This is a genomic window from Steroidobacter flavus, assembly GCF_042651805.1.
Taxonomy (GTDB): Bacteria; Pseudomonadota; Gammaproteobacteria; order Steroidobacterales; family Steroidobacteraceae; genus Steroidobacter; species Steroidobacter flavus.
On the sequence record NZ_JBHSDU010000003.1, the window covers coordinates 1,324,924 to 1,382,594 of the forward strand.

Consider the following 57,671-nt stretch of genomic DNA (forward strand, 5'->3'; position numbering starts at 1 on the left):
AACGACAGACCCGCGATCACAAGTAACAACGCGCGCGGACTGACGCTCGCACGACGCGTGATGCCGTAACGACGACCGCTCAACGCCCAGCGCAGCAACTTATCGTAGACCCGGTGCGCGTAATCGATGACCGACTCGACGCGCTCCATCACCTTGCCCAGCCAGGGCACGCGACGGAACCGTCCTTCGCTCGGATCGGGCCACACTGAGGACAGCATCGGGTCGAGCGTGAAGCTCACGAACAACGACACCATCACCGCGACGGCCACCGTGATGCCGAACGGCAGGAAGAACTTGCCGATGATGCCGCTCATGAACGCGACCGGGATGAACACGGCGAGGATCGCGAACGTCGTCGCCATCACCGCCAGGCCGATTTCGCTGGTGCCTTCGAGCGCAGCCTGGCGATGGCTCTTACCCATGTCGGCATGGCGCACGATGTTCTCGCGCACAACGATGGCATCGTCGATCAGCAGACCGATACACAGCGACAGCGCCATCAAGGTCATGAAGTTGAGCGTGAAGCCGAACGCATGCAGCGCCGTGAAGCTCGCGACCACGGAAATCGGCAGCGTCAGGCCCGTAATGACAGTCGAGCGCCAGGAGTGCAGAAACAGGAACACGATCAGAATCGTCAGCAGCGCGCCTTCGATGATTGTTTCCTTCACCCGGTCCAGCGAGCCTTCGATGAACTTGGCGTCGGACCACAGCGTGCGGATGACGATGTCCGGCGGCAGACGCGACGTAAGGTCGGCGACCGCTTCGTCGACGCCTTTGCCCACCTCGACCATGTTGGCCGCCTGGACCTTATAGACGTCCAGCGACACCGACCGCAGGCCGTTCATGCGCGAGATCGATTGCTCTTCGGCTTCGCCGTCGACGATGTCGGCGACTTGATGCAGATACACCGGCGCGCCGCCCTGATTCGCGACGATGATGCGTTCGAAGTCGCGCGGGTTCTTCATCTTGCCTTCGACGCGAACCAGCTGTTCCGTCGGACCCCGCGAGATCATGCCGGCGGGCAAGTCCTGATTCGCGGCGCGCACCGCTGCGACCACCTGATCGACGCCGACGCGGAAACTCTGCAACTGCTCCGGCCGCAGGAAGATCTGCACTTGCCGCTCGACCGCACCGCCCGTCGAAACGTTGCCGACGCCGTAGGAATTCTGCAGTCGCTTGACGATCTGTTGGTCGACGAGGGTGGAAACTTCGCGCAGGCTGCGGGTCGTCGAGTACACAACCAGGCTGACGACAGGCTCGGTCGAGCTGTCGTTGGTGGCGCGAGAAATCGTCGGCTCGCGAACTTCACGAGGCAGCGACGAACGGATCTGCGCCACTTTGTCGCGCACTTCCTGAGTGGCCGCGACGCTGTCGACTTCCATGCGGAAGTCGATCATCAAGAACGCGTTACCTTCGCGCGCCGTGCCGTAGATGTTCTTGACGCCCTCGACGCTGTTGATGACGTTTTCGAGCGGCTTGATGACGTCGTTCTCGATAGCCTCGGGCGACGCGCCGGGATACGAGACCGAGACGAAGGCTTGCGGCACATTGATCTCGGGCATCTGCTCGACCGGCAGCAACCGGTACGAATAGAAGCCGAGCACGACCAGGGCCAGCATGACCATGGTCGCGAATACCGGCTGATTGATGCTGGTTTTAGTAATCCACATGGGCGCGGACCCGCCGCTTAGTTAGCGGCGATTTCAGTCTTGGCGGTCGTTTCGATCTTGCGCACGCGAGCCACGGCACCGGCCTTGTCATCGCCGATGTCAGCGACGATGACCTGATCGCCGGCTTTCAGACCTTCGTGGACTTCGACGAAAGCCTCGCCCTCACTACGCGGGCCGACCTTCACCGGCGTGCGGACGATCTTCTGGTCGCGCAGAACGTAGACATAGGAAACACCCGCGTCGTCACGCACCGCGCGCTGGGATACCGCGAGCACCGGCTGCACCGAGCTCAGCATCAACTGGCCTTGCGCGAACATGCCACCCTTGAGCGCGCTGTCCGGATTGGGCACGGCGATATAAATAGTGATGGAGCGCGAATTGTCGGCGGTCACCGGATTGATCCGCTGCACTTCGCCTTCGAACTTACGATCGCCGAAGCCACCCACCTTGAAGCTCACCTTCTGCCCCACGCGCACCGACGGAATCTCCGCCGAAGGCACGGCCGCTTCCAGCACCATCTGCTTCAGATCGACCAGCGTCACGATGGCCGAGTCAGGCGACACTTTCTCGCCCGGTTGCACCAGTCGCTTCGCGATCGTGCCGGAGAACGGCGCGCGAATGACGGCGTCGTCCAGATTGATCTTCGCCACGCGGGCCTGCGCTTCGGCGAGCTTGAAGCTCGCGACGCTGCCGTTGAACGCGCTCTCGGTCTGCTCGAACGTGTTTTGCGAAATGAACTTCTGGTCCAGCAGCTGACGATTCTTATCGCGATTCAGGCGAGCGAGATCGAGATCGGCACGCGCCTTCTCCACCGCTGCCTCTTCACGATCGTATTGAGCTTGCAGATTACGAGTGTCGACGCGGGCGATCACATCGCCTTCACGCACGTCCTGACCTTCGCGCAGCTTCAATTGCTCGACTTCGCCGCCAACTTTGGATTTCAGCGTGGCTTGGACGAACGGCGCGATGCTTCCAGACAACGGCAATGCGCGAGAAATGACACGCGATTCGACCGGCGCAACGTCGACCGCCGCGAGTTCGACCGGCGCCGCATTGGGCGCGGGCGCCGCCATCGCCGGCGTGGACGGATTGCGTGTAGCAACCCATGCACCAACGCCGAGGACCGCGATCACTGCCGCCGCGATCAGCGCTTTCATTGGATCGATCCGGGTAAAGCCGCCGCCCTGATGATGTTCATCAGCCGTTCCCTCATTTACCGCGGGCGCGACTTCATGAACCGGAGCCGGCTGCCGGGATTCAACGGGACGCGTTGGAAACGGCGTAACAGCCGCGCCGGTTTCGTAACGCATGGATGACTGATTTGCACTGCTTTTCATTGCTGGTTCCACGACCGGAGTCCTTCAGTCGAGCGAGGTCAGGGTTAGAACACCGATCTCGACGTTCAGTTGCACCCCTAAGCCCTCATGGCCTTGGAGCGCGGTTCCTGGTTGGACGGGGCGAAATCCCAAAAGGTTACAGGGCAGGCAAAATTCTTTCTGCGAACGCGGTCCGAAGTCACACCTGCTGCTGTTTCCACCGCCCGCGCCTGAACAGCGCCAGGCTCCAGAGCGCCAGCACCGAAAAGCCGATAGGGACCGCAATGAATACACCCAACGGTCCCAGCTCGAAAAAATCCGCCAGCAGCCATGCCAGTGGAATCTGTCCAAGCCAGAAACAGAAGAAATTCAGGCGGGTCGGCGTCCAGGTGTCGCCGGCCCCGTTGAATGCGGCTTCCAGACACATGCCGGCTGCATACAACGGGAACGCCAGACTCACGATCCACAAGGCGCGGATGCCGTGCTTGAGGACCGGTGGATCGTCGGTAAATAACCGAACCAGTGGCCCCGATCCCAGCACGAACGCCAGCCCGACGACGCCAAGAAAGATCACATTGAAACGAGTTGCGAGCCAGATGGCCTGCTCGGCGCGCTCCGGTTTTCCGGCACCGAGGTTCTGACCCACCAAAGTCGCGCCCGCATTCGCCAGGCCCCATGCGGGCATCAAAGCGAACATCACGATTCGCATGGCGATGGTGTAGCCGGCCAGCGCCGCGCTACCGAATGCCGCGAGGATCTTGAACAGACCGATCCAGCTCGTGGTACCGATCATGAGTTGCGCGATGCCCGTGCTCGCCGTGCTCATGATGGCCTGCAAATCCCCCCAGACCGGCCGCAAGTGGCGCAACCGAACCTGGACGCGGCTGTGAAATCCCGCCAGATGCCACAACTGATAGAGCACGCCGACGCCGCGACCTATGTTGGTCGCCACCGCTGCGCCGGTCACGCCCATTTCCGGAAACGGTCCCCAACCGAAAATGAAGAATGGACCGAGCACGATGTTCAAGGCATTCGCCAGCCACAGCGTGCGCATGGCCAGCACCGCGTCGCCGGCGCCGCGAAAAATGGCGTTGATCAGGAAGATCATGAACACCGTCACGTTGCAGCCAAGCATCAGGCGCGCGAAGTCGGTGCCCATGGTCACGACGTTGTCGCTGGCACCCATCAGTCGAAGAATGTCCGGCGCGAAGTAACTCAGGATCAGGCCGATCACTGCTGAAAGCGTGGCTCCCAGCAGCAGAATCTGCCCCGCGGCTTGTGAAGCCCGTGCCGCATCCTGCTCACCGATGCGTCTCGCGACGATGGCCGTGGCCGCAAAGGAAATTCCGATCGCGACCGCATAGATGAGGGTCATCACCGACTCGGTAAGACCGACGACCGCAATCGCATCGGAGCCGAGTCGCGACACCCAGAAAACGTCGACGACGGCAAACAGCGACTCCATGATCATTTCCAGCACCATGGGCACGGCCAGCAGCAGCACGGCACGATTCAACGGCACGGCCGTGTAATCGAGGTGCTGACCTCGCAACGACAGACGCACAACCTGCCAGAACGAAAGATCGGGTTGCGCGGCGGAAACTTCGGCGGAGCTGGACATGGGGGGCGCGATTGTACCGATCGCGAAGCTTTTTGCCGCGCGCGTCCACCGACGCAACCAGGGAAAAACTCACATTCGCAAACGCTGCAAATGAGTTACCTTTGCGCCTATCGAATCAACATGAACTAAAGGCACGATCTCTAGCGATGCGAACCACTTTCCGCTTCCGCTCCTGGCTGTTCGCCGCTTCCACCCTCCTCCTCGCTCCGCTCTCCTGGTCCCAGCCCGTGCCCTCCGGCAAGCTGCAGACCAAATCCGCGTCCGTGCTGGTCATGGACGAGGGCGATGCGACCGTGCTGTATTCGAAGCAGCCCCAGAAGGTGATGCCGATTGCGTCCATCACCAAGCTGATGACCGCGCTGGTGGTGCTCGAGGACAAGCAGCCGCTGGATGAGACGGTGACCATCCTGCAGGTCGACCGTGACAAGACCAAAGCTTCCGCCTCTCGCTTGAAGGTCGGCACCAAGCTCACCCGTGGCGAACTGCTCCACCTGGCGCTGATGTCGTCGGAGAATCGCGCCGCTCAGGCAGTCTGTCGTGCCCACACCGGCGGCCTGCCGGCCTGCCTCAAGGCGATGAATGCCAAGGCGCGTGAGTTGGGCATGAAGAACTCGCGCTTCGTCGACCCCACCGGTCTGTCGGCCGACAACGTCGCCACCGCCTCGGACCTGGTCAAGCTCGTCATGGCAGCGTCACATGAGCGGTTGATCGAGCAGTACTCGACCAGCGAGCACCTGACCGTGCCGGTGGGTCGTCAATTGCTCGAATTCCGCAACACCAATTCGCTGACCTCCAAGGACGACTGGGAGATTTCGGTCCAGAAGACCGGCTTCACCCAGGACGCCGGCCAGTGCCTGGTCATGCGGGCGACCATTCAGGAACGCCCCACCGTGATCGTGCTGCTCAACTCGTACGGCAAGCTGACCCGCGTCGCCGATGCCCGCCGCGTGCGTAAATGGATCGAAGGCGGCGTCGGCACACGGATGGCCCGCACCGGCAAGTAAGCCGGGTGTGAACTGCATCACAATGCTTAAGGCCTTTACTGATTCTCCGGTGTAAGGCCTCGATCCGATCTCAACTGTACTGGTGCCCGACCCCGCCGCGTCCGAATAAGGGCGCGAGGCGCATCGCTTCTCCCCTGCTTATCCGCATTCACCGGTAACCAGCTGTGGTTGACCGGCAGCCCGCATTTTTTGCGGCTGCCGTTGCAACCCTATGAGAAGCGCTCGCGTCAGAAGCTACGAACACCGCAATAACGCGGGTTAGTAACAAACCAACCAGGAGAAATGTCATGTACGCCGTCTCTAAAGCCAGCCAGACCACTCAGCGCGCCGTTTGCATGTTGCTGTCGGTCGCCATCGTCACTGTGTCGCTCGCGTTCGGTGCCTTTGGTGTCAATTCGATGGAACACGTTGGTTACAGCGTGACTGTGACTCAGCTGCAGTAACAGGAGCGCTAAGTCATGCGCTCTAAAGGTCAGACTCCGCGGCACGTCCGCACCGGCGGCGGCCGCGGAGCTCACCGGACCCAAGTTTGTTTGATTCGTTTGCCTCTCGCCTGATCCCCGCCCCTTGCAGGATCGGGCCAGGCTGCCCGGATCTTGCCACCTCGAAGTTATAAATCGACGAATACGGTGAAACCGCCGTACGTCATGCGCTTCATGTCGAAGGGCATCTCGCCGGTCATGTCCGGCTGCAGGCGAGGGTCCTTCATGACTTTGGCGTTGACCTTGTCGCGATGCGCGCGGGACTTGTAGAGGATCCAGGAAAAGATCACCACTTCGCCGGGCTGGGGCTTGCAGAGCTTCGGGAACGGCGTGCCGAATTTGGTTTTCAGATCGTCGCCGACACACTCGCAGTACTCGAGCGCACCATATTCCTTCCAGATCTTGCCGGCCTTCCTGGACATGGCCTCGTAGGCTTTGAGCTTCTTCTTCGGAACGACGATGACAAATCCGTCGGCGTAGCGGGGCATCTCCATTCTCCTTGCTGCGTTGGATGAGTCGTGTATCGACCACGGCCGCGCCACTGTCAACAGACGGCGCTAAACTGCGCGTCCAAAGCAACGAAGGGGGGTTCAAGCCATGGCCGACATCACTTTCTTTCACAATCCCCAGAGCCGCGGCCGCATCGCGCACTGGATGCTCGAAGAAGTGGGCGTTCCTTACAAAACGCAATTACTCAGATTCGATCGGGGCGAGCACAAAACGGCGGAATATCTCGCCGTCAATCCGATGGGCAAAGTCCCCGCCATCAAACATGGCGACCTCGTGATCACTGAAGCCGCCGCGATCTGCGCCTATCTGGCCGACGCCTTCCCCTCCGCCAACCTTGCCCCACCCACAAGCTCACCCGAGCGTGGCACTTATTATCGGTGGATGTTCTTCGGCGCCGGCTGCGTCGAGCCGGCGATCGTGGATCACATGTTCAAGCGACCTCAAGTCGATCGCCCCGGCGCCCTGGGTTACGGCAGCTACGCAGACACACTCAACGCCCTGGAGAAAGCAGTCTCTTCGGGAACATACATCCTCGGCGACCGCTTCAGCGCCGCCGACGTCTATGTCGGCTCACAGATCGGCTGGGGCTTGATGACAAAGGCGCTCGAGCCGCGCAAGGCTTTCACAGACTATGTGAGCCGCTGCGCCGCGCGACCGGCGTTCAAACGCGCGGCTGCCCAGGATGAGAAATATATTAAGGAGTGGCAGTCGTAACGAGCCGTCACACTCTCAGGAACACCGCATAGGCGACGGAACCGAGCAGCACCCACTTGATCACATAGTAGGCAGTTCGGTTCCACGCCTTGACGCGCTTGCCCAGCAATCGAAACTGGTAGGCATAGCCGAACAGTTTGTTGAGCACGCCCACCTTCTCGCCTTCGACATTCTGCGTCGCCGCCGCCCGCACCATGCCGTGACCGATGGTTCGATTGATCCATCCCATCACACGATTCGACAGCGGCCGTTCGACATCGCAAAACAAGATGAGCCGCTGTTGATTGGTCTGGTTCTCGGCACGATGAATATAAGTTTCATCGAAAACCACCGGCTCGCCGTCCTTCCAGTAGTACAGCTGACCGTCGACGACGATGCGGCACGCTTCCGAGTTCGGCGTCGACAGGCCGAGGTGATAGCGCAACGAGCCCGCGAACGGATCGCGATGCGCGACCAGCCGCGCCCCCGGCGGCAGTAGCGCAAACATCGCCGCGTTCACCGATGGAATGCTGGCCAGCAACTTCGCCGTCTTGGGGCACAGCGTTTCGGCGGACGGCAGAAAATCGCCGTACCACTTGAGATAAAAACGCTTCCAGCCCGTGCGGAAAAATGAATTGAAGCCGAGGTCGTTGTACTTCTCGGCCGCGCGGATGTAGCCCTCGTCGAACAGCAGCATCGCTTCGTCGCGAATCATTTCCCAGTTGTCGCGCAGCGGCTCGAGCGCCGGGAAGTGCTTCATCTCGACGAACGGTTTGTTCGGCACTGCGGAGAACAAGTACATGAGCGCGTTGTACGGCGCCATGATGGTCGAGTGATCGAGCAACTGCCGCGACAGTTTATGCCGCACGCGCCCGCGGAAATGAATGAACACGCCGCTGGCAACGAAGGCGAGTAGGACTAGAAATCTTGGCCAGTGATAGAGGTAGGACATGCATCCTCCTATTTCAAATGGCCGGCAGCGCACGCTGGCTAAGGCGCGCTCCGGCGGGAGCGCAACCTTAATTCACACACGCTAAAACTTTTTACAATTGTGGCTTCAGACAGTTTTTCCTTGCAGTCATGAATTACAGCGCGTTAATCCAAGATTAGCGCGTTGCCACAACCGGCAAATCGATCTGACTCGACTTGCCCGGTGCGCGCCAGAGGCGCTGCGTCGCTTTCACGTAGCTCTTCGGCTCGGCGAACATGATGTTCGGCACGAAGGTCTGTGGATTGCGGTCGTACAGCGGGAACCAGCTCGACTGGATCTGCACCATGATGCGATGACCCGGTTGGAACGTGTGGTTCACCTGCGGCAGCGGAATCTCATAGTGCAGCGCTTCGTTCGCCGCGAGCGGCTGCGGATCGGCAGCATTCGCGCGATAGCGGCCTCGGAAAATGTCGGCCGACAACATCTGTTGATAGCCGCCCATGCTCGGCTTCGACGGCACTTCATCCGGCCACACGTCGATGATCTTCACCACCCAATCCGAATCCGTGCCGCTGGTGGAAGCAAACAAACGCGCGATCGGCTGACCGGCAACACGCATCGGCGCGGTCAACGGATCGGTTTCATACACCAGCACATCGGTGCGCGAGGCCGCGTGACGCTGGTCATCGACCAACCATTCACCCCAACCAGAGTCAGCGTTCCCCGACGGCAGATTCGGACGCGGTCGATACGGCACGGGCTTCGCCGGATCGGAAACATACTCGTCGTAGGTGCCGGTGCTCGGCGCGTCGAAACCGAGACGACCGCCCGACAACAGATACATCGAGCGCGACTTCTCCACGCAAGCAACGGCACACGAGCGCGGCCAATGATCGTACTGACGCCACTCGTCCGCTCCGGTTTCATACACCAGCACACGCGGGGTCTTCGGCTTCGGCGCGTCTTTCAAATAATGATCGAGGAACGGCTGCATCACCCGGCTACGAAACCAGCCGGCGGTGTCGCCGCTGAACTCGAGCGCGCCCAACGCGCGACCTTCGCGACGTCCCTGGCCGTGATTCCACGGCCCCATCACGAGGTGGATGAGCTGCCCCGTCGGATCTTTCGGCGCGAGCGCCTTGTAGAGGGCCGGGCTGCCGTAAATATCTTCCTGATCGAACAGGCCGCCGACGATCATCATCGGCACTTTGATCACCGGCTGCTGAGCCAGCAGCTTGTCGACCGCCTGCTCCTGCCACCACCGGTCGTAACTCGGATGCTCGGAGATCGCACGCCAGAAGCCGAGCTGATCCAGACCGCGCGACTTCGCCATCGCGCCCGCCGAACCGGCGCGCAGGAAGGCGTCGTAGAGATCGTATTCGCCGAACCACCACTTGTACGCGCCACTGCGCGTGGACTGCTGGTTATAGATGAATTCGAGTGCGGCACCCTGACGGAACGCACCGTTATGGAACCAGTCGTCGCCCATCCAGCCGTCGATCATCGGCGCGAACGGCACGGCGACCTTCAACGCCGGATGCGGATTCACCGTCGACATCACGGTGGTGTAGCCCTCGTACGAGCCGCCGATGGTGCCGACACGGCCGTTACTTTCCGGGACGTTCTTCACCAGCCAGTCGATAGTGTCGTACGCGTCGGTCGCGTGATCGACCTTGGTGGGATTCACCGGGCCCGACAGCGGACGCGTCATCACGTAATCGCCGTCGGAGCCGAATTTCCCGCGCACGTCCTGATAGACGACGATGTAGCCCGCTTCGACCGTCGTGTCATTCATCTGCGGCACGGCCGCCAGCAGTCGCGGACTGTTGAAGCGCATGATTCGTCCGCCCGCGTTATAGGGCGTGCGAGTCATGATGATGGGCGCCTTGGCGTCCTTGGTGGCGCTCCGGGGAATCAGGATGAAGGTCTTGAGCTTCACGCCGTCGCGCATCGGGATCATGACCTCGCGCTTGGTGTAGTCGAAGCTGTCGACGTTCGGCGTGAACTTCTCCGGCGTCTCGCTCGGCAGTGTCTTGACCAGTTGCGACGCGCCGGCTTGCACGCCGAGGCTCAAAGCGAGCACGCACGCGAGCCCACGGATGATTCGTTGGGACACCTTTCTCTCCCTATGCACGGAAACGATGCAGCGTGCGAGCTTAGTGGTTCGTGTCATACACGGGCAACGCGTGTGCTCATTGCGGTAAACCGTGGATCTAAATAGCGACACTCGCTATGATCGGAAACGTCTCCCCCGTACGCCTAGCCCGGATGCCGCAACTCGAACTACCGCGCGCTCTCGAGGATTACTTTGCGTTCGCTGAAACCGAGCCGACTCGCAACGGCCGTCGGTTCTCGATCACGTTGCCGTATCTGGATGGCGATCGCATGGACCGGCTGCAATGGTGGTATCACGTGTCGCCGGCGCAGGAGCAAATGTACGAAGGCACGGGCCTGGTGTTCTATCGCAACCTCGCGATCGAGCGCTTCTGCCGGCACATCGAGCGCTGGCTGGAGATCACCGCTCAGCGCTTTCATGGCGACGAGCCCATCCCGCGGCTCGGCTTGCGACGAGAAGAGATCAAACAAGCGCCGCCGATAGAGCTCGAGCCCGTCGATAAAGTCGCGAACGGCTGAGCGCCGCGTCGATACAGGGAATCCCCGAACGGCGCTCGCTCAGGCCGAGTACACCTTCAAGAACGCCTGCCGGAAGCGCTGCATGTCGGCGTCATTGCCGATGGTCACGCGAAGCATGGTGGAGAGCGGCGGGAACGGACGACCGACTGCCACACCCTCCCGATACATCGCGCTGCTGAACCCTCGCACCTCGCGCTTCACGTCGATCATCAGAAAGTTGGCCTGCGAGGGGATGTAACGCACTTTGTTCTGATCCAGCCACTGGCACAGCTCGCCGCGAATCCGTGCATTGTTTTTGCGGCGCTCGGGGATCAGCGTGGCTTTTTCCTGCAAGGCCGCCATCGCGGCCCGCACGCCCAGGTAGGGAATGACGTTGTCCATGAAGGGATTCATGGCCGAGATCAGATCCGGACGTGCACAGCCGAAGCCGGCGCGTACGCCCGCCATGCCGTAGATCTTCGAGAAGGTGCGGGAGACGATCACGCTCTTGTCGTCGCGCACGTATTTAATCGCGCTCTCGACCTTGGCCGGATCGGCGAATTCCAGATAGGCCTCGTCGACAAACAACACGGTGTCCGGCGGCAAGTTGGCCACCAGCCAGCGCACGTCCTCCACCGGCGTGATCGAGCCGGTGGGATTGTTCGGGTTGCACAGATAGATCAAGCCGCCGCCCGCCTTCTTCGCCTCCTCCACCAACTGCTTCACTGGATAGGACCACTGCGGCGTCAAAGGAATCTCGACCACGGCTTTGCCCATCGCGCGAGCCAGTTGCACGATGATGTCGTAGGTGGGCAAGGCGGTGATCATGGGCTTGGTGTCGGTGGCGAATGCGCAGATCGCCGAAGCAATCACCTCGCTCGATCCCACACCGAACAGCACCTGCTGCGGCGAGATCTGTTCGCTCGCCGCGATGGCCTGCGACAGCGCGCCGAACTCGTCGAAGTGATATCGCCAGGTGTGAGGTGCGTTCTGCACCATGGCATCGATTGCCGCGCGCGGTGGACCGGCGGAGTTCTCGTTAGCGTCCAGCCAGACCCGGGAGGATGGCTTGGCTGCGCCATCGGCAGCCTCGGCGGTCGCAGCGAGCAGCGTCTCGCCGAAATAAACACCAGCGGCCCCCGCCACGCCCAACTGCCGCATGAAGGAACGACGACTCAGCATGGTCCAGCTCCCCGATGACTGCCCCAGCGGCCGACTATGAAACCGGCAACGCGGGCCCGCAATGGGTTGAACGACGCGGCGAAGCTCAGTCGCCGGCCACCAGCCCCGTATCGATGGCCCGCCGCTCGTCCTCGAATTTCGCCATCGCGGTCAGCATCGGCCGAAAGCCGAGCTTGCGATAGAACCCTTCCTTGCCCGGGTTGGCGTACAGAATGATTTTGCGATGACCGGCCGACAGCTCGGTCAGCTTCGCGACCAGCGCCTTGCCCAGACCGCGCCCCTGATGCTCCGGGTGCACGACGATGTCACAGAGATAGGAACAGTCGCGGCCGTCGGCCAGCGCACGGCCGGCGCCGATCAGCTTGCCGTCCTCGAGCACGAAACATTTGATGCGGCTGTTGCCGAACACCAGTCGCAGATGGTCGGCGCTCTTGTCGCCCAATGGCGCGATCCGGTACAGGATCGACAGCTCCTGCCAGTCGATCGTGTCCTGCTCGAACAGCCATTGTTCGCTCATGAGCGGTTACCGATAGGAGCGATCCCGCCGCTTCAGCTCGACCTTGGGACCGAAGTGATACACCACGCTGAAGTTGATGGTGCCGATCTCCTGGTCGCGATCGATCACCGAGTATCCCAGCGCGACGCCGAGCGAGTTGCCCATGAACTCGGGCTGATGCTCGATCTCGATGCCGTACGTGTCCTGGTCGTACAGATCGCCGCCGGACAGCGTGACCTTCAGGTTGTCGAGCGGGTACCAGCTGGCGTTGAAAATATCCGACTCCAGCTTCTCGCCGTCTTCCGGCTCGGTGGAGGTATGCACGGCGCCGAGCGTGAAGTTCCACAGATACGCTTCGGCGGCGACGCGGTAGTAATCGATGCCCATGCTGTCGTCGCCGGTGGAAACGAACACCGACTCGTCGCCGCAATCGGAACTCACACTGCCCTTGCCGTACGACGCCGAGATCCGGCCCAGCGTCGGCTTGCGCGCAAACACGCTCACCGCCGCGTCGCTGTTATTGAACCGGCAGGTCTGACGCGAGGAATTCTCAGACGCCACGTCGAACAACACGTCGCTGGTACGCGCCGTGGTTCGCGAGTAATTGCCCTGCACGGACGCGCCAAACAGATCGCCGATAGGCAGCGTCGCAATGCCGTTGACGCCGAACGTGCCGTTCGACGTACTGTCTTTCGTGTCGCTATCGCTCGCGACCAGGCCGAGCGACCAATTGGTTGTCTGCACTGCGCGCTGCGCGGGTTCCGCCGCCGTCGCGACGTTAGTGATCAACTGCAGAGCGGCCAGCAGTGAAGCACCGAGACAAAGCTTTTGTGAGTTCATGGTTGTGCTCACTGGGCCGGCGTGGGCTGCACGACGATGCGCAGGCTGCCACCGATGAACAAAGTGCCGCCATCGGGCGTGATGATCATTTGCAACCCCGTGCCCGGATCGGCCGCGAGCGGCGTGACCGCCCCCAGCGCGGTGTACGCGGCTTCGTCGCGATCGACGCTGATGTCATAAACGAGAATGCCGCCGGCAGCGGAATCGTAGGCATAAGCGCGATTGCCATCAGATCTCAGCACGACCGCGGTCGTGGTGTCCGGCAGGGTGCCCAGCAACGAGAAATTGCCGTCATAAACTTTGGTGCCGTTCAGCACCACCCGATTGAAGGAACGACCCACCGCCGGTGCAACGGTGTTTTGACGCAGCGTCGGCGTGCCGGTGGACGAAAAGGCATGGCTCGACGACGAGTACACATAGGAGGCCACATCGCTGGTGAGCGTGGGGTCACCCTGCACGACAACGGCACCCACACCGTTGCCGGCCATCACGGGCGTGGCGTTGTTCAGCGAGGTGCCGTTCAACAACACGGTGCCCGCGGCCGGATCGTAGAGATAGCCCTGCGTCGAGCCGCTGGTGGTGAGGCTCGTGGTGATCAGCGCTTGATTGTCGTAACCCACCACGATGTTTTTCAGCGCCGAGTTGGTGACCAGCGACGGCGCATCGAGGCCCGTGCCCAATGCGAGCGTCACCGGATCCATCGGCACCACCGAGGTGGGGTTGATAGCTAACAACCGCGTGCCATCGGCCGTCAACGCAGCATCGACAAATCCGTGAGCCGATTCGGTCGGCGCACCCCAGGCTCCGTTCGCATATTGATAACGATTGATCAGATTGACCGGCGCAGTATCGGTCACCGACAGCAAGGCCTGTCTCTCGGCGTCATAAACCAGCCGGCGCACAGCGGTGGTCGATGCCGGATGATCGAGCGTCGTGGCCGCGAACGCGACCGGATCGACCACTCGCAACGCGACGTTCGAAGGCACCTCGCCGGTATGGTTGGTCGCATCGAGATGCACGGTGTAGGTGCCGGCGGCCAACGCTGGATACGTGGCGCTCAACTCGGTGCCGGCGGTGTTGATGGTGACCGACGTGGCCGCCGTGTCGCCGAATCTCACGGTCGGGCTGCTGAACGCCTGGAAACCCAGGCCGCGAATGATGACCGTGTCGCTCACGCCCGAGGGAGTCACGTAGGGTGTGACACTCTGAATGACCGGCGAGACCTGATAATTGACCAGCAGTGTGGCCGAGCTGCCAGCCGCCATCCGGCTGCAGGTCGTATCGGCGCAGGTGTAACCGGTGACCGCCACCGCCCCTTGGAACACGCCGGGGCCGATGGCCGCGGGCGATGCGGGGACCACAGTGATCGTGGCGCTCCGACCGCTTTGAACCGAGCTGGTGGCAGCGATCGCGTCACCGCTATGGACCACCGCCAGCTGCACGACGTCCTTGCCGAAAGTCGCCGTAAAGGTCTGCGAGGCCGGCACTGCGGCGCTCGGGCCGGTGGCGCTGAAAGCAATCGCATTGGTGGAGATTTGGACCGGGGCGGAATCGTCGCCGCCACCGCCGCCGCCGCAACCGGCCAGCAATCCGAACAATAAAAACCCTGCTACGCGGCGGGCACCGGGTAGATAGTGCACTTTGTCTCCCAAAAACAGGCGCATCGCGCGTCCCAAGGAACGCGCGATGCTACCCGATCAAGCTGAATACGGGATGTATGTGCCGCTAGTGTCTCACAAGCCCCGATCCTTGGTCTCCTTAAGAAACAGCGTGCCGATAATGGCCGTCATGACCGCCACCACGATGGGGTACCACAGGCCGTTATAGATGTTGCCGGTGGCCGCCACGATGGCGAACGAGGTGACCGGCAGGAAGCCGCCGAACCAGCCGTTGCCGATGTGATAAGGCAGCGACATGGAGGTGTAACGGATGCGGGTCGGGAACAGCTCCACCAGCCACGCCGCGATCGGCCCGTAGACCATGGTCACCAGGATGACCAGGTACGTGCACAGCGCGATCACCATCGGGTAATTCACTTCAGCCATGTTGGCCTTGGCCGGGTAGCCCGCCTTGCTCAGCGCGCCCTTCAGCTGCGCGGTGAAACTGTCGTTGGCCGTCTTGAATTCAGGCTTCCCGAGCGTGTTGCCCGGGAACGAGTCGAGCATGACGGCGCCGTCGCCTGTGCCGATGCGCACGCGGGCCACCGATCCGGCCGGGGCCGCTTCATTTGTATAGGGCACGCCGGTCTTCGCGAGCACCGATTTCGCCACGTCGCACGACTGCGTGAACGCCTTCTTGCCGACCGGATCGAACTGGAACGAGCAATCCGCGGGATCGGCGATCACCGTCACCGGCGCGCTCTCGACCGCACGCTCCAGCGCCGGATTGGCGAAATGCGTGAGGCCTTTGAACACGGGGAAATAAGTCAGGGCGGCGAGGATGCAGCCCGCCATGACGATGCTCTTGCGACCGATGCGGTCCGACAGCCCGCCGAAGATCACGAAGAACGGCGTGCCGATCAACAAGGCGGCGGCGATGATCAGATTCGCGGCCTTGGCATCGACCTGCAGGATCTTCTCCAGGAAGAACAGCGCATAGAACTGACCGCCGTACCACACGACCGCTTGACCGGCGGTCGCGCCGAACAACGCCAGCAGCACGATTTTCAGATTGGTCCAGTTGCCGAACGCTTCGGTGAGCGGCGCGGTCGACAGCTTGCCTTCGTTCTTGATCTCGAGGAACGCCGGCGACTCCTGCAATTGCAGACGGATGTACACCGAGATGCCGAGCAGCACGATCGAGATCAGGAACGGAATGCGCCAGCCCCACACCTCGAACTGATCGCCGAGCGAGACCCGACAGATCAGAATCACCAGCAGCGAAAGAAACAAACCCATGGTCGCGGTGGTTTGAATCCAGCTCGTGTACAAGCCGCGCTTGCCATCGGGCGCATGCTCGGCGACATACGTGGCCGCACCGCCGTACTCACCGCCGAGCGCGAGGCCTTGTAACAATCGCAACAGGATCAGAATGACAGGGGCCGCGACGCCGATGGCCGCGTAACTCGGCAACATGCCGACGATGGCGGTCGACGCGCCCATGATCACGATAGTGATCAGGAAGGTGTGCTTGCGACCGATCAGATCGCCGAGCCGGCCGAACACCAGCGCGCCGAACGGTCGCACGAAGAAGCCCGCCGCGAACGCCAGCAGCGCGAAAATGAAACCGGTGGTCTCATTCACGCCGGAGAAGAACTGTTTGGAAATGATGGCCGACAACGAGCCATATAAATAGAAGTCGTACCATTCGAACACGGTGCCGAGCGAGGACGCGAAGATCACGCGCCGGTGCGATTTGTCGATGCCGCCAGCGGCGGGCTGCGACAGCGTCTGTGGTGTGGTAGCCATGTTGATCCCCTCTCGAACCCCTCTCGACCCTTAGAATGAATATTTCGCGACCGCTTGCACACGCCGCATCGAACCGCTCGCGCCGCTCTCGATCTCTCGCTCGGCCCCGCGCAGCTCGACCCCGAGATCGAGCTTGGCCAGCGGCGAATAAAATGTATTGAAGGCCCACGACCAGCTCGACCGGTTGGCACTGCCCCCGGTCAAGCGCACATCATTGTCGTAATCCGAAGCCGACAACATCAAGGTGCTGCGCACCCGGTCATTCCACACATGCCGCCAGGCAGCGAACGCGGCCCAGCCAGAAATCGTTTCCAACTCGCCATTGGCAGTCAGGACCGCGTCGTTCGCGAAGTTGACCCCGACATAACGCCCGAGCCCGTCGCCGCCGGTGATCGCAAAGCGCAGATCGTCCTTGCCGAAATTGATCTTGCCCGCCAGCGACAAGGCCGCGCCCTGCGTCGAGTCGTTCACCGCGGCGACACCGGTCGTTTCATATTTCAACTGACGTACCAGCCCCGCCGCGCGCAAAAAACCACGGCTGCCGAGCTTCCAAGTGTAGGCCGCCGTGAAATCGGGAATATTGTTGTCATCCGAAGCGATGCGCGTGCCGCCGCCGAACGGAGTAATGGTCGTCTCGGGATTTTCTGCTGAGAACGACCAGTTGCCGAGCGTGTATCGAACCATCGGCTCGCGCACGAACACCGTGCCATCGGTGGGGCCGATGAAGTCCGCGGTCTCCGGCAGCGTGGTCGCGTCCATGAAATTGGTCCACGTCTGACCGACCAGCCACCGGCCATATTGAATGTATGCGTGCCGGACCTGCACGCCGTACGTGTTGGTGGCCCGCTCGTCGCCGAGCGATGAACCGTACAAATCCACTTCCAGCCGCGTCGACAACAGCTGACCGCCAGCCACATCCGTGTCGGTGCCGAAGATGAAACGCGACTGTTTGATATGCGAGTCGAGGTCCACGCCTTCACTCGCGCCGCCGACAGGAATGGTCGACGGCAGATAGAAATCGCGACCGATGCTGCCATCGGCGATCTCGCCATCCTCATAGTCGGACCACATGCCGTCGAGCTTGATGAAGCCGCTATAAAAGAAGCGTGTGCCCGGCGACGCGTTTGGAGCGATGGGCTTGGTCTGAATACTGGGTGCATCGGCGGGAGACGTGGCTTTCGCGACGGCGCTGGCCGGCGCGGGTGTCCCCGACATCTTTTGAGTCAGCTCGCGCAGTTGTCGCTCCAGTTCTTCGACTCGCGCTTCCAACTTGCGCTGCTGATCGTCGGGCGCGGTATCCGCGGCCCATGCTGTCAGCGGCCCGCCCGCCATGCCGGTAGCGGCCATGGCCGACACGATCAGAACCTTCCGTAGCTCGATCATTGTCCATCCCCCGATGACAAGTCGGCGCGAGCATGCGCGCACGGCTTGCGGACCGGCCATTCATCTTTGGTCGAAGCCGGCGGCGACGCTATTCGACGAAAGTCGAATAGTGAGTGAGCGCGGCTTGGCGGAGGCTTGACGCCGTCGGGTTTCATCAGTCTTGCGCAATGGAGTTGCCGCAAGTGACACAAGCATGGAGTATTGCGCGCTCAATGAAGCGCGCCGTTCTGATTGCCGACGACCATCCCCTGTTTCGTGACGCCTTGAAGCTCGCGGTGGCGCAGGCCGTTCCCGGCGCTCAGATCGTCGAGGCCGACACCGTGCACACGCTGTTCGCGGCGCTCGATGCCCATCCGGATCCCGAGCTGTTGCTGCTGGACCTGAACATGCCGGGTGCGCAAGGCTTCAATGCGCTGGTGCAGGCCCGAGCGAATTTTCCTACGGTGCCCATCGTGGTGATTTCGGCACGCGAGGACCGACGCATCATGCAGCGGGCCCTGGGCCATGGCGCTGCCGCGTTCGTGCCCAAGTCCGCTTCCATCGATATCATCGTCACCGCATTACGCACCGTGCTCGGCGGCGACACGTGGTTGCCCGCGTCAGCGACGACGGGCGGCGATCCAACGCCGCTGGATCAGCAAGAGATCGACGCGACGGCGCGGCTCGCCACGCTCACGCCCCAACAGTTTCGGGTGCTGTCGATGCTGTCGTCAGGTCTGTTGAACAAGCAGATCGCGGCGGAACTGGACGTGTCCGAAGCGACCGTGAAGGCGCACGTGAGCGCGGTGATGCAAAAGCTCGGCGTCAGCAATCGGACGCAAGCCGTGCTGCTGGCACAGCGACTCTCGCTGGATCAGCCGTAAGCGCGACGATCAGCGCCCGCAAAGCCGCGGGCCGCAGCGGCTTCCGCAAAACCTGGAATCCCAGCGCACTCGCGCGCTGAGCCAGAGCAGCCGTGCCGTCGGCAGTGACCAGCGCGCCCGTGCGCATTCGCACCGCTTCTCTCGGGACCAGCTCATCCAATACGTCCAGACCCATCGGCTCGCCGCCCAGGTGATAGTCGGCGAGCACCAGATCCATCGGCTGAGTCTTCAAGATCTCACGCGCCTGCTCGGCCGTGGCCACGCAGATCACCTCGATGCCCCAACGCGTCAGCAACTCGCGCATGGCATCGAGAATGTTTGGATCGTCCTCGACACACAAAACACGCAACCCTCGCAATCCTGCAACGCTCGGGATAGGCGCAGACGTCGTCACCGGCTCGCGAGTGATGCCTTTGCCACGCGCCACGCGCACACTGAACGCACTGCCTTTGCCGGGAATCGAGCGCAAGATGAGCTGGGTTTGCAGAATGTGAGCAATGCGATCGCAGATCGACAAGCCCAACCCCAGACCGCGCTCTCCCCAGGGCGAGTGCTGATCGAGCCGCCGGAACTCTTCGAAGATCACGCTCTGGCTTTCGGCCGCGATGCCCGGGCCCGTGTCGATGACTTGAAACTCGACTTGATCGTCCGCGCGGCGCCGGACGCCAACGACCACTCCCCCGCTGCGCGTGTAACGCAAAGCATTGCTGATCAAGTTTTGTAACACTCGACGTAGCATCCGCTGGTCGGTGTACACCTGCACGCGGGTCGCATGCACTCGCAACTCGAGATTGCGCTGCGCAGCCACCGGTGCGAATTGTTCCTTCAGGGAATCCAGCAACGTGCCGGCGGAGAAATCGCACGGCTCCGGCTGAATCGCGCCCGAATCCAACCTGGAAATATCGAGCAAGCCGTCCAGCAACTCTTCGGCCGCGTGCAACGAGTTTTCCACTCGATCCGCCAACTGCTCGACCTGCGGATGCGCCAACTGATTGGCTTGACCGCGCAGTGCCGCGTTGAACAGGCGCGCGGCATTCAAGGGTTGTAACAAGTCATGACTGGCCGCCGCCAGGAACCGCGTCTTGCCGAGATTGGCCTTCTCCGCCACGGCCGTCGCTTCGGCCAGCTGCTGAGTTCGCTCGACCACGCGTTGTTCCAATGTTTCGTTGATCTCGCGCAGCTCGTCCTCGACATGCTTATAAGTCGTCACGTCATTGAAGGTGCTGACGTAACCACCATCAGGCAGCGGTTGTCCGCGCACTTCGATCACGCGACCATCGCCGCGCCGTCGTTCGGAAAGATGTGGGGAGCCCGCGCGCATGTGAGCCAGGCGCTTCTCGACATGTGTCTCTGCATCGCCCGGCCCGTACCAACCGCGCGCGGCGTTGTATCTCATCAAGTCGGCAATCGGCCGACCGGCGCGCATCAGCTCCGGCGGATAGTCGAGCAGTTCGACGTAGCGACGATTCCAAGCCACCAGGCGCATCTCCGCATCGACGACGCTGATTCCCTGCGGCATGTTCTCCATCATCGCTTCGAGCATTTCGCGGTTGAAGCGCAGCTTCTGCGACGCCTCGTCGAACAGCGTGACGACTTCGCTGAATTGCAGGCCGGCGCCCCGTAGCGTGCTGGTCAACACCATGCGCGCCGATGCCGCACCGAGCGCGCCCGCGAGCTCGCGTTCCAGGCCTTGTAACAATCCAACGTCGGCACGCTGGGTCGGCGAGTAGTCGCGCTCGTGCTCTTGTTTGTATCGCTCGAACCAGGAGCGGGCCGCGCCCGGCCCGAGCAGGCGCTCGGCGAGCATTTGCAGATCGGCAATCGTCGCCGAGCCCGGCAACAATTTCGCTCTACGTGCATCGGCGCCCGCGATGCGCGGCGCAAGCTGCAATCGCTCGCCGATGGCAGGCGGTGAATACAACGACATGCCCACCAGCGTCGCGATGTTCACGAGCAACGACCAGAACACCCCGTGAGTGAGCGCATCCGGTCCGGCGAATCCCAATAATGAGTGGGGCGCGAGCACGCCGATCCCGAACGGACCTGCCGTGATCCATGACGGCATGACGCCATCGGCACTCGCAAACGTCGGCAACAACAGCGTGTAGATCCAAATCAGAAACCCACCGCACAGCCCGGCCAGCACGCCGACTCGACTCGCGCCCGACCAATACACCGCACTGACCACAGCGGGAGCGAACTGCGCGACCGCCGCGAATGCGAGCAGGCCGATGGACGCCAGGCTCGAACCGTTCGGCACCGCTCGAAAGAATCCGAACGCGACCAGCAGGATGGCTAGAATGGCCGCGCGTCGAATCCAGAGAATGCCGCCCGCCGCCAGACTCCGACCGCCGAGCTCCGGCGGTCGCCAGCGCCATATCACCGGCAGCACCAGATCGTTACTGACCATGGTGGCCAGCGCGACGGTCGCGACGATGACCATGCCGGTCGCGGCCGAGAAACCACCCAGATACGCGAGCAATGCCAGCCAATCGTGCCCGGCACTGAGCGGCAGCCACAACACGAACGAATCCGGCGCGACTGAGCCGCCGGCGGCAATCGCTGCCGCGGCGATGGGCACGACCACCAGACTGATCAGCGCCAGATACATCGAGAACCACCAGCGTGCATGCCGAACGTCCTCGACATCGGCGCACTCCACCACGCCGATCTGAAACTGCCGGGGCAAACAGAAGATCGCGGTCAGCGACAACAGCGTCTGCGTGACGAATGAAATGGGATGACCCACCGCCGACGGCATCTGTCGCGCGGTTTCGAGCAACGGCCCGATGCCGTCGAGCTGAGTGAGGGCGAACACCGCCACACACAGTAAGGCCACGATCTTCACCAAAGACTCCGCGGCCACTGCCAGCACCATGCCCGGATGATGCTCGGTCGCATCGACCTGACGTGCGCCGAACAGACTCGAGAACAACGCCAGCATCAACGCAATCAGCAACGCGCTATCCCGATACCAGGCCACGCTCTGCGCCGGCGCGCCCGCCGACAGCACCTCGATGCTCATCGAGATCGCTTTCAACTGCAGGGCGATGTAGGGAATGGCGGCGGTCAATGCGATCAGAGTGACCGCGACCGCGATTTGTGGAGAACGGCCGAAACGGGCGGCGAGCAGATCGGAAATGGAGGTGGCGTTCTGCTGCTTGGCCATGCGCACCAGCCGCTCGAAGAACGGCAGCAGGAACAGGAACAACAGCAACGGCCCGATATAGATAGGCAAGTAGCCGAGGCCGTCGCGCACGGCGCTGCCGACAGCGCCATAGAATGTCCAGCTCGAGCAGTACACCGCCAGCGCCAGGCTGTAGATCAGCGGCCGCAGCCGGGCATGTTCGGGATAGAAACGACGGCGGTCGCCCCACCATGCAATGAAGAACAGGCCACAAACGTAGGCCAGCGAAGCGACCAGGAGCCCCCATCCCGAGATCATGGCCGCATAATACGCAAGTGATCACCTATAACGTATTCCTGGATCGCGCCCGCCTGCCGGCCGCCGCCGACTGGGCACGTTTGATTCGCGAAGCCGGCTTCGATGTGGAGCTGAACCCCGACTTCGAAACGGCCGCGCACAGCGGTTATCTGCCCTGCCCCGACGACCGGACCGGCTTCGAGTACTACCTGGAGTCGTTCAGCGAGCCGAGCTTCGAGATCGGCGATGTCGGCGCCAAGGCCATCGGCCCACGCAACACGGTCGCCAGTCTGCGCTTCAGCGGTCGCTCATCGGACCGTGACGCCGCGAGCGCGGCCGCCGCCACCCTGACCGCCATGACCGACGGTGTGTTGTTCGATACCGAGCCGGGACATTTCATCGCCGCCGACGCGGCGCTGGCCTGGGCGCGCAATGAGCGTTATCAGCCCATCGCGACCTATCGCCGCCGCGCGCTGCGCCGGAAAGCGCGTTTGACGCCGCCGATCATTCTGCGGCTGTTGATCATTCTGTTCCTGGTGTTCGCGATCTACTGGCTCAGGAAGTAGCGGCTCGCTGAACCGGCGGCTCCTGCGCGGGCTCAGCGCGATCGTGGAACGCCACGACACAATTGCGCCCCTCCTGCTTGGCTCGATAGAGCGCCGAGTCGGCCGCCTCGAAAAACTTCTCGGCGCTCTCGAAATCGCCGCGTGACAGGCACGCGTAACCGACGCTGATGGTGATCGCCAGATCGCCGTTCAATGTTTCTTCCACGGTCCGACGCAACCGTTCGCTCATCACCGAGGCCGTGCTGCAATCGATGCCGGGAAGAATCACCGTGAACTCTTCACCGCCGTAACGACAAGCCACGAAGGGCTTGCGACCGAACTTACGCAACGCATTCGCGACCGCTTTGATGGCCTGGTCGCCGCGGGCATGACCGTGACGATCGTTGTAGCCTTTGAAGTGATCGATATCGAGCACCAGCAACGACAGCGGCTTCTGCTCCTCGCGCGCCATCGCGAATTCCTGCGGCAGCTTGTCGTCGAACAGGCGGCGGTTGCCGAGCAGCGTGAGCGGATCGGTCCGGCTCTGGTGCTGCAGCTCGTTCATGCGCGTGCTCAAGGTCATAGACAGCAGAATCATTTCCAGCAGCGAGCCGATCTGCCAGCCGTTCTGAGTGAAGAACGTGTGCGGCAACACGCCGAAGGTCTTCAACAGGAAGATCACCGAGCCGCACAGGAACGAGCTCCACGCAATCACGTAGAAGCGCGCTGGCCGCGAGCCCAGCAGCATCGCCGCCGTGCCCATCACCAACATGAAGATCACACCGATCAGCACCAGCCCCGCGACCGGCGCGATGATGGTCGAATAAGGCACGAACGGCGCGGCTATCAACAACGCAGCCGCGACTGCCTGCAACCCACGCGCCGCCAGATCCAGACGCGGGGTCACTTCCTTGGCCCGCAGAATCATCCGCGAAAACTGCAAGCCCGCGAACAACGCAATGTTGATGAATGCGACCAGGCTCGTGTTGCCCCAACGCGGGCTCTCCGGCCACAGGTACTGATACGCGAGCCCGTTGTGAATGAGCATGTACAAGCCGAACGTGCCCACGTAGGCGAAGTAGGCCAGAAAGGCCCGGTCGCGCACGGCGATGAACACCAGGCTGCTCCACACCAGCAGCATGATCACGCAACCATAGTAGATGCCGTAAGCCAGCTGCTCGCGACTCACCGACTCCAGCAGCTCGGGCGAACTGAACAACGACAGGCTGATGTCGATCGGCCCCTGCGACTGATAGCGCAGGTACACCACGCGCTCGCCCTGCGACGGCACATGGATCGGAAACACGAAGTCGCGATGGGCGATGTCGCGGGCGGCGAACGGCCGGCGGTCGCCGGTCTTGTGGCTGCGCCATTGCTCAGGTCCCACTTGCTCGTAGACGTCGAGATAGTCGATCAGAGGGTAAGTCTGTCGAAGGAAGATCTCGCGCTCGCGCGGGCCCGTGTTACGGAATGTGACGCGTGCCCACCAGACGGAGCTGGTAAAACCGACATTGGCGGCCTTCAAACTGCCCGGGGCAAAGCTGGAGCGGCTCACCTCGTCGAGGGACAGTTTGCCCTGCGGGTCTTCGAGCAGGTCGACGTGACGACTGAATTCCTCGAGGTAGATGCGTTCGGCCGCGGGCAGCTCGAACACGGTCGAGCCGGAGCCGGTCTCGGCGGCATGCACGCTTACGCCCAGCAGTAGCGCCATCAACAGGCGCCCGGCGAAAACGGCAATACGAAGCGGCGACATCGGCACTATCTCCTCCCTATCCGGTGTGCCCCGACAAACCGGCGCGAAGTATGCGACACCGCGATCAAAGCCGCGACCTCGTCAGTCATGAAATATTGGAATTGTGATGTCGTCTGCGGGCGTGGTGCGGCCCTGTCGGTAAGTTCCGCGCGGGCTGATGTGAAACGAATTCAAAAACACAACAGGGAGTGAGCGATGCGGCGGCTGATTCGATGGGTGCTCGCGCTGATACTGATCGGCGGCGTGGCGGCGGTGGGCGGATTCCTTTGGTTCGTGCTGTGGCCGGTCCACACCATCCCCGCGCTCGAGCCGGTCGACGAATACGTGTGGCTCGATCAGCACTGGGGCGAGGGCCAGAACACCGAGCAGCGCCAGACCTACTACTACACGGCTCAGGGCACTTCGATGCCGCAGGGCGCCTCCACCGGGGCGATGCGTTACGACTGGTTCGTGCATTTGGAGCTGCCGTTCTCGAGCGAGCGCTTCGCGAACCCCGATCACATGCGCAAATACCGGTTCCTGGTCGACCCGACGCCGAGCGCGGCCAATCCCGACCAGTTGCCCATCGGTTTCACCAAGCACTTCGATCCGTCGATTGGCGAGTACGTGCTCGACGTGACTTGCGCCGCCTGTCACACCGGCGAGATCCACTTCACCAAGGACAAGCGCACCATCGCGATGCGCATCGACGGCGGTCAGGCCATGCATGCCTTCACCGATATGTCCCGCGGCAGCTTCGCGCCCGTGCTGCTGGCTTCGCTGGTCGATACCGTTGTGAAGCCGTGGAAGTTCGATCGTTTCGCGCAGCGGGTGCTCGGCCCCGGTTATCCCAAGGCCAAACCGGAATTGAAGTCGGCGCTGTGGGATACGATCAAGGCCATGCTCGGCAGCGGTCAGAACAACCCGCTGCGTAAGTTGTATCCCGTCCATGAGGGGTTCGGTCGCACCGATGCGCTGGGCCGGATCGGCAACACCGCTTTCGGCGATCATCTGGCGCCCGGCAACTATCAGGTCGGCGATGCGCCGGTCAGCTATCCCTATCTGTGGAACATCTGGAAGTTCGACTGGGTGCAATACAACGGCTCGGTCGCTCAACCGCTGGCGAGAAACATTGGCGAAGCCCTGGGCGTCGGCGCCATTGCGCCGCTGCGAAGTGCGATGAATGAGCCGCTGCCGGCCGATCATCGATTCCGTAGCAGTGTCGATATCGCCGGCCTGCAACGTATCGAACACACTCTGCAACAGCTCGCGCCGCCGACCTGGCCGGAGCACATCCTTGGCGCCATCGACACCGCCAAGGCCGAGCAAGGCTCCAAGCTGTTCGAACAATACTGCCGCGGCTGCCATGGCCCGCACGTGTCCGATGCCGCTCGTCAGCAGGCGAGCGCGCCGCTCAAGCCGTTCCCCGAAGTGGAATGGCGCATCGAGGTGGTGCCACTGGAGCACATCGGCACCGATCCGAACGCGGCCAAGGGCTTCATGGAGCGTCGTTACAATCTCTCGACGACCGGTCTGACGAACGCTCAGCTCGCCGACGCGCTGCGACCTCTGTTGACTCGTTCGCTGGCGCGCGATGCTCGATTCCGCCTACGCGAAGTCGTTCGCTTGCGCGGCGAGCAACAATTGCCGTTGGGCGATCTGCCTGCATTGCTCGATGCCTATCCCGATCCCGACGCGAATCCCACGCCGAGCCTGCCGCAGGAAAGCTTCGAGGCGATCGACGCGGCGTTGGAAACATTGCTGTCGCCGATGCCGGTGGTGTCGACCGCTCAACCGGACGACGGCCTCGACTGCGGTCTCGACTGCCACACGCTCAACTTGCTTTGGGACGTGCGCAACGGCTCGGGCAATATCGAGCAGACGGTCGCGGGACTGGATGTGAGTAAGCTGAGCGAAGGGTTGGCTTTGAATCTGGTCGGTATTCTGATCAAGAACCGCTTCTACGCGGACTACGGCATCGACTACGCGACTCAGCAATGTTTGGAAGGCTTCGGCGCGCTGGATCTACCGCAACAGATCTCCGGTTACAAGCCGCGACCGCTGCAGGGCGTGTGGGCAACTCCGCCGTTCCTGCATAACGGGTCGGTGCCGACGCTGTATCAAATGCTGGTGCCGCCTGCCAAGCGCGATACTAAATTTTTCGTCGGCCGCCGCGACTTCGATCCAGTGCACGTTGGTTACATGACCGAGCCGGATGCGGAAGGCGACGATGACGGGTTCTGGCTAGATACGAGCATTCCCGGCAACCGAAACATCGGTCACGCCTTCGCCGCCGATGCCGCGACGTGGAGCAAACATTTGCAGGACCCGAAGGCGAACCCACTACCTAGCGGCGTCATCGGCCCCGAGTTCACGGATGAGCAACGGTTTGCGCTGGTCGAATACTTGAAAGTTCATCGCGACTCTCCGACACCGGAAGGCTTCAAACCGCCGCAATGTCAGTTGTTTGGAAGATCGCTTTAAGAGACGTCGCGAAACGGCAGCGGCCCGCGCGCAGCGCGGCCGCTAGCTGTCGCTGCGGCGGACGCGCGTCAATGGGAGCGTCTCTTCCGAGTTTCGAGCGACAGCAAGAAACGCCCAGCGCTCGTAGAGCGCGCTAGCTTGCGAACGAAGTTCGCTCGGCTACGCTCCGCTCAAACGTATCGGCGGCGTCGGGAGGGTCTATCTCCTCCTGGCGGCCTCGAAAAAGAGGACCTTTTCGGGGCAGTGCGCCCAGGGGCTCGGCGGTGCCTTTCAGCGAAGCACGGCTTCGCTCCGCCGAGCGGGTGTACATGGATGTACACCCCGGGCTTGCGCGGAGCAGGGACTGCGCAGCGCAATGGGACCCAACGAGCCGCGCGATAGCGCGGCAAGGGGGGCACGGTGCCGGGAGGAGATAGACCCGCACGACGACGCTGACCACCGACGCCTCCGGCAGCAACGTCTCAATCAAGCGCCCAGGCGGCGCAGACCACCAAGGCCTCTTACTTCTTCTCCGCCCTCTTCGCCAACGTCACAAACAACGCGTCAAACGGCTCCTTGAACTTCTTCACCCCCTCGCGCTCGAGCTGATCAGCCACCGCCTTCAGCTCGATCCCCAGGTTACGAAGGATCTGCACCGTCTCCTTCGCTTCGGCCAAATCATCCTCGATGCGAACAGCCGCATCACCATGATCGCGGAACGCATCGACAGTTGCGGGTGGCAAAGTATTCACCGTGTTCGGAGCGATCAGCGCCTCCACATACATCGTGTCCTTATAGGCAGGATCCTTGCTGGACGTGGACGCCCACAACAACCGCTGCGGCTTCGCGCCTTTCTCCGCCAGTGCACGCCAACGATCGCTGTTAGACCACTGCTTGTAGTACTGATAAGCCAACCGAGCGCTGGCGATGGCAGCCCGGCCGCGACGGGCCTTGGCTTCATAAGTGGTCATCGTATCGAGCTTGGCATCGATAAGTGTATCGATGCGACTCAGGAAGAAGCTCGCCACGGACGCGATCTTGTCGATGGGCTTGCCCGCCTTCACGCGCTGCTCGAGCCCGGTCAGGTACGCATCGACCACCGCTCGATAGCGATCCACGCTGAACAACAGCGTGACATTGATATTCACCCCGGCCGCAATCAGTTCAGTGATCGCCGGCAAACCAGCCTCAGTGCCGGGCACCTTGATCATGGCATTCGGCCGGTTGAACGCCTTCCACAGCCGCAGCCCTTCCTCGATGGTGCCTTTGGTGTCATCCGCCAGGTGCGGAGAGACCTCGAGGCTGACGAATCCATCGGCGCCGCCCGTCGAATCGTACGTCTGACGGAACAGATCGGCCGCGGCCTGCACGTCCTCGAGCGCAAGGGTCTCGTAGATATCGTTGATGCTCTTACCAGCGCGGGCGAGGCTGGCGATGGCCTCGTTGTATTCGGCGCCCTCGCTGATGGCTTTCGCAAAAATTGCGGGATTCGAAGTCACGCCGCCGAGCGCATCGTCGGCGATCAGTCGGGCCAGGTGCCCGTCCTTCAGCCAGCTGCGTCGGATGTCATCGAGCCACAGGCTCTGGCCCAACTGGTGGACCTGGCGTAACCGGTTCTGCGTTTGATCGTTCATCTCGACACTCCGAGTTCGACTCTGCAATGCACCAGCCGCAATTGTATAGGACCGCCGTGCCATTACCGCTGTAGCGGCAATACTGCAATTCCCCACAATGGCTTGTTCTCCAGGTTTCGGTGAGTATCCTCCGCCCAACACCGCATACTTCCAGCTAGCGCAAGCGCAATGTTCCACACGCTCCTGTCACCCCGGCTGCTGATCCTGGTGACATTTCTGGCATCGGTCACCTTCGTCCAGTTCCGTGGCCGCGTCCGCCACAAGCTCTCCCGGCTGGTCGCGGACCACGCCAATCTGCTCGCGCCGTACAACTCACTGATGTATCTGTTCTCGGCGGTCAAAGCCAAGCCCTATGCGGACGTTCGCGACTTTCCCGAACTCAAACAGGTCACCGAGCAGTGGCAGATGATCCGCGAAGAGGCACTGAAGCTGTTCGACGAGGGACACATCCGTGCCGCCTCGGGTTACAACGACATCGGCTTCAACACGTTCTTCAAGCGCGGCTGGAAGCGCTTTTACCTGAAGTGGTACGGCGACTTCCTGCCGTCGGCCTCGGCGCTGTGTCCGAAGACGGCCGAGCTGCTGGGGAAAATTCCTTCCATCAACGCGGCAATGTTTACACTTCTGCCGCCCGGCTCGCGGCTCGGCGCTCATCGCGATCCGTTCGCCGGCTCGTTGCGTTATCACCTCGGCCTGGTCACGCCGAACTCGCCCGACTGCTACATCATCGTCGATGGCGAGAAGTATTACTGGAAGGACGGCGAAGCGGTGATGTTCGACGAGACCTACATCCATCAGGCCGAGAACCGCACCGACGTCACCCGCGTGATTCTTTTCTGCGACATCGAGCGACCGATGTCTAACCCCGTGTTGCGATGGATTAATCGCGTCATCGGTCACGGCATGATTCGCGCGGCGGCAACACAGAACGTGCCGGGCGAGCACGTCGGCGTCCTGAATCATATATTTGCTTACGTGTATCAGATTCGCGCGCTCGGCATTCGTATCAAGGAATGGCACAAGCCGATTTATTACCTGCTGAAGTGGTCGTTGCTCGCGGCCCTTGGCTACGCCATCGTTGTCGGTTTTTGAGACACACCGGATTCTGTCTGGCGCGCGTTGCCAGACAGAGCCGCGCTCCACTGAAAGAATTATTTCCTCCGCGGCGCTAATCCCCGCCGATATCTGTCGCTAAATTTGCCGTCGCGGCAGCGATCCGCTGGCGCGCCTTTTTCCGCATGGAACTTCCGTGCGTGCGTGTCGTTGCTTGCTTATTCTCGGCATGGTTTCTGCAAGTCTGTTGGCCAACAAGACTTGACCGATGTCGGTGGACGGGAGCTGCAATGATGATGCGTCTCGGACTCACGGTTCTCACTCTTCTCTTCCCTGTGTTGGGTCTCACTTGCGAGAGCGTCAATCGCGAGCAGTGTAAGCAGCGCTTCGAAGCGCTGGTGAACTACCGGACCGAAGCGATCACCAGCGCCTTTGGCGATCTGCTCGGCACGTTGCCGCCGGAACTCGATGTGAAATTCGTCGGCACCAAGGAGCTGGCGGAGAGCGACGGCAAGGAAACATACGACGCCGAACATCACACCCTGATCTTCCCGAGGCGCCTGCTCAGCGCCAAGGTGCCCAATCCAATTCGCGCCGCCGCTTACTACTGGCCGTTCTATGAGAACGAGCAATATCGAACCGCATTTCCGGTGGTGGAGACCATCGATCAGTTGATCTGGACCGCATTCCTGCAGGAAGCGGCCAAGCGCCGCGGCCTGTCCTGGCCGCACAAGGACTGTAAGTCCAGCGATCTGGGCACGCGCCTGCCGTGCGAGATGCTGGTCGAAGGCATCAACGAGCATCTGAAGGAAGTGCGCACGCCGATCTTCAATGCCAACCGGCTCGATATGATCTGGCCGGAGGACTTCGCGGGCTTTCGCCGCGGGCTGTGGAACAAAGGCGATCAGTTATATCTGGACGTGCAGCGCTACGGCGGCATTCTGTTAATCGGCCCGCTGATCGATCAGTTCGGTGTGCCCCGCGCGCTGGCGTACATCGCCCAGACGCCGTTCCATGTCGAAGACAACAACATGCGACTGTCCGCGCAGCGCTATCAGGAGCGCGCGAGGAAAGTGCTGGATTAAGTTATCACCACATCAGATCGTCAGGGACGACGAAGTCCTTATACGGATCGTCTTCGGCGGGCTTGCCTTCCTCGGCGTTCAGCTTCACGACCGCACGCTCATCGCGCTCACGGATGCGCTCGGCGATTTCCGGTAACACCAGGTCGTACTTACCTTCGCAGCGGACGATCACGATGGTGCCGGCGACCAGCTTTTCACGCAAAGCATTGTCGGCCGTGATCCGACGCACCTTGCCGCGATCGATGAAGTTGAAATACTCCTCGCTCTCGGCCGGCTTGGGCAGCCGATGCTGCTCGATGAGCTGCTTGATCTGCGCCCAGCGCTCCTTGCGATCCTGGTTTTCCTGGCGCTTACGGTTCAGCTCGGCATCGCGCGCGGCTTTTTCGGCCTGCGCCTTGGCCCGCGCTTCGGCAGCCCGCTTTTCCTGTTCTTCGCGCAGCTGGCGGTTCTTGGCCTGCTGATGTTGCTGCTGCTTCTGCTGTTGATCGGCCTGGCGCGCCTGCTTCTTGGTGCCCAGGCCGGCGGCCAGCAGCTGATCGCGCAATGACATGCTCATCGAAGGCTCCGCACGGACTCCTTGGGGGACGGCGCTATTTTACGCAAACCGCCGCCAACCGGGAGTGCGACACGCCCCGAAAAATCAGGCGGGCTGCAATCCGCCGCCGCGCACGGTCTCGATTTCCCGCCGCGGCGGGGCGCCGAACAGACGCCGATATTCGCGACTGAATTGCGACGGGCTTTCATAACCCACGCGATGCGCGGCCGCGGCGGCTTCCAAGCCCTCGGTGAGCATCAGGCGGCGCGCCTCGTGCAGCCGCAGGTGTTTCTGAAATTGCATCGGCGACATGGCGGTCACCGCTTTGAAACGATGATGCAACGACGATTCGCTCATGTGCGCGGCCGCCGCCAGATCCTCGATGCGCAGCGACTCGGTGAATCGCTTGCGCAACAGCTCGATTGCGCGTGCCACGCGATTCACCTGACTGTCGACGACACACAACTCGCGCAATCGGTGCCCCAACTCGCCGGTGAGCACCCGGTAATGAATCTCTCTGAGCACCAGAGGCGCGAGGATCGCGGCGTCTCGCGGCTGCTCCAACAATCGCGTGAGTCGCACGACCGCGTCGAGCAATTGCGGGCCGGTGCGTGCGACATACAAGCCACGGTCAGTCGAGGGCGGCACAGCGCTGCGGCCAACTTGCAACAGCAGCTCGCCGATCATGCGTGCGTCGAGCTCGAGACGCAGACACAGATAGGGCTTCTCCGGCGTCGCTTCGAGCACATGACCGATCGCCGGCAACGTGACTGACACGGTGAGGTAATTCAACGCATCGTAGTAATAGACATCGTCCCCGAGCACCGCGCGCTTACGTCCTTGCACGACGATGCACAGACTCGGCTCGTACACCGACGGCGTCGGCATCGACGGCGAGTTGGAGCGAATCACGGTCAGCCCCGGAATGGCGGACGGATGAATGCCCTCGACCGGCGTCAACCGTGTGACCAGGGCAGCCAGCTCGGCCTGCTGCTCGTCCAGGTTGGGCAGCTCGGCGACGGACGGATTCGGGATGGAAATGGCGGCGCTCATGGCTGCCCTCGCTACGACGATCAGGCTATTTTCGACCGCCTGATTATCAACATAGTTCAGCGCCGACGTCCTGCACGGATGTGCGACCTTGCAGGATCAGGCAAGAATGGGCGAGGAATCGGATAGGACCGGACCGGAAGCCCTCAATCGCCGTTCGGCTCGGAACGGAGTCAGTCACCCGCACGCGGCCGTCAGACCGGAAGCCATCAATCGCCGTTCGGCTCGGAACGGAGTCGGTAACACGCACGCCGCGGTAACCGCACGTTGCCGGTAACCGCACGTGGCCGTCGGGTCAGTCAGCCGTCACCGAGAACAGGCGCTCGCGATCCTCGGGGCTGAGCGGGCGCCATCGACCTTCGGGCAACTCGCCGAGGTCGAGTCCGCCCACCTGACTCCGGTGCAATTTCTCGACGTGATTGCCGACCGCCGCGAACATCCGGCGCGCTTGATGATAGCGACCTTCGGTCAGCGTGAGTCGTGCCTGTCTCGGCCCGAGCACTTCGAGTTTCGCCGGCGCCAGCGGCTCGCGCTCGGACTCGAGCATCATCTTGCCGCTCGCAAATATTTTTACTTCGTCGCCTCGCAGATCGCGCGCGAGCGTCGCTTCGTAAATTTTTGGCAGCTTGGATTTCGGCGAGACGATTTTATGTAACAACTTGCCGTCGTCCGTCATCAACAACAAGCCGGTGGTGTCGCGATCGAGCCGGCCGACCGTCGCCACGACCGGATCGCGATGACGAAACCGCTCCGGCAACAAGTCATAAACAATCTGACCGGGATCGCTGGTCGAGCAGGTGTAGCCGACCGGCTTGTTCATCATGAGCAGCAGACCGGGCGCGAGATCGAGCGGCTCGCCATCGATGAGGACGCGCGAGTGATCGACCTTGTCGTCGGAGTACAGCACTTCGCCGTCGATGTCTGTAATGCGCCCGTCGCGAAAGATCGCGAGCACTTCCTTGCGGCTGCCGTAACCGAGATTGGCAATGAGTTTGAGCAACTTCATCGCGCGATCTCCGCCGCCTTCGCGAGAGATTTAGCGCGCATGGCTGCGAGAATCCATCGCGGCGCCTTGGCGGATCTCGCGCAGGGTTTGGTATGCACGGCTGCGATGATCTCGTTCATCGCGCGGCCTTCGCGGGCTTCCGCGCCGATTTCGCTCGCACCGCTTCGATGATCTTGTAGCCGTGCTCTTGCACGACCGCGCGCACGCTATCGAAGCTCTCGCTCAACACGTTCTCGTAGGGCAAGTGACGGTTCGCGACCAGCCACAGCTTGCCGCCCGGGCGCAGCGAATCCGCGGCGACCGCGATGAAACGACGGCCGATGTCCGGCCGGTCGAGCGCACGCTGCGCATGGAACGGCGGATTGGTGACAATGACATCGTATGTATCCGGCAACCCGGCCGCCACGTCGTGCCAGCGATAGTTGATAGGCGTGCGCGCCTCGAAGCTCTTCAGATTCACACGCGCTAGTTCGAGCGCGCGGTTCTCTGCTTCATAGGCATCGAGCGCGGTAATACCAGGACACCGCGTCAACAACTCCGCAGACAAATATCCGAAACCCGCGCCGAGATCGGCGGCACGTCCAGTCAGATTCGTCGGCAGATGCTCTGCGAGCAATGCCGAGGCCACATCGATGCGATCCCACGCAAAGATGCCCGGCCGGCTCGTGAAACGGCCTTCGGCGATGGGCCGAGGCGCATCGAGCTGTTGCCAGTGCGCGATCAAAGAAACATTGAGCCGCGCCAGCGAGGCCGTCCAGAACACACGACATTTGTTTTTGCTCATCGACTCGACGTCGCCGGTGAGCTGCGCGAGGTCGTTCTCGCTCGAGCGAGCCCCTTCGTCATTGCTCTGGCTGACAATGATTCGACCGCCGGGCTTGGTCATCGCAACCGCGCGTGCCATCAGCGCACGCGCCTCGTCGCGTTGACGCGGCGGCAGGATCAGCACCAGCTCGTAGGTTTTCGCCGCGTCGGCAACGTTGACGGCAAAGCCCGCCTGCGACAGCGCATAGGCTTCGGGCTTGAAGCTTTGCTCGCAAACGAGCCCGGGCAGCGGCCGCTCATGCAGTGGCCACCCATCTCTCGCGCGAAGAAACATTGCGCCGCCTGCAGGCCAAGGCAGGCGCCCCTCGCTGAACGGCAGGAAGAGCGTTTCGAGCGCCGCGTCGCTGCGATCAGCTGGCATGCGACTGGAGCAACTTCTCAGTGGCAGCGAGCAGCACGCACACGGCCACGCCCTGGACCGCTTCCGTCACTTCCGCCAGTTCCGGGAAGCTCGGCGCGATGCGGATGAAACGATCGTGCGGATCTTTGCCCAGCGGATGCGTGGCGCCCGCGGGCGTCAGCTCCACGCCAGCTTCTTTCGCCAGCTGCACGACGCGCTTGGCGCAACCGTCGAGCACTTCGAGCGAAATGAAATAACCGCCCTTGGGACGAGTCCACTTCGCCACGCCCGACGCGGCGAGCTCCTTGTCGAAGGTATTCAGCACCTGCTCGAACTTGGGCGCGAGGCTGGCGCGATGACGATCCATCAGCGCGGCCACGCCGCCGTTGCTGTTGAGCAGGCGGATGTGACGCAGCTGATTCACCTTGTCGCCGCCGATGGTCCGGATGCTCATGTTCTTCAAGTACCAGGCCGAGTTGTCCTTGGAGCTCGCGAACAGAGCGACACCGGCGCCGGCGAACGTGATCTTGGAGGTCGAGCCGAAGATGAAGGCGCGATTCGGATGGCCATGACGGGCGCAGAGCTCGTCAATGTTTGCAATCTCGACGGCTTCCGCGGTGAGATGATGCACGGCGTAGGCGTTATCCCAAAACAAACGAAAGTCGCGCGCGGCGGTCTTCATCTTCGCCAGGCGCTCCACCGTTTCGTTCGAATACACGGTGCCGCACGGGTTGCTGTATTTCGGCACGCACCACATGCCCTTGATCTGCGGATCGGCGGCGACCAGCTTTTCCACCGCGTCCATGTCCGGACCGGTCTCCAGCATGGGCACCGGAATCATCTCGATGCCGAACTGCGCGCAGATGGAAAAGTGACGGTCATAGCCCGGCACCGGGCAGATGAACGCCACACGGGATTCGCGCGACCACGGCTTGTCGCTATCGACCGTGCCTTTCAACATCGAATACACGACCGCGTCGTGCATCAGCGAGAGGCTGGCGTTATCGCCGAGGATCACACGGTCCGGGCTGACACCGAAGATCGGCGCCAACTGCGCACGCAGCTCCGGCAGGCCCTGCAGCTCGCCGTAGTTACGGGTATCTACGCCGCCAGCCATGTAGTCGGCGCCCGGCAGGCCGAGCAGCTCGTTGCTCAGGTCCAGCTGTTTCGACGACGGTTTGCCACGAGTCAGATTCAGTTTCAGCTTGCGCTCGGCAAAAGCCTGGTAGCGGCGGCGGATGTCTTCGTGGACGGCGCGCAGGTCGTTGGCGCCTAAAGTCGTCAGGTTGGGCATGGGTGGGTGAAGTTCGGGCCGATTCGGCCAGTTGGGGTAAATTTCGCGGCTGCGGATCTTAGCGGCTATTCTGAACCCATGACATCCATCCTCATTGTCGGCGCCGGCGCGATCGGTGCTCTGTTCGGCTCGGCGCTGGCTCGTCAGGGGGCTCAGGTGTCGGTGGTCTGTCGGTCGGATTACGACATCGTCTCGCGGGAGGGTTATGACATTACCAGCCCGCTGCTCGGCAACCATCGGTTCTACCCACACGCCGTGTTCAAGGACGTGGCCGAGTGCAAGACCCCGCCGGACTTCCTGATTTTGACGACCAAAGTTTTGGAGGGCGTGGATCGCACCGCCCTGATCCGCCCGGCCGTCGGGCCCAACACCGTCATCGTGCTGATCCAGAACGGCGTGGATATCGAGGCGGAGATCGCCAGCGCCTTCCCGGAGAACGAGATTCTTAGCGGCCTGGCCATTATCGGCGTGGGTCGCAGCGCCCCCGGCATGGTGAATCACCAGACCATGGGCTCGCTGAACCTGGGGCGTTACCCCAGCGGCAATTCACCGGCGGGCGAGCGGCTGGCCGCCCTGCTCAACGGCGCGGGTATCGGCTGCAAGCTGACCGATAACGTGGTCAGTGCACGGTGGGCAAAAGCGGTGTGGAACGCGACGTTCAATCCGATTTCCATCACCGGCGGCATGCTCGACACCGCAGTCATCCTCGGGACGCCCGAGTCGACGGCGTTCGTTCGGCGAGCGATGGATGAGGTTTGCGCCGTGGCCGCGGCGGCCGGTCACCCGGTGCATCCGAAGGTGGTCGAGCAGTTCATCGGCAGCACCAAGACAATGCCGGCGTATCACACCAGCATGGCGCTGGATTACAAGTACGGCCGGCCCATGGAAGTCGAGGCGATCCTGGGCAACACGGTGCGTGCCGCCCGGAACCTGGGTGTCAGCACGCCGATCCTGGAGACCCTGTACGCGCTGACGAAAATGATCGAACGAAAGATGCGCGAGTCGCGCTAGCGGGCTCTCAAGTCCCCGCGGCTTTCTTTCGAGCCTTCGGCGGCTGCTTCACGGCGTGCAGGACGTTGTCCGCGACGCGGGACATCCAGCCGCCCGAGTACAGCATCATCTTCAACGTGTGCAGCAGCACCTGCCCCGGGCCTTCCACGGCCAGGCGGCAGTCTTCTTCGATTTTGCAGTTCTGCATTTCGAAGAGGCCGTTGCCCTCGATGATCAGATTGGTGTCCTTGAAGTGGCAATCGACGAACGACTTGCCGTCGAGGACCACTCGCTGCCCGTCAAAGGTTTTCCCGCTTACCTTCTTCATCTTTATGTAACTACTGCGCGTCGCGCGCCACACGTGTACGAGGCGGTCTTTCTACACGAATGCGCAAGGTCTTGCACGGTCCAGCGCTGTAAGGGAAGCTGCCGGCCGCATGCGTCTATGTAGATTCGATACCGACAGACTCGGGGTCCTTCGCGGCGACATGGTCGTCGATGTGACCTCCGTCCTGGACTCCATCCCCGCGGCGCGCTGGCCGCTCGATCCGGGGGATCTGTTGCTCGCCAATTTCGACCGGCTGCGCGGCTTGATCGATCAGACCGCCCTGGGCGGCGTGCCCCGCCATCTGGCCGACTGCGCGCTGAAAAGCCCGGTCGCCAACCCCAGCAAAATTCTCGGCGCGCTGAAGAATTATCACGAGCCCGCCGACGATGCGGACTATCCGGTCAGCACGCTGGATCGCGACGGTCTGTTCCTGAAGGCCAGCACCTCGGTCATCGGCCCGTCCGAGGGCATCGAGCTCACCTTGCCCGGCCGCCAGCACGATCACGAGGTGGAACTGGCTGCGGTCATCGGCTCCTGGTGTCGCAACGTCAGTCGCGAGCGCGCCATGGATCACGTGGCCGGCTACACGGTGGCGCTGGATATGACAGTGAAAGGCAACGAAGAGCGCAGCCTGCGCAAATCGCTCGACGGTCACACAGTGCTCGGTCCGTGGCTCATCACTCGCGACGAAATCGCGGACCCGGGCACATTGGGGATGTGGCTGCAGGTGAATCGTCAGCCGCGTCAGCGAGGCAATACTCGGAATTTGCTGAACGACCTGCCGCGCCTGATCGAATACGCGTCGTCGTTTTTTACGCTCTATCCGGGCGACATCATTCTGACCGGCACGCCGCCGGGTGTGGGTCCGGTGGTCGCAGGCGACATCATCGACGCCGGTATCGGCGGCATCGGCTCGATGCGAGTGGAAGTCAGGTAGAAGTCGGGGCCGTCGACATCCTTCGACGACCCCGCGCTACACAGTTATCGATAGCTAGTTACTAGTCCCTTCCCTGGGAGTGTTTGATCACTTCCCCTTACGCGGCTTTTTCGCCGCCTTCTTCTTTCCCCCCGAGCGTGTCTTGGTCTTGGCCGCGCCCTTCTTCGAGGCTTTCTTGGCCGCAGTCTTCTTGCTACCGGCGGTCTTGCCCGCCGATTTCTTGCTCGACTTTTTCTTGCCCGCCTTCTTGGCAGGCTTCGCCGGCGCTTTCTTAGCAGGTGCCTTCTTCTTGGCAGGCGCCTTCTTCGCCGGAGACTTCTTGGCAGGCGCCTGCTTGGCGGGCGCTTCCTCAGCCGGAGCTTCAGCCGGTGGAGCTTCCTTCGGCGGAGCCTTCTTCGCAGGCGCACGCTTCTTGGCAGGCTTCTCGGCCGGAGCAGCGGGCGGCGTTTCGACCGGTGGCGCCTGCTCTTCAGCCGGCGTCTCCGGATCCTGCACGACCGGCGGCGGCGTTTCGGTATCCAGTTTCAACTGTTCAGGCTTCACCTTCTTCTCCTTCTTTTCTGATTTCTTCATGTTCGCCGCCGTCGCGTGGGCCGCGAACATCGCGCCCTGCGGGTCGATCGCTTGCACGATCCAGTCCCCACCCGGCACTTCCATCGGGCCATTGATCACCTGACCGCCGGCGGACTTCACTTTCTTGGCGGTCTGGTTCACATCCTTGACGTGCACATAACTCAACCAATTGGACCCCGGGGCGGCCGGCACGCTCTTCATCATGCCGCCGAACGGAACCCCGTCCAAGCCGTAGATGAAATAGGTCCCCATCGGTCCCATGTCGTGCTCGGCCACCTTCTGCCAGCCGAACAAGGCGGCATAGAAATCGATGACGGCTGGATAACCGGTGCTCATCAGCTCGTGCCACGAATGCTCGCCGGGCTGCGGCGGCGTGATCTTGCCGTAGTCTTCGGCGGATTCATACACACCGAACTTCGCGCCGTATGGATCCTGCAGCACCGCGTGACGGCTGCCGCTGGACAGAGTATCCACATCCTTCACGACCGAGCCGCCTTTTTGCTTCGCCAGCTCGATGGTCGCTTCGATATCACCCGTGCCGATATATGGCAACCAGTGCGGAGCGGAACCGTTGCCGGCGACCGTGGCACCGATGGGGCCGCGCGACGCGGCGAACATTACGTAAGAAGCGTCTTCTTCCCAGGGCTGGGGCTTCCAGCCGATCGCCTTGCCGTAGAACGCATGGGCGGCATCGGCATCCGGCGTCACCAGCTCATGCCAGACGAATCGTCCACGGACACTCTGATCTGCCATCGCGATCTCCCTCGAGAGAAACAAGTGACGTTCGTTGGCGGCTGAGCATACTCCGCTCGTTGGCGCAAAAGTAGTCAACACTCGATCGACAATCTCACATTGCATGCGAAGCGTGCAGCGGCGCGCGAGCATACTTGCCAAAAAATGGCGATGAGGTACAACAGCACGCCAGGAATCCCACCCTCATCGCAGCAACCATCACGGATCTCATGATCACCACGCGGTCGGCGCGGCTCAATCGTCGTGCATTCGTGGGCCTCATCGGCGCATTGGCGATTGTCACCTCGCTGCCGTCGACGGCAGCGGCCGACGCTCCGTTACAGATCTGGTTCATCCGCCACGGTGAGAGCGAGCTCAATGTTCCGGGCAATCCGCGCACCGTGCCGGATGCCGGGGTGAGTTATCCATTGACGCGTAAGGGCATGGAACAGGCGCGTGCGCTGGCTGAATCGCTGCGTGGCGCGCCCATCACCAAGATCTATAGCAGCACCCATCTGCGCGCCATTCAGACAGCGGACGCGGTGGCGCTCGACCACACCCTGGCGCTGACACTCGCGCCCGAGGCGGCCGAGATCGACTTGGGCGTCGGGCCCGACTCCACTCAGGACATCCGCGCGGTCTACGGCGAGCTGACGCGTAAGTGGTTCATCGAAAAAGACCTCGACGCGCGCAACGGCACCGGCGAAAGCTTCGCCGAAGTGCAGCGCCGCTTCCTGCCGTTCGTGCGGGAAATAATGAACCGTCACGCGCTCGACTCGGGCATCGTCGTGATCGTCGCGCACAGCGCGACCCTGGGGCTCATGCTGCCGGTGCTGGCCAGCAATGTGCCGGCCGATTTCGCCCTGCGCCATCCGCTGCCGAACACCGGCATCATCAAGACCGAGCTGCGCGACAGCCGGCTGTTCTGCACCGACTGGGCCGGCGTCGCGGCCAGCCAGTTCGGCGAATAAAACTTTCGATTCGGGGGATTGCTGAGGCTACCATCGCCCACCTCGGACGGGGGCGCGGGGCTGACGCGGAATAACATGTTACGAAAAGGATTCTGGATTCTGGTGGCGCTGATCGGCGCCTTCGCGGTCGGCGGGATCGCGCTCCATCGCGGCGAGACCATCAACGCCATGTGGATCGTGGTGGCCGCGCTCTGCATCTACAGCCTGGGCTACCGCTTTTACAGTGCCTGGGTCGCCGCCAAGGTACTGAGCGTCGACCCGACGCGCGCCACGCCGGCACTGCGCCTGAACAACGGCCGCGACTTCATGCCGACCCATCGATGGATCGTGTTCGGCCATCACTTCGCCGCCATCGCCGGCCCCGGACCGTTGATCGGTCCCACCCTGGCGGCACAGTTCGGTTACCTGCCCGGCACGTTGTGGATTCTGGTCGGCGGCGTGCTCGGCGGTTGTGTACAGGATATGACCATCCTGTTCCTGTCCACGCGGCGCAATGGTCGCAGCCTCGGACAGATGGCGCGTGACGAGCTGGGCCCGGTCGGCGGTTTCGCCGCCATGCTCGGCACGCTGACCATCATGATCATCCTGATCGCGGTGCTCGGCCTGGTCGTGGTCAATGCGATGAAGCACAGCCCGTGGGCCACGGCGACCGTGTTCGCGACCATCCCGATCGCGGTACTGGTCGGTGTGTATCTACGCAATATCCGACCGGGCCGCGTGCTGGAGGGATCGCTCATTGGTCTGGCACTGCTGTTGTTCGCCGTGGTCGGCGGCGGTTGGGTCGATTCGCATCCAGCGCTGCGCGAGCTGTTCAATCTGCAAGGCAAGCCGCTGGCATGGTTCGTCATCGGCTACGGATTCATCGCCGCGGTTCTGCCCGTGTGGTTGCTGCTCGCGCCGCGCGACTACCTGTCCACGTTCCTCAAGCTCGGCACCGTGATGCTGCTGGCGTTGGCCGTGATCCTGATGCGGCCCGAAATCCACATGCCCGCGGTCACGCAGTTCATCGACGGCAGCGGCCCGATCTTCGGGGGCGCGCTGTTCCCGTTCGTGTTCATCACCATTGCCTGTGGCGCGATTTCCGGCTTCCACGCCCTGGTCTCGAGCGGCACGACGCCGAAGCTCATCGGTAACGAAAGCGATGTGCGCCTGATCGGCTACGGCAGCATGATGCTGGAGTCGTTCGTGGCCATCATGGCGATGATCGCCGCGACCCTGCTGCAGCCTGGCGTGTACTTCGCAATCAACAGCGCGCCCGGCATCGTCGGCGCCACGGCCGAGGCGGCCGTCGCCACGATTACCAGCTGGGGCTTCCCAGTGACCGTCGACCAGATGGCCTTCCTCGCCAAGGAAATGGGCGAGTCGACACTGTTCGCCCGCACCGGCGGCGCACCGTCGCTGGCCGTGGGCATGGCCAGTATTTTCTCGAGTGCGTTCGGCGAGAGCATGCTGGCCATCTGGTACCACTTCGCCATCATGTTCGAGGCGGTGTTCATCCTGACCACGCTCGATGCCGGCACGCGCGTCGGCCGCTTCATGTTGCAAGATGCGCTGAGCCATGTGTGGAAGCCGATGGGCGAGACGAGCTGGTATCCCTCGGTGCTGATCTCCAGCGGCCTGGTGGTCGCGGGCTGGGGTTACTTCCTGTACATCGGCGTGGTCGATCCCAACGGCGGCATCAACATTCTGTGGCCGTTGTTCGGCATCGCCAATCAGCTGCTGGCCGGCATCGCGCTCAGCGTCGCCACCGGCATCCTGATCAAGCAGGGCAAGTTGCGGTTCAGCTGGGTTACGGGTGCGCCGCTGTTGTGGCTGGCGATCGTCACCACGTCAGCCACTTGGGAAAAAGTGGTCTCCAGCGACCCGCGCATCGGTTTCCTCGCGGCGGCAAATCAGATGGCGGCCAAGCTGGCGTCCGGCGCCATGCCGCCCGAACAGGCCGCGGTCGCACCTCAACTGATCTTCAATCAGCGCCTCGACGCCGTGCTCGCGGTGCTGTTGTCGGCGATTCTCTGGGTTGTCATCGCCGATATGGTGCGTGTTAGCCTGCGTGTCATGCGTGGCCAGCCAGTGCCTCCGAATTCGGAAGCGCCTCACGTCCACATCGGTAGCGTCAAGCTCGGCGCAGAGGCAACTTGAGCATGCAACGACTGACATCCTTCCTGGGCCGGGCCTGGCGCATGATCCGGTCGCTCGCCACCGATGACGCTTACGACAAATATCTCGCCCATCACGCCCACGCACACGCCGGCTCGGCGCCGATGAGCCGGCGCGCGTTCTACATGAAGCAGCAGCAGAGCAAATGGACCGGTGTGTCGCGCTGCTGCTGATTCACCGTATTAATACTGATCGGCGTAGATAGCAGGTATCTGTGCCAGGACTGCGCCGCCTTGCATTGTTATGATGCACGGTCTTTTGCGCAGGCCGACTCATTGTGACCGAAATCAACGCCGATACTTGGACCTGGAATCGATTGTCCCGCGGTGAGCCGACCTTCTGGTTGAACACCGGTCGCCCCATCCCTCACGAAACTCCGCCGAGCATCGGCTTGCGCGACGTCGAAGACGCCCGCGCCCGTTGGGAACGTTTCGCGCCACTGCTGAAAGCGCTGTTTCCGGATCAGATCCCGGACGGGATCATCGAGTCGCCGCTGCTGGCCGTGCCGAAGCTCGCGGCTCGCTTCCTGCCGGATGAGCATCGTGTTGCCAGCTCCCGCGTTTTCGTGAAGGCCGATCATGCGTTGCCGGTGGCAGGCAGCGTCAAAGCCCGCGGCGGAATTTATGAAGTGCTGTGCCTGGCGGAGCGTGTCGCGCTCGCCGAGAAAGTGATCCGCGACTATCAGGACGATTACGCCAAGCTCGCATCATCCGCGGCGCGTGAGAAGTTCGCGCGCTATCGATTGCTCGTTGCGAGCACGGGCAATCTTGGATTCGCCGTCGGCACGATGGGCCGTGCGCTTGGATTCGAAACGACTGTGCACATGTCGAGCGATGCGAAGACGTGGAAGAAGGATCGTCTGCGCAAGCTCGGCGCCATCGTGGTCGAACACTCCGCCGATTACACCAGCGCCGTCGCCGCGGCTCGTGCCGAAGCCGAGGCCGCCGACAACGCACACTTCGTCGATGACGAGCAGTCGCTCGAATTGTTTCTCGGCTACTCGGTGGCCGGACTGCGCGTGGCCGATCAGCTTCGCAAGCTCAACATCGAAGTCAGCGCGCAACGCCCGCTCTGTGTTTATCTTCCGTGCGGCGTCGGCGGCGCTCCCGGCGGCGTATTGTTTGGATTGCGCGCAGTGTTCGGCGATAACGTCTGGGGCTTCTTCGCCGAGCCGACCGCATCGGCCTGCATGCTGATGCGCTTGATGTCACATCTGCCGCCCGAAGCCTCCGTCTACGACATCGGTTTGGACAACCGCACCGAAGCCGACGGCCTCGCCGTGGGCCGTGCCTCCGAACTCGTCGTCGCCGCCGTCGGCGAACACGTCAAAGGCGCCTTCACCGTCGCCGACGACGAAATGTTCCGCTGGGTCGCCCGCGCTCACCGCGAAGAAGGTTTGCGCCTCGAACCTTCCGCCGCCGCGGGCTTTCCGGGCGCGCTTCAGCATGTATGGTCACTGGCCACGACGGACGCCGCGCGCAAGCAAATCGAAGGCGCCACGCATGTTGTTTGGACGACCGGCGGCAGCATGGTGCCGGAGGAGCAGTATCAGGCGATGCTCCAGCGCGGCCTCGGACTGACACGGCTGGATTGAGCGAATGCTTTGCAGCCCTGAGGTCGCGAAGTGCGACCTCAGGGCCTCTGACCTCAGATCGTGAATCCCTGCTTGGCGATCGGCAACTTCCTCAGCCGCTTCTTCGTCGCCGCATAGATCGCATTACAAACCGCCGGCGCGACCAGCGCGACGGTCGGTTCACCCATGCCGCCCGGCTTTTCGTCGCTGTTCAGCAGATGAATTTCGATGCTCGGCGCTTCGTTGATCCGCAGCAGTCGATACTTGTCGAAGTTCGTCTCCTGCACCTTACCGTTCACCACGTTGATCTCGCTGAACAACGCCGCGGTCAAGCCGAAGATGATGCCGCCCTCGGCCTGGGCCTGAACGATGCCGGGATTCACCATCTGACCGCAGTCGATAGCGCAGACAATGCGATGAACTTTGAGCTTGTCGCCGTCGAGTGAAATCTCCGCGACCTGCGCGAGATAAGTATCGTAGCCCGACATCAGCGCCACGCCTTGATACCGCCCTGCCGGCGGCTGGCCCCAGTTCGCCTTGTGAGCAGCGGCGTCCAGCACGGACAACCAGCGCGGCTGCTTGCCCAACAGCGACCGACGAAACTCGACGGGATCCATCTGGGCTTCGGCGGCCAGCTCATCCATGAAGCTCTCGACGGTGAAGCAATTGAGTGCATGGCTCACCGAGCGCCAGTAGCCCACCTCCAACCCGACTTCGTGTTGCAAATAATCGATGTGCAGATTCGGCACGTCGTACGGAAAGTTATGAGCCGCTTCGACCGCGAACGGATCGGGCGTTCCTTGAGGCACCGCGCCCGGCGCCCATCGTGACGTTATGGACGGCGCGACCAAATGGATCTTCACCGTGTTCAACTTGCCATTGCCATCGAACGCACCCGACAGCGTATTGCGTGCGGGCGGACGATATTTGTCGTGAGTCGTATCGTCCTCACGCGTCCATAGCAGTTTCACCGGCTTGTTCATCGCCTTCGCGCATTCGACCGCGGCGGGCACGAAATCGACGTCCAGCCGACGACCGAAGCCACCGCCGAGGAACGTCGTGTGCACGAACACCTTTTCCGCCGGCAGCCCGGACGCTTTCATGGCCGCGGACTGAGACATCTGTTGCACCTGAGTGGGCGCATACACATGACAACCATCGTCGCGAAACTCGACCGTGCAGTTCTGCGGCTCCAGGGTTGCGTGCGCGAGCAACGGCAGTTCATAGGTCGCCTCGACGCGCCGGGTGTTTTCTTTCCAGCCCGCGTCGACATCGCCTTCCTTACGAACATCCAGTCCCTTGCCGCTCGATGCTGTCTTCAATCCCGCATAGATGGAAGCATTCGTGAGCTTCGCGGCCGCGCCTGGCGCCCACTGAATATCCAATGCATCGCGCGCCGTCTTCGCCTGCCACCAGGTATCGGCAACGACCGCCACGCCCGACGATGTTTGTAACACCTCGCGCACGCCCGGCATCGTCTTCGCTTTATCCGCGTTGAAGCTCTTCACGCTGGCGCCCAATTCAGGCGGCTGCGCGAGCGCCGCGTACAACATGCCGGGCAAGCGCATGTCGATACCGTACTGCGCGCTGCCGTCCACCTTCGACGGCGTGTCCAGTCGCGGCAAAACTTTGCCGACGTATTTGAACTCGTTGTGTCCTTTGACCTGAACGTTCTGCGGCGCCGGCATCGCGGCGGCCGCTTCGGCCAACTCGCCGAAGGAAGCACGACGACTGGTAAACAGCACGTAGCCATCGGCGACGGTGCACGATTGTGGTGGCGCGCCCCATTCTTTGGCCGCGGCCGCGATCAAGCGCGTGCGCGCTTCGGCACCGGCCATACGAATCTTGTCCCACGCTTCGCGAACGCTCGTGCTGCCGCCGGTCGCTTGTGCGCCGAGCAGCTTGTTCACGTATTCGTTCCCGGGTGGGGCGAATTCAACTTTGATGGTGGTCGGCTCGACGCCCAGCTCTTCAGCGAGCAACGTCGGCAGCGCGGTGTACACGCCCTGCCCCATTTCCGATTTGTCACAAAACATCGTGATGGAGCCGTCGGTGCCGATCTGCAGCCAGGCGTTGGCCTTGACCATCTTCGGCGGACCGGAATGTTTCGCGACTTGTTCCGGTTTGCTACAGCCGGGTAAGTAACAAGCGACGACCAGGCCGCCCGCGGCGGCCGCGGTCGACTTGATGAATCCGCGACGGGACAGATCGCCGATAACTGAACGAGATGAAGTAGCCATGTTAGCCAGCCTCCGTACCTGTATGCCCGGAAGCGCTCGCGGCGGCTTTGTGAATTGCCTTGCGAATGCGTGGATACGTTCCGCAGCGACAGATGTTGCCGCTCATCGCGGCATCGATGTCCGCATCGGAAGGTTTCGGATTTTGTTTGAGCAGCGCGACCGCCGACATGATCTGGCCGGACTGGCAGTAACCGCATTGAGGCACATCGATTTCCATCCAGGCCTTTTGCACCGGATGACTGCGATCGGGCGACAGCCCCTCGATGGTCGTGATGGACTTGCCGGCGACACTCTCGACCGGCGTGATACAGGAGCGGGTCGGCGCCCCATCGACATGAACGGTACAGGCTCCGCATAGAGACATACCGCAGCCGTACTTGGTCCCTGTTAGCCCCAGCGAATCCCTGAGTACCCAAAGAAGTGGCGTATCCCCGGACACCTCCACGTCGCGTGGCTGACCGTTGACCGTGAGCTTAATCATGTAGAAATCCTCACCGGCTTAAAGTTGTGCGGCCCGAATATAGGCCGGCTGGAACAATTTCACACTCCGTATCCTGCACCGCAAAAGCCGCAACTGAATGGCCCGGCTGAACGAACAAGCTACGGACATCCAGTTGTCGTTGGCCCGCGACGCTTCTTGTCGGAATGTTTGACACGTTTTAGCAGGCTGTGTAATTAACCGCAGCTCGTTCAACTTGAGGAGTGTGCCGATATGGCGTTGTGGAAAGATCAGTACGGCAGGGAACAGAACACCCCCGATCCCGCCCCGGAAAAAACCGTGGCGACGGTCGCCAGTGTCGATACGCCCCGTACCCCGGCGCCGGCGGCTCGTCCTGCTGCCGCGGTCGATACCAAGGAATCAGTGCTGGCCGCCGGCCTGACCATCGAAGGCAAAATCGAAGGCTCCGGCAACGTCCGCGTTGCAGGTAATTTCAAGGGCGATGTGCATGTGCAAGGCAACCTGACCATCGAGCAGGGCGCCAAGATCACGGGCAGTGTCCGCGCCCACACCGTCGTCGTCGGCGGCGAGCTGGAAGGCAACATCGATGCGGCCACTCGCGTCGAGCTGCTGCAGACCGGCGTGCTGAACGGCGACCTGAAGGCTGGTTCGCTGACTGTCGCCGCTGGCTCGCGCATGCGCGGCCGCGCGGAATTCGGGTGGGATGAGAAGGGCGGCAAGTAACACGTGCCCTCGATAAGTCCGGGACGCGCGACTGCCTACGGCAAGACGCGCGTCTGCCCGCACTGTAAGTCGACGATTCTCGAAAGCGCGAGCATCTGCCCGGCGTGCAAGCACCACTTGCGCTTCGATCCCAAGGCCGTCGCGGAACAGCGGGCGAAAGCCACGTTCTCGGCCTTGCGGGTCGAAGGCGCGTTCCGACATCCGGCGGAAGGCGAGCCGTGGGAGTATTCGATCGTCATCTCGGTACGCAATGACCGTGGCGAGGAAGTGGAACGCAAGGTCGTTGGGGTCGGCGCGCTCAACCTGAATGAGGGCAGGACCGTCACGTTGTCTGTCGACGTGTACAAGCCGCCGGAGAAATAACGCAAACTGGCGCCATGCCGCGTTTGTATCTGGTCAGACATGCCAAGCCGGCCGCGTCCTGGGGCGAAGACCCCGACCCGGGCCTCGACGACACCGGCTTGGCTCAAGCGCTCGCGACCGCCGAAGAGCTCACGCGCTCGTCATCGCGACTCCCGGTCTATTCCAGCCCGATGCGCCGCTGCCGCGAGACCGCTGAACCCCTCACGCAACTGTGGTTTTGCGAGGCCGCGCCAATGGCGTCGGTCGCCGAGATCCCCTCGCCTCCGATTCCTTTTGCCGCACGCCGCGACTGGCTGATCGCATCCATGCGCGGCACCTGGAAACAGCTGCACGAGAGCGCGCCAACGGGATCGATCGATTATCTCCAATGGCGCCGCGAACTGGTGACATCGCTACTGGCCATCAAACACGACTGCGTCATCTACACCCACTTCATCGCAATCAACGCCGCCGTCGGCGCGTCACAGAAAAGCGATGATGTCGTGTGCTTCCGTCCGGATCACGCATCGGTCACGGTCATCAGCAACGACAAAGGCCGCCTGCGCGTCGTCGATCTCGGCCGCGAGGCGGATACGCTGGTTCTCACTCGACCGTGAAGTGTCTGACACGCCACGAGGCAGGCAAAAGACTCGTGATCCAGGCCGCGCAATTTTCCGTCCAATGACCGGCGACCGGAATGTCACCGCGCACCTATAATCCCGCGCGCTAAACCTAAAGAGCCCAGGGGGCCGGAGAATCGCCATGAGCCTGTCACTGTACGACGCTTCCATTCCCACATTTCTGCATTCGTTGCGCGCCTTGAAAGCCATCCTCGAGAAGGCTGTGGCGCACGCCGAAGCACGCAAGTTCGATCCGAACGTATTCGTTTCGATGCGACTGTATCCGGACATGCTGCCGTTCGCCCGGCAGATCCAGATCGCCAGCGACTCGGCCAAGGGCGCGGCGGCGCGTCTGAGCGGCACCGAGCCGCCGAAGTTCGAAGACAACGAAACCACGATGGCCGACTTGATCGCACGCGTGACCAAGACCATCGATTATCTGGAAGGCTTCAAGCCGGAGCAGTTCGCGGGCGACGACAATCGGGTCATCACCATCAAGACGCCGCGTATCAACTTGAACTTCACGGCGGTGAATTTCGTGCGCCACTGGGCGCTGGCGAACTTCTTCTTCCACACCACGACCGCGTACGCACTGTTGCGTCATGGCGGCGTGGAGATCGGCAAGCAGGATTACCTGGGGCCCGTGCCCCAGGTCTGATCGTTTCTATCCGTTCGAACAGGAGGGGCCGGCTGCACCAGCCGGCCCCTTTTTATTTACTAGCGCTCGAGCTTGTACAGCGTCACGGTGCCGCTGATCTCGTTCGCGACCACCAGCAATGGCAAGCCGGTCGGGCTGTCCTTCGCATCGATGAACAACAGGCCTTCGGGGCCCAGATCCCCGGCGGCCGGCGCGTTGTACGGATCGACCGAGAAGTCGCGATTGTTCGTGTAGCCCACGAACACCGGCACATGCGGATTGGTGATGTCGTAAGTCATCACGCCGCCCGTGCGCTCCAGACCGATGAACGCGTAACGCCGCTCGCCGACCGTACCCACCGCGAGACCTTCCGGCTCCGGACCTTTGTTGTCCGAACGGCTGTCGAAGGTGCGATCGTCGTTGCTGGCGTTGAAGAACGCCGGGTTGCTGGCCGCGGTGATGCACTCGAAGTCGCTGCCGCTATCGAACACCTGGATGCCGTTGGCTTTCCAGATCGAGAACGAACGACCGCCCAGCGTGTAGAGCTTCTCGTACAAGCCATCGCCGTTCGCATCGCCCAGCGTCTTGGTCACATTCAAGCGACCGAGGTTGCCGGCCTTCTGCAAGTCCGCCGCGTTCGGGAACGCAACCGGATCCAGCGTCAGAGCGCTCACACGCGATTCTTCGGCGAAGCCGGGCCAATCGCGAGCATCACCTTCATTGGCGGTGACCAGATAGGTGATCTTGCCGATGTTGAACGAAGCGATCGAGTCCGGCTGATACATGCCGAACACCGGCCAGTTACGAATGTTGATGGCGCTGTCGCGATCGGAAGCATCCAGGCCCGGCACCTTCAACAAGCCGAGCGTCGGCTTCTCCGGCACATAGCCCGGCGCGATCGTGAACGTGCCCGTGGCATTGTCGATGACGATGCCGGCGACGCCGAAGTCGTTGTCGTTTATCAGCGCGAGCTGACCGTTGTTCATCACGGCCAGGCCTTCGATCTTCTGCACGGACGCGTAGCCCGCGGACGGCAGATCGACGTGCAACGTTTTCTTGACCGGCACGACGCCCACCGATGTGAGCTCCGCTGCGGTCATCTGATCGACGCTCTTCTGCACGCCGCCGACGGTGAACAGGCCGAGCGAAGAAATATCCGTCGCGCCATCGAGCTTGGCGGCATAGATCTTCTTGGTGATGGTCTCGATCGGATCGGCCGGCAGCGCATCGTCGTCACGCTCGACGACCAGGAAGCCGCCGCCCGGAACCGCCGCGACATCACCGATCTTATCGGCGCGAGTGTCATCGGCGCTCACCGACGCCGGGTTATCCATGATGTACAGGAACTGACGAGTGGCGCGCGTGTTGGGATCGTATTCAACGACGCGCACGTTCTTCATCGCGTTCAGCTGAGCGTTGGTCACCGTCGTAGGATTGCGCGCCGGGCTTTGCACGAACGCGTAGACCTTGCCGTTCTGAATCGCAATGCCTTCCATGCCGCGATTCTGGCGACGCTGCGCGATCACCGCCGGCAGCGCTTCGACACCGTACTCGCCCGCCTGGCCTGGGGCCGGCACCGGCTTACCGGCAGCGGCATGCGTGCCGATCGGAATCAAACGTTCGATCAGCTTGCCGGCGCGGCTGAAGTGATAAATCGCCGGGCGATATTCGTCGCACATCCAGAACGAGCCGTCCTGGTCGATGGCAATGCCTTCGAGGTCCGCACCCTGCGGATCCAGCGCGGTCGGCTGACCGAACAAATCGACACCGACTTCGTCGTTGTACGGCAGGTTGGTGTCAGTGGACAGCACGATGTTAGGCAGACCGGTGAGCGGCTGACCGTTCGCCTGTTGCAACAGAATCTGTTCCAGCAAATCGAAATTGCCAGTGGCTGGATCGAGCGTAAAGCGCACCAGGCGCGGTGTGAATTCAGGCAGCAGGAACGGGCGGAGCGCGCCGGTCGGCTCGCCGTTCGGACCGCGATCGGTGTGAGTGATGAACTTCAACTTGCCGTCGCTGGTCGTGCCTTCGAAGGCCAGACCCGAGAAACCGCCGAGGTGCAGGGTCTGTCCGCCGACCGTCGTGCCGATCACCGGCAGCTTGTTCCACTCATAAGTGGACGCGGTGAACGGCAGCTCGCTGTAATCCTTGTAGCCCAGGGCCAGCAAGTTATTCACCGTGCCGGTCTTGAGGTCGATCTCGGCGATGGCGTTGTTTTCCTGAAGGGTCACATAGGCCAGACGCGAGTCTTCAGTGACCGTGATGTATTCGGGCTCGAGGTCCTGCGCGACGCTGGCACCGGGACCGTAGATGCGAATGCCCTGAGCGCGCAGCTTGGCTTCTTTGCCATTGAACTGCTGGAACGTCACTGTGCGCACATCGCTGTCGCTCAGCTTTTTCCAGTCGATCGAATTGCGCGGCACCGGCACGATGCTCACGGAACCTTCCGGATCGACGTGGCCTGCGCCGTAGCCGCTCGGCTCGCCTTCGTTGGCCGTCAGCACGCTGCTGCCATCGGGAGTAAACGTGATCATGTCGGGCAACGCGCCGACCTGCACGGCTTTGATCAGCACGCCGTCGGTGTCGTAGAACGCGACATGGCCGGGATCAGTCTTCGGATCGCTCTGGATTGCAACAGCGACCACGCCGTCGCGCACAGCGACGCTGTTCGGCGAGCCGAGGACGGCGGTGTTGATCGTCGTAACTTTGGTCGGGCTCGACGGATTACGCACATCGAGAATGTCGACGGTCGAGGTCTGAGCATTCACCAGAAACAGACGCTGGGTCGAAGCATCGAACGCAACGATTTCCGCCGAGCCGACTTCGCCGGCATCGTAAGTCCCGAGCGGTGTGAGCTTCAGGCTCCCCTCATCGGCCTGTTGAACGGCATCGTCGGCGCTGGCCGGTAACGCACAATTGAAGAGGGCAACTGCGACGGCCGCGGCCACGCAGGAACGAGACGCTCTGGACATGAAAGCTCCGGATTGCGGGAGTGTTGTTTGAATGCCGTGCCTGCGCCTCGTCCGTGAGGCGGCAACTCCGTGCCCGGCTTATACGGGAGCTATTCTTGCTTTCGATGTATGACGCTTTAATGACAGGTCAGCGTCCGATCTGCGTCTGCGACAGGCGACTGTTAACAGCTTCGACAGCCCATCATCAGCGCGAGCGATGCCTGCACTCTTTGCAATTGCTGACGACTCAGCAAGCTGCTCAACATCTTGATGAAATGCGGATGCTGGGCGCCTGAAACGATGTACTGCCAGCGATACGCACGCTGCATGGTGTCGCGAATTTCCTGTTGTTCGGCCGGCGAGAAGCAGCGCTCACACAAGCGCATGAAATAACCCGCGTCGGCACATGACTGGGTGCTCACAATCTCATCGAGCATCCGGAGCAGCGAGATGAAATCATCCACCGCGATGTCACGCTCTCCGGCAGAGAGATTCCGGTCCTCGCGATGCCATTCGATCTCATCCATGACCGCGTGCTGACATTCTTCCAGCCAGTGGAAACGGAACACGTCGCGATACAGATCGGACAGATCGTCGTCGCGCTCGATGCTTTCCCGATAGTGCGCCTGGGTGAACAGCTCGATGTGACAAGTCAGGGCCAGCACCGCCCAGGTGGACTTGCTCAGCACGGTGCGCGCCACTTCGTTGGCATCGGCGATCAAGGCATAGCCGCCAGGCATGCGCGAGGCAATCGCGGCTTCGATGCGACGGAACAGCTCCTGATGTTTGAGCTCTTCATCGCTGAATCGCACCAGCCCTTCGAGCGCGACCTGATCGCCCAGCACGTGCTTGCCGGCCAGCTCCAGCGTCTTGGCACTGATGAACCGCTCCACCAATCCGAACAACGTGGCATAGCTGCGGCCCTGCACGTGACTCATGGCGCGCTTCTCGTCCGGCGTGAGGAACGCCAGATCGTTCACCTTGGTCAGGCCGTCGGGCAGGAACTTCCGGCGGAAATCGAACGCCCGACCGCGAAACACGTCGGCATCGATATCCCAACGCACTCTTTTGGACGCCTTGATGCAACGGGCATAGCGGGCGCGGTCGGAGTTTTCCTGGAACAGTTTTTCGGCGGCGGGCGACACCACCATGGCGGCTGCGGCACTCATACGTTTGACTCGCGAGCGGTTTTTCAAAGTGCGCGCATGTTGCAGATTTATGGCAAACGGCGCATGAGGCAGAAGGCTCATTCGCGGCGCCATAGAGCCGGGACAAATGTCCTAATTGAATGACTCGGGATCGGGCATCCTGCCGCGACCCTCGTGCGACTCGCAAAAGGCGTGACTTTTGCTCCTCGCTCGCCGCCTTCGGCGGCGCGGGTACATCCTGTACCCGTAGCCCTTCTGGGCTATGCGACCCCTCGGTCGCGGGCTACGACGATGGCCCGGGCGCGCGAGTCCACGCCCAGCTTCTCGAAAATGTTCGTCAGATGATTGCGCACCGTTTTCTCGCTGATGAACAAACGGCGCGCGATTTCGCCGTTGGCAGCGCCCTGAGCAACCAATCTCAGGATCGCATTCTCACGAGCAGTGAGTTCCGAGAGATCTACCGGCGCGGCCTGGCGATCGGCACTCGGCGCCCCGGCGATGCCCATGTATTCATTGAAGGTCTCGCAGAACCGGGTCCAGGCCGGCTCGCTCTCGGTGAGAATGTGGTTACGGCTTTCCAGCGTCACGAAAGTCGCGTTGGGAATCTCCGCGGCGAGCAATCGGCCTTGATCGAAAGGAATGCGCGCGTCGTTACGGGCATGCACCACGACGGTCGGCACTTTCACTTGGGACAACAGCGCTCGCACGTTGATCTGACCGAACGCCTCGATGATGCGGGCGGCGATTTCGGGCTGCGTAGTGGTGCGCATGAGATCCGAGAACCAGCGCACCTGCTCGGCGGTGGCGTCCGGGATGAATAGAGACGCGAACAACAGACGGAACGCGGGATTCTCCTGGCCCCAGCCCTGACGAATCAGCTCGACCAGCGCTTCGCCGTGCCGGCGGGAATCTTCGCCCCGTTGTGCCCAGCCTTCCGCGTAACAACCATACAAGAACAGTTTCGTGACCCGCTCGGGATGGCGTACGGCGTACTCGATACAGGCGGCGCCGCCTTGTGAGATGCCGAGCAACGGAAATGTTTCCAGGTCGGACGCTTCGATGAGCGCTTCGAGGTCGGCGACCTGGGCGGCGTGCGAAAGATCGGCGACATCCCAGTCCGACAAGCCACAGCCGCGCGGATCGAAACGAATCAGCTGGCGCCCGGCCGAAAGAAACCGGAACCAGTGCCGCCACACCGGGCTCTGCCAGTCGAACTCCAGATGCGACAGCCAGTTCGCCGACTTCACCAGCGGCGGTCCCTGCCCCGAGGTGGCGACCGCCAGGCGCGTGCCGTCCGCGGATTTGATGAATCGAATCGTTTGTTGCATGGGGACGCCCAATCCGTCCCCAGAATAACAAAATGTATACCGCCGCGACGGGGTGACCGCCTAAACCGCCCTTAAGGCCAGGGCCACCGGCAAGCGCGCGGCCCGCATGGCAGGGAATAAACCGCCCAGCACGCCGATGACGCAGGCCCAGACCACGCCGAGAACCATCAGCTGAGGGCTGACGGACAGCTCGAATACCACCTGGCCCAAGCCGCCTGCACCGCCGAGTGTGCTCACGGTATTGCCATTGAAGAAAGCCCACGCGAGCAGCGCGCCGATCACACCGCCGATCAATGCCAGCACCAGCGCTTCAGCGAGAACTGACATGACCATAGCCGTCGAGCCAAATCCGAGCGCTCGCAAAGTTGCGATCTCCTGCAAGCGGGCACTCACGGCCGAGTACATGGTATTCAGAGCGGCAAACACCGCACCCACCGCCATGATGCCGCCCACCACGTAAGCAATGATGGAAATGATGTTGGTCATGGTCTTCGACTGTTGCTGGTAGTACTCGCGCTCTCGCACGACATCCACCGCCAGCGCCGGGTTGGCGCTCAACGAATCCTTGAACGCTTGAAACGACGACGGCGACTCGAGCAACGCAGTGACACTTTGGAACGCGCCGCGCCGGTCGATGGAGTTCAATGTTTCAGCGTCCGTCATCAACGACGATTCGTGCGCGTCGCCGCCCGTCTCGAACACACCGACGACCTTCCAATTCGCGCCTCGCGACCTGACCACGTCGCCGACGTTCAAGCCTTTGAACTGAGCGTGCGCCGACTTGCCGACGATCACCTCGGCCACGGCCGGTTGAAACATCCGCCCTTCGACGATCTTCAGCTCGGGACGCACCTGAAGCATCTTGGGACCGACGCCTCGCAGGATGGCGCTGACCTCGGCGTCGTCCGCCTTCTTGTGCAACATCAGGATGCGAAAGTTCTCGGCAGTCAGGATGGGCTCGCCGTTCGCGTCGCGCTTGATGCCCGCGCCGTCGACGATCAGCTTCGCCGAATTGCGATCCAAGGCACTCGACGTCTCGGCGACCGAGCCATTGCGCATGACGATGGCGCGATCGTCACGCCCCGTGTTTTCCATAGTGCGAATCAACCCCGTCGACATCGCGAGCACCGAGACGAGCACGGCGACCACGCCGGCGATGCCAATGACGACGACCAGCGAAGTGCTCACCCGCTGCGGCAGGCTGCGGAAATTCATCGCGGTGACCGCGCCGATCTGACGGAACATTTTCATGGCGCGCTCCCTATCAGCGTCCAGCCAACGCGTCGACGATGTTCAGCTGGCGCGCTCGCCACGCCGGCGGGAAGCCGCTGACGAAAGCGACCACCACCGCGATGCCCGCGCCCATGCTCGCTACGAACATTGGCATGGAGAAATTGCCGAACAACTTCTGCAACGCCGGCGATTCGAACACCAGCGCGGCCAGCCCAATGCCTACCGCGGCAGCAAACAAACACAACAGCAGCGACTCGGTCAGCACCAGCATCAGCACCTTCGTGTCCGAATAGCCGAGCGTCTTCAGGACGGCCAACTCGTTGGTGCGCTCACGCACCGATTGCATCATCGTGTTCGCGGTCAGGAACAACAGCGTGAACAGCACGGCACCGACGATCGCATTGGCGATGAAGTTGATGTCGCCCAATTGTTTGAGCTGGGACTGCGCCAGCGCCGACTCGGTCTGCGTGCGCGTCTCCACCGACGAGTTGGCGAACATGTCGTCGATCTGGTGGGAGATGCTCTGCGCCTGCTTGGGATCGTTCAAGGAAACGATGTAGTAATGGAGCTCGCCCGTGCCGAACTGCCGCGCTTCGTCGAAGTAGCTGTAGTTCAAATAGAACGATGGAAATCCTGCGCCATACGCCGCGGCGTCGAACGTGCCGACGATGTCGAACTCCCAGGTATTGCTACCCGCCTTGGTGGTCCAGATGGACGTGCCGATCGGCACGCGGTCGCCGACTTTCCAGCCGTGCTTCGCGGCGAGCGCGTCGCTGACCAGCGCGCCCGTGCGGGTCTTCGCCATGGCCTCGACATACTCGGGCTTGATCTTGATTTCCTTGTAGACCTTCATCAGCTCGACCGCATCGGTCGCGAACGCCGGCACGGGATTGCGAGCATCCTGGTAGTAGCCGCCGAAATAGGCCCACATCGAGACCGCTCGCACGCCCGGCACATTGCGAATGCGTTGCAAATATGAAATGGGCATGCCGTCGGTCATGCTGGTGCGCGCCGAAACATACAAGCGATCCACATCCAGGCGCGCCAGCGCGGTGCTGAAGCCTTGGTTGATCCCCTGTAACAGCCCGAACAACAGGAACGCGATCACGATGGAAATCATCGTGAACACGGTGCGCGTTTTCTTACGCCACAGCCCGGCCCAGACGAGGCTGAAATATTTCACGCCGCGCGCCTCGTATCATTGGTGAGCAGGCCCTTGTCCAGATGCAGCTCGCGCGAGGCGTACTCGGCGGCCTTCGGATCGTGCGTCACCATGACGATGGTCTTGTTCTGACTGCGGTTCAATGCCTTCAGCAGATTCATGATCTCTTCGGCGTTCTGCCGGTCGAGGTCGCCGGTAGGCTCGTCGCAAACCAGCAGCGTGGGATCGGAGACGATGGCCCGCGCGATGGCGACGCGCTGTTGCTGACCGCCCGACAATTCATTCGGCTTGTGCCGGGCGCGCTCGGCGAGCCCGACCAGCTCCAACGCGACCTGCACCCGCCGGCGGCGCTCCGACTTGGAAAGATCGGTCAGCAGCAACGGCACTTCGACGTTGGCCTCGGCGGTCAACACCGGCAGCAGGTTATAGAACTGGAAAATGAAGCCGATGTGCCGGGCGCGCCAGTCCGACAGGCTGCCGCGCGAGAGTTGATCGATACGATCGCCCGCGACCAGCACTTCGCCGCTGGTGGGCTGATCCAGGCCGGCGACCAGATTCAACAAGGTGGT

General features: G+C 62.2%; 49 protein-coding genes (2 of these 49 only partly in view). 19 read left to right on the forward strand and 30 right to left on the reverse strand.

Features of this window, described 5'->3' with window-relative positions:
* The 3 genes from ACFPN2_RS11335 to ACFPN2_RS11345 form a co-directional block, all read right to left on the reverse strand.
* Positions 1-1,670, reverse strand: partial view of an efflux RND transporter permease subunit gene (locus ACFPN2_RS11335; RefSeq protein ID WP_380596711.1) — the 5' portion only. Its footprint begins 1,543 nt before the window's first position; the window shows 1,670 of its 3,213 coding nt (coding positions 1-1,670); it begins with the start codon at positions 1,668-1,670; the stop codon falls past the left edge of the window.
* Between the two features lie 17 nt (positions 1,671-1,687).
* Positions 1,688-2,827, reverse strand: a complete 1,140-nt coding sequence (locus ACFPN2_RS11340) for an efflux RND transporter periplasmic adaptor subunit (RefSeq protein ID WP_380596712.1) — start codon at positions 2,825-2,827, stop codon at positions 1,688-1,690.
* Between the two features lie 358 nt (positions 2,828-3,185).
* Entirely contained in the window at positions 3,186-4,607 is a 1,422-nt protein-coding gene (locus ACFPN2_RS11345; RefSeq protein ID WP_380596713.1) for an MATE family efflux transporter, read from the reverse strand.
* Between the two features lie 146 nt (positions 4,608-4,753).
* Between ACFPN2_RS11345 and pbpG the strand changes: the two genes are divergently transcribed.
* Both pbpG and ACFPN2_RS11355 read left to right on the forward strand, forming a co-directional pair.
* Complete coding sequence (gene pbpG / locus ACFPN2_RS11350; protein ID WP_380596714.1) at positions 4,754-5,611, forward strand: D-alanyl-D-alanine endopeptidase; 858 nt, start codon at positions 4,754-4,756, stop codon at positions 5,609-5,611.
* 287 nt (positions 5,612-5,898) lie between these two features.
* Positions 5,899-6,054: a hypothetical protein gene (locus ACFPN2_RS11355; protein ID WP_380596715.1), complete on the forward strand. Its 156-nt coding sequence runs from the start codon at positions 5,899-5,901 to the stop codon at positions 6,052-6,054.
* Positions 6,055-6,221: 167 nt separating this feature from the next.
* Here the strand turns inward: ACFPN2_RS11355 and ACFPN2_RS11360 are convergent, their stop codons facing one another.
* Positions 6,222-6,581 (reverse strand): DUF1428 domain-containing protein, encoded by a 360-nt coding sequence (locus tag ACFPN2_RS11360; RefSeq protein WP_380596716.1) that lies wholly within the window; start codon positions 6,579-6,581, stop codon positions 6,222-6,224.
* Positions 6,582-6,690: 109 nt separating this feature from the next.
* Here ACFPN2_RS11360 and ACFPN2_RS11365 point away from each other — a divergent pair, with 109 nt between their 5' ends.
* On the forward strand, positions 6,691-7,317 hold the full coding sequence (locus ACFPN2_RS11365) for a glutathione S-transferase family protein (protein ID WP_380596717.1): 627 nt from the start codon (positions 6,691-6,693) through the stop codon (positions 7,315-7,317).
* Positions 7,318-7,324: 7 nt separating this feature from the next.
* On the opposite strand, the gene ACFPN2_RS11370 is transcribed toward ACFPN2_RS11365, so the two are convergent.
* Positions 7,325-8,248 carry an aspartyl/asparaginyl beta-hydroxylase domain-containing protein gene (locus ACFPN2_RS11370; protein ID WP_380596718.1) on the reverse strand — a complete coding sequence of 308 codons (924 nt, stop codon included), beginning with the start codon at positions 8,246-8,248 and terminating at the stop codon, positions 7,325-7,327.
* 154 nt (positions 8,249-8,402) lie between these two features.
* Positions 8,403-10,400, reverse strand: coding sequence for a CocE/NonD family hydrolase (locus ACFPN2_RS11375; protein WP_380596719.1), 1,998 nt, complete (start codon positions 10,398-10,400; stop codon positions 8,403-8,405).
* Between the two features lie 95 nt (positions 10,401-10,495).
* Here ACFPN2_RS11375 and ACFPN2_RS11380 point away from each other — a divergent pair, with 95 nt between their 5' ends.
* Positions 10,496-10,861 carry a hypothetical protein gene (locus ACFPN2_RS11380; RefSeq protein ID WP_380596720.1) on the forward strand — a complete coding sequence of 122 codons (366 nt, stop codon included), beginning with the start codon at positions 10,496-10,498 and terminating at the stop codon, positions 10,859-10,861.
* 39 nt (positions 10,862-10,900) lie between these two features.
* Here ACFPN2_RS11380 and ACFPN2_RS11385 read toward each other — a convergent pair whose 3' ends face one another.
* The 6 genes from ACFPN2_RS11385 to ACFPN2_RS11410 form a co-directional block, all read right to left on the reverse strand.
* Positions 10,901-12,022 carry an aminotransferase class I/II-fold pyridoxal phosphate-dependent enzyme gene (locus ACFPN2_RS11385; RefSeq protein WP_380596721.1) on the reverse strand — a complete coding sequence of 374 codons (1,122 nt, stop codon included), beginning with the start codon at positions 12,020-12,022 and terminating at the stop codon, positions 10,901-10,903.
* Between the two features lie 85 nt (positions 12,023-12,107).
* On the reverse strand, positions 12,108-12,539 hold the full coding sequence (locus ACFPN2_RS11390; protein WP_380596722.1) for a GNAT family N-acetyltransferase: 432 nt from the start codon (positions 12,537-12,539) through the stop codon (positions 12,108-12,110).
* Between the two features lie 6 nt (positions 12,540-12,545).
* On the reverse strand, positions 12,546-13,358 hold the full coding sequence (locus tag ACFPN2_RS11395) for a hypothetical protein (RefSeq protein ID WP_380596723.1): 813 nt from the start codon (positions 13,356-13,358) through the stop codon (positions 12,546-12,548).
* An 8-nt stretch (positions 13,359-13,366) separates the two neighbouring features.
* Positions 13,367-15,022 carry an IPT/TIG domain-containing protein gene (locus ACFPN2_RS11400; RefSeq protein ID WP_380596724.1) on the reverse strand — a complete coding sequence of 552 codons (1,656 nt, stop codon included), beginning with the start codon at positions 15,020-15,022 and terminating at the stop codon, positions 13,367-13,369.
* Between the two features lie 69 nt (positions 15,023-15,091).
* Positions 15,092-16,765 carry an MFS transporter gene (locus ACFPN2_RS11405; RefSeq protein ID WP_380596725.1) on the reverse strand — a complete coding sequence of 558 codons (1,674 nt, stop codon included), beginning with the start codon at positions 16,763-16,765 and terminating at the stop codon, positions 15,092-15,094.
* A gap of 30 nt (positions 16,766-16,795) precedes the next feature.
* Positions 16,796-18,148, reverse strand: coding sequence for a DcaP family trimeric outer membrane transporter (locus tag ACFPN2_RS11410; protein WP_380596726.1), 1,353 nt, complete (start codon positions 18,146-18,148; stop codon positions 16,796-16,798).
* A 212-nt stretch (positions 18,149-18,360) separates the two neighbouring features.
* On the opposite strand from ACFPN2_RS11410, the gene ACFPN2_RS11415 reads away from it, so the two are divergent.
* Positions 18,361-19,011 carry a LuxR C-terminal-related transcriptional regulator gene (locus ACFPN2_RS11415; RefSeq protein WP_380596727.1) on the forward strand — a complete coding sequence of 217 codons (651 nt, stop codon included), beginning with the start codon at positions 18,361-18,363 and terminating at the stop codon, positions 19,009-19,011.
* Here ACFPN2_RS11415 and ACFPN2_RS11420 read toward each other — a convergent pair.
* Positions 18,953-22,456 carry a PAS domain-containing hybrid sensor histidine kinase/response regulator gene (locus ACFPN2_RS11420; RefSeq protein WP_380596728.1) on the reverse strand — a complete coding sequence of 1,168 codons (3,504 nt, stop codon included), beginning with the start codon at positions 22,454-22,456 and terminating at the stop codon, positions 18,953-18,955. The genes ACFPN2_RS11415 and ACFPN2_RS11420 overlap by 59 nt on opposite strands.
* 17 nt (positions 22,457-22,473) lie before the next feature.
* Between ACFPN2_RS11420 and ACFPN2_RS11425 the strand changes: the two genes are divergently transcribed.
* A complete protein-coding gene (locus ACFPN2_RS11425; protein ID WP_380596729.1) occupies positions 22,474-23,001 on the forward strand; it encodes a hypothetical protein in 528 nt (175 codons plus the stop codon).
* Here the strand turns inward: ACFPN2_RS11425 and ACFPN2_RS11430 are convergent.
* Positions 22,991-24,733 carry a sensor domain-containing diguanylate cyclase gene (locus ACFPN2_RS11430; protein ID WP_380596730.1) on the reverse strand — a complete coding sequence of 581 codons (1,743 nt, stop codon included), beginning with the start codon at positions 24,731-24,733 and terminating at the stop codon, positions 22,991-22,993. The genes ACFPN2_RS11425 and ACFPN2_RS11430 overlap by 11 nt on opposite strands.
* A gap of 195 nt (positions 24,734-24,928) precedes the next feature.
* Between ACFPN2_RS11430 and ACFPN2_RS11435 the strand changes: the two genes are divergently transcribed.
* Positions 24,929-27,196 carry a di-heme-cytochrome C peroxidase gene (locus ACFPN2_RS11435; protein ID WP_380596731.1) on the forward strand — a complete coding sequence of 756 codons (2,268 nt, stop codon included), beginning with the start codon at positions 24,929-24,931 and terminating at the stop codon, positions 27,194-27,196.
* A gap of 500 nt (positions 27,197-27,696) precedes the next feature.
* Here the strand turns inward: ACFPN2_RS11435 and tal are convergent, their stop codons facing one another.
* Positions 27,697-28,809, reverse strand: a complete 1,113-nt coding sequence (tal, locus tag ACFPN2_RS11440; RefSeq protein ID WP_380596732.1) for a transaldolase — start codon at positions 28,807-28,809, stop codon at positions 27,697-27,699.
* A 168-nt stretch (positions 28,810-28,977) separates the two neighbouring features.
* Here tal and ACFPN2_RS11445 point away from each other — a divergent pair, with 168 nt between their 5' ends.
* Positions 28,978-29,901 (forward strand): aspartyl/asparaginyl beta-hydroxylase domain-containing protein, encoded by a 924-nt coding sequence (locus ACFPN2_RS11445; protein ID WP_380596733.1) that lies wholly within the window; start codon positions 28,978-28,980, stop codon positions 29,899-29,901.
* Between the two features lie 251 nt (positions 29,902-30,152).
* Positions 30,153-30,947 carry a hypothetical protein gene (locus ACFPN2_RS11450; RefSeq protein WP_380596734.1) on the forward strand — a complete coding sequence of 265 codons (795 nt, stop codon included), beginning with the start codon at positions 30,153-30,155 and terminating at the stop codon, positions 30,945-30,947.
* A gap of 4 nt (positions 30,948-30,951) precedes the next feature.
* Here ACFPN2_RS11450 and ACFPN2_RS11455 read toward each other — a convergent pair whose 3' ends face one another.
* The 5 genes from ACFPN2_RS11455 to ACFPN2_RS11475 form a co-directional block, all read right to left on the reverse strand.
* Complete coding sequence (locus ACFPN2_RS11455) at positions 30,952-31,503, reverse strand: DUF2058 domain-containing protein (RefSeq protein ID WP_380596735.1); 552 nt, start codon at positions 31,501-31,503, stop codon at positions 30,952-30,954.
* A gap of 84 nt (positions 31,504-31,587) precedes the next feature.
* The gene (locus ACFPN2_RS11460; protein ID WP_380596736.1) at positions 31,588-32,535 is read right to left on the reverse strand and encodes an AraC family transcriptional regulator; all 948 of its coding nucleotides are present in this window, start codon (positions 32,533-32,535) and stop codon (positions 31,588-31,590) included.
* A 292-nt stretch (positions 32,536-32,827) separates the two neighbouring features.
* Positions 32,828-33,538 (reverse strand): pseudouridine synthase, encoded by a 711-nt coding sequence (locus ACFPN2_RS11465; protein ID WP_380596737.1) that lies wholly within the window; start codon positions 33,536-33,538, stop codon positions 32,828-32,830.
* 115 nt (positions 33,539-33,653) lie between these two features.
* Positions 33,654-34,724, reverse strand: a complete 1,071-nt coding sequence (locus ACFPN2_RS11470) for a class I SAM-dependent methyltransferase (protein WP_380596738.1) — start codon at positions 34,722-34,724, stop codon at positions 33,654-33,656.
* A complete protein-coding gene (locus ACFPN2_RS11475; protein ID WP_380596739.1) occupies positions 34,714-35,997 on the reverse strand; it encodes an aspartate aminotransferase type Ic in 1,284 nt (427 codons plus the stop codon). Before ACFPN2_RS11475 ends, ACFPN2_RS11470 begins: the two co-directional genes overlap by 11 nt.
* Before the next feature lie 6 nt (positions 35,998-36,003).
* Between ACFPN2_RS11475 and ACFPN2_RS11480 the strand changes: the two genes are divergently transcribed.
* Complete coding sequence (locus tag ACFPN2_RS11480) at positions 36,004-37,008, forward strand: ketopantoate reductase family protein (RefSeq protein ID WP_380596740.1); 1,005 nt, start codon at positions 36,004-36,006, stop codon at positions 37,006-37,008.
* Between the two features lie 7 nt (positions 37,009-37,015).
* Here the strand turns inward: ACFPN2_RS11480 and ACFPN2_RS11485 are convergent, their stop codons facing one another.
* Entirely contained in the window at positions 37,016-37,315 is a 300-nt protein-coding gene (locus ACFPN2_RS11485) for a hypothetical protein (RefSeq protein ID WP_380596741.1), read from the reverse strand.
* A gap of 109 nt (positions 37,316-37,424) precedes the next feature.
* Between ACFPN2_RS11485 and ACFPN2_RS11490 the strand changes: the two genes are divergently transcribed.
* Positions 37,425-38,252: a fumarylacetoacetate hydrolase family protein gene (locus ACFPN2_RS11490; protein ID WP_380596742.1), complete on the forward strand. Its 828-nt coding sequence runs from the start codon at positions 37,425-37,427 to the stop codon at positions 38,250-38,252.
* Positions 38,253-38,339: 87 nt separating this feature from the next.
* Here ACFPN2_RS11490 and ACFPN2_RS11495 read toward each other — a convergent pair whose 3' ends face one another.
* Positions 38,340-39,578 (reverse strand): VOC family protein, encoded by a 1,239-nt coding sequence (locus tag ACFPN2_RS11495; RefSeq protein WP_380596743.1) that lies wholly within the window; start codon positions 39,576-39,578, stop codon positions 38,340-38,342.
* Positions 39,579-39,787: 209 nt separating this feature from the next.
* Between ACFPN2_RS11495 and ACFPN2_RS11500 the strand changes: the two genes are divergently transcribed.
* The 4 genes from ACFPN2_RS11500 to ACFPN2_RS11515 all read left to right on the forward strand — a co-directional run bounded on the left by ACFPN2_RS11500 (position 39,788) and on the right by ACFPN2_RS11515 (position 44,279).
* Positions 39,788-40,528 (forward strand): histidine phosphatase family protein, encoded by a 741-nt coding sequence (locus ACFPN2_RS11500; protein ID WP_380596744.1) that lies wholly within the window; start codon positions 39,788-39,790, stop codon positions 40,526-40,528.
* Between the two features lie 75 nt (positions 40,529-40,603).
* A complete protein-coding gene (locus ACFPN2_RS11505) occupies positions 40,604-42,667 on the forward strand; it encodes a carbon starvation CstA family protein (RefSeq protein WP_380596745.1) in 2,064 nt (687 codons plus the stop codon).
* Between the two features lie 2 nt (positions 42,668-42,669).
* On the forward strand, positions 42,670-42,858 hold the full coding sequence (locus ACFPN2_RS11510) for a CstA-like transporter-associated (seleno)protein (protein ID WP_380596746.1): 189 nt from the start codon (positions 42,670-42,672) through the stop codon (positions 42,856-42,858).
* Between the two features lie 104 nt (positions 42,859-42,962).
* Positions 42,963-44,279: a D-serine ammonia-lyase gene (locus tag ACFPN2_RS11515; RefSeq protein WP_380596747.1), complete on the forward strand. Its 1,317-nt coding sequence runs from the start codon at positions 42,963-42,965 to the stop codon at positions 44,277-44,279.
* Between the two features lie 53 nt (positions 44,280-44,332).
* Here ACFPN2_RS11515 and ACFPN2_RS11520 read toward each other — a convergent pair whose 3' ends face one another.
* Both ACFPN2_RS11520 and ACFPN2_RS11525 read right to left on the reverse strand, forming a co-directional pair.
* On the reverse strand, positions 44,333-46,498 hold the full coding sequence (locus tag ACFPN2_RS11520) for a xanthine dehydrogenase family protein molybdopterin-binding subunit (protein WP_380596748.1): 2,166 nt from the start codon (positions 46,496-46,498) through the stop codon (positions 44,333-44,335).
* A gap of 1 nt (position 46,499) precedes the next feature.
* Positions 46,500-46,979, reverse strand: a complete 480-nt coding sequence (locus ACFPN2_RS11525; protein WP_380596749.1) for a (2Fe-2S)-binding protein — start codon at positions 46,977-46,979, stop codon at positions 46,500-46,502.
* A gap of 231 nt (positions 46,980-47,210) precedes the next feature.
* Between ACFPN2_RS11525 and ACFPN2_RS11530 the strand changes: the two genes are divergently transcribed.
* From ACFPN2_RS11530 to ACFPN2_RS11545, 4 genes are all read left to right on the forward strand, one after another.
* Entirely contained in the window at positions 47,211-47,681 is a 471-nt protein-coding gene (locus tag ACFPN2_RS11530; RefSeq protein WP_380596750.1) for a bactofilin family protein, read from the forward strand.
* 12 nt (positions 47,682-47,693) lie between these two features.
* The gene (locus tag ACFPN2_RS11535) at positions 47,694-48,044 is read left to right on the forward strand and encodes a hypothetical protein (RefSeq protein ID WP_380600109.1); all 351 of its coding nucleotides are present in this window, start codon (positions 47,694-47,696) and stop codon (positions 48,042-48,044) included.
* A 14-nt stretch (positions 48,045-48,058) separates the two neighbouring features.
* Positions 48,059-48,640: a histidine phosphatase family protein gene (locus ACFPN2_RS11540; RefSeq protein WP_380596751.1), complete on the forward strand. Its 582-nt coding sequence runs from the start codon at positions 48,059-48,061 to the stop codon at positions 48,638-48,640.
* 145 nt (positions 48,641-48,785) lie between these two features.
* Positions 48,786-49,301 carry a DUF1993 domain-containing protein gene (locus tag ACFPN2_RS11545; RefSeq protein ID WP_380596752.1) on the forward strand — a complete coding sequence of 172 codons (516 nt, stop codon included), beginning with the start codon at positions 48,786-48,788 and terminating at the stop codon, positions 49,299-49,301.
* A 59-nt stretch (positions 49,302-49,360) separates the two neighbouring features.
* Here ACFPN2_RS11545 and ACFPN2_RS11550 read toward each other — a convergent pair whose 3' ends face one another.
* The 6 genes from ACFPN2_RS11550 to ACFPN2_RS11575 all read right to left on the reverse strand — a co-directional run.
* Positions 49,361-52,252 (reverse strand): choice-of-anchor I family protein, encoded by a 2,892-nt coding sequence (locus ACFPN2_RS11550; protein ID WP_380596753.1) that lies wholly within the window; start codon positions 52,250-52,252, stop codon positions 49,361-49,363.
* 161 nt (positions 52,253-52,413) lie between these two features.
* A complete protein-coding gene (locus ACFPN2_RS11555; RefSeq protein WP_380596754.1) occupies positions 52,414-53,400 on the reverse strand; it encodes a hypothetical protein in 987 nt (328 codons plus the stop codon).
* Positions 53,401-53,639: 239 nt separating this feature from the next.
* Positions 53,640-54,707, reverse strand: a complete 1,068-nt coding sequence (locus tag ACFPN2_RS11560) for an alpha/beta fold hydrolase (RefSeq protein ID WP_380596755.1) — start codon at positions 54,705-54,707, stop codon at positions 53,640-53,642.
* A gap of 60 nt (positions 54,708-54,767) precedes the next feature.
* Complete coding sequence (locus ACFPN2_RS11565; protein WP_380596756.1) at positions 54,768-55,958, reverse strand: ABC transporter permease; 1,191 nt, start codon at positions 55,956-55,958, stop codon at positions 54,768-54,770.
* A 13-nt stretch (positions 55,959-55,971) separates the two neighbouring features.
* Positions 55,972-57,123, reverse strand: a complete 1,152-nt coding sequence (locus ACFPN2_RS11570) for an ABC transporter permease (RefSeq protein WP_380596757.1) — start codon at positions 57,121-57,123, stop codon at positions 55,972-55,974.
* Positions 57,120-57,671: the 3' portion of an ABC transporter ATP-binding protein gene (locus ACFPN2_RS11575; RefSeq protein WP_380596758.1), read on the reverse strand. Its footprint extends 141 nt past the window's final position; 552 of the gene's 693 nt are visible here — the last part of the coding sequence; its start codon lies beyond the right edge, outside the window; the stop codon is at positions 57,120-57,122. The genes ACFPN2_RS11570 and ACFPN2_RS11575 overlap by 4 nt, the downstream gene beginning before the upstream one ends.

What these genes read in the sequence shown, in the direction of transcription:
- ACFPN2_RS11340 (WP_380596712.1), bottom strand. Translation starts at nt 2,827, where the DNA reads ATGAAAGCGCTGATCGCGGCGGCAGTGATCGCGGTCCTCGGCGTTGGT.
- ACFPN2_RS11345 (WP_380596713.1), bottom strand. Translation starts at nt 4,607, where the DNA reads ATGTCCAGCTCCGCCGAAGTTTCCGCCGCGCAACCCGATCTTTCGTTC.
- pbpG (WP_380596714.1), top strand. Translation starts at nt 4,754, where the DNA reads ATGCGAACCACTTTCCGCTTCCGCTCCTGGCTGTTCGCCGCTTCCACC.
- ACFPN2_RS11355 (WP_380596715.1), top strand. Translation starts at nt 5,899, where the DNA reads ATGTACGCCGTCTCTAAAGCCAGCCAGACCACTCAGCGCGCCGTTTGC.
- ACFPN2_RS11360 (WP_380596716.1), bottom strand. Translation starts at nt 6,581, where the DNA reads ATGCCCCGCTACGCCGACGGATTTGTCATCGTCGTTCCGAAGAAGAAG.
- ACFPN2_RS11365 (WP_380596717.1), top strand. Translation starts at nt 6,691, where the DNA reads ATGGCCGACATCACTTTCTTTCACAATCCCCAGAGCCGCGGCCGCATC.
- ACFPN2_RS11370 (WP_380596718.1), bottom strand. Translation starts at nt 8,248, where the DNA reads ATGTCCTACCTCTATCACTGGCCAAGATTTCTAGTCCTACTCGCCTTC.
- ACFPN2_RS11375 (WP_380596719.1), bottom strand. Translation starts at nt 10,400, where the DNA reads ATGACACGAACCACTAAGCTCGCACGCTGCATCGTTTCCGTGCATAGG.
- ACFPN2_RS11380 (WP_380596720.1), top strand. Translation starts at nt 10,496, where the DNA reads ATGCCGCAACTCGAACTACCGCGCGCTCTCGAGGATTACTTTGCGTTC.
- ACFPN2_RS11385 (WP_380596721.1), bottom strand. Translation starts at nt 12,022, where the DNA reads ATGCTGAGTCGTCGTTCCTTCATGCGGCAGTTGGGCGTGGCGGGGGCC.
- ACFPN2_RS11390 (WP_380596722.1), bottom strand. Translation starts at nt 12,539, where the DNA reads ATGAGCGAACAATGGCTGTTCGAGCAGGACACGATCGACTGGCAGGAG.
- ACFPN2_RS11395 (WP_380596723.1), bottom strand. Translation starts at nt 13,358, where the DNA reads ATGAACTCACAAAAGCTTTGTCTCGGTGCTTCACTGCTGGCCGCTCTG.
- ACFPN2_RS11400 (WP_380596724.1), bottom strand. Translation starts at nt 15,022, where the DNA reads ATGCGCCTGTTTTTGGGAGACAAAGTGCACTATCTACCCGGTGCCCGC.
- ACFPN2_RS11405 (WP_380596725.1), bottom strand. Translation starts at nt 16,765, where the DNA reads ATGGCTACCACACCACAGACGCTGTCGCAGCCCGCCGCTGGCGGCATC.
- ACFPN2_RS11410 (WP_380596726.1), bottom strand. Translation starts at nt 18,148, where the DNA reads ATGATCGAGCTACGGAAGGTTCTGATCGTGTCGGCCATGGCCGCTACC.
- ACFPN2_RS11415 (WP_380596727.1), top strand. Translation starts at nt 18,361, where the DNA reads ATGAAGCGCGCCGTTCTGATTGCCGACGACCATCCCCTGTTTCGTGAC.
- ACFPN2_RS11420 (WP_380596728.1), bottom strand. Translation starts at nt 22,456, where the DNA reads ATGATCTCGGGATGGGGGCTCCTGGTCGCTTCGCTGGCCTACGTTTGT.
- ACFPN2_RS11430 (WP_380596730.1), bottom strand. Translation starts at nt 24,733, where the DNA reads ATGTCGCCGCTTCGTATTGCCGTTTTCGCCGGGCGCCTGTTGATGGCG.
- ACFPN2_RS11435 (WP_380596731.1), top strand. Translation starts at nt 24,929, where the DNA reads ATGCGGCGGCTGATTCGATGGGTGCTCGCGCTGATACTGATCGGCGGC.
- tal (WP_380596732.1), bottom strand. Translation starts at nt 28,809, where the DNA reads ATGAACGATCAAACGCAGAACCGGTTACGCCAGGTCCACCAGTTGGGC.
- ACFPN2_RS11445 (WP_380596733.1), top strand. Translation starts at nt 28,978, where the DNA reads ATGTTCCACACGCTCCTGTCACCCCGGCTGCTGATCCTGGTGACATTT.
- ACFPN2_RS11450 (WP_380596734.1), top strand. Translation starts at nt 30,153, where the DNA reads ATGATGATGCGTCTCGGACTCACGGTTCTCACTCTTCTCTTCCCTGTG.
- ACFPN2_RS11455 (WP_380596735.1), bottom strand. Translation starts at nt 31,503, where the DNA reads ATGAGCATGTCATTGCGCGATCAGCTGCTGGCCGCCGGCCTGGGCACC.
- ACFPN2_RS11460 (WP_380596736.1), bottom strand. Translation starts at nt 32,535, where the DNA reads ATGAGCGCCGCCATTTCCATCCCGAATCCGTCCGTCGCCGAGCTGCCC.
- ACFPN2_RS11465 (WP_380596737.1), bottom strand. Translation starts at nt 33,538, where the DNA reads ATGAAGTTGCTCAAACTCATTGCCAATCTCGGTTACGGCAGCCGCAAG.
- ACFPN2_RS11470 (WP_380596738.1), bottom strand. Translation starts at nt 34,724, where the DNA reads ATGCCAGCTGATCGCAGCGACGCGGCGCTCGAAACGCTCTTCCTGCCG.
- ACFPN2_RS11475 (WP_380596739.1), bottom strand. Translation starts at nt 35,997, where the DNA reads ATGCCCAACCTGACGACTTTAGGCGCCAACGACCTGCGCGCCGTCCAC.
- ACFPN2_RS11485 (WP_380596741.1), bottom strand. Translation starts at nt 37,315, where the DNA reads ATGAAGAAGGTAAGCGGGAAAACCTTTGACGGGCAGCGAGTGGTCCTC.
- ACFPN2_RS11490 (WP_380596742.1), top strand. Translation starts at nt 37,425, where the DNA reads ATGCGTCTATGTAGATTCGATACCGACAGACTCGGGGTCCTTCGCGGC.
- ACFPN2_RS11495 (WP_380596743.1), bottom strand. Translation starts at nt 39,578, where the DNA reads ATGGCAGATCAGAGTGTCCGTGGACGATTCGTCTGGCATGAGCTGGTG.
- ACFPN2_RS11500 (WP_380596744.1), top strand. Translation starts at nt 39,788, where the DNA reads ATGATCACCACGCGGTCGGCGCGGCTCAATCGTCGTGCATTCGTGGGC.
- ACFPN2_RS11505 (WP_380596745.1), top strand. Translation starts at nt 40,604, where the DNA reads ATGTTACGAAAAGGATTCTGGATTCTGGTGGCGCTGATCGGCGCCTTC.
- ACFPN2_RS11510 (WP_380596746.1), top strand. Translation starts at nt 42,670, where the DNA reads ATGCAACGACTGACATCCTTCCTGGGCCGGGCCTGGCGCATGATCCGG.
- ACFPN2_RS11520 (WP_380596748.1), bottom strand. Translation starts at nt 46,498, where the DNA reads ATGGCTACTTCATCTCGTTCAGTTATCGGCGATCTGTCCCGTCGCGGA.
- ACFPN2_RS11525 (WP_380596749.1), bottom strand. Translation starts at nt 46,979, where the DNA reads ATGATTAAGCTCACGGTCAACGGTCAGCCACGCGACGTGGAGGTGTCC.
- ACFPN2_RS11530 (WP_380596750.1), top strand. Translation starts at nt 47,211, where the DNA reads ATGGCGTTGTGGAAAGATCAGTACGGCAGGGAACAGAACACCCCCGAT.
- ACFPN2_RS11540 (WP_380596751.1), top strand. Translation starts at nt 48,059, where the DNA reads ATGCCGCGTTTGTATCTGGTCAGACATGCCAAGCCGGCCGCGTCCTGG.
- ACFPN2_RS11545 (WP_380596752.1), top strand. Translation starts at nt 48,786, where the DNA reads ATGAGCCTGTCACTGTACGACGCTTCCATTCCCACATTTCTGCATTCG.
- ACFPN2_RS11550 (WP_380596753.1), bottom strand. Translation starts at nt 52,252, where the DNA reads ATGTCCAGAGCGTCTCGTTCCTGCGTGGCCGCGGCCGTCGCAGTTGCC.
- ACFPN2_RS11555 (WP_380596754.1), bottom strand. Translation starts at nt 53,400, where the DNA reads ATGAGTGCCGCAGCCGCCATGGTGGTGTCGCCCGCCGCCGAAAAACTG.
- ACFPN2_RS11560 (WP_380596755.1), bottom strand. Translation starts at nt 54,707, where the DNA reads ATGCAACAAACGATTCGATTCATCAAATCCGCGGACGGCACGCGCCTG.
- ACFPN2_RS11565 (WP_380596756.1), bottom strand. Translation starts at nt 55,958, where the DNA reads ATGAAAATGTTCCGTCAGATCGGCGCGGTCACCGCGATGAATTTCCGC.